The following is a 57671-nucleotide window of genomic DNA, read 5'->3' on the forward strand; positions in this document are numbered from 1 at the left end:
AAAAAGTATTGTATCTTTATTAATTGGTATTGCAATTGATAAGAGCTATATAAATGATATACATACACCGATTACAGAGTGGATTGAAAATGTACCTGGGGAAAAACATGATTTGACGCTTTATCACTTATTAACAATGACTACTGGTGAGGATTGGAAAGAGTTTGGAAATGGAGTAGTATTCCCAAATGACTTTGTAGAATCAGAGAACTGGGTGCAGTACATATTAGAAAAGCCAATAATTGAAGAACCCGCTACAAAAATGAATTATAATTCAGGTTCTTCTCATTTACTGAGCTATATTATTCAAGAAGCTACTGGAATGTCGACAGAGCGGTTTGCAAAGAAATATTTATTTGATCCATTAGAAATTAACGAATACGAGTGGCAACAAGATCCGCAAGGTATATATGTCGGCGGCTTCGGTATGAAAATGAAATCTACCGATTTATTAAAATTAGGAAAGTTATGTTTGCAAAATGGATATTGGAATGAAAAAGAAATTGTATCAGCGAAATGGTTAGAAGAGTCAAGTAGGGCTCTATTTGAAACATATGAACATGTCGGTGCATATGGATATCACTGGTGGGTATTACATAACGGAAGATTTCACATACCGTATTGTATATATTTTGCTATGGGATACGGCGGACAATACATCGTTATCATTCCTCAGTTAGAAGTAGTAGCTATTATAAGTAGTCATATGCCAAAACGTGGGCTCGTTCCATTGAAATTATTTATTGAGCATGTACAGAATAATTCCGATTATATATAAGAAAAGGAGGGAATGTATGAAGGATGAAAAAATTTTATCTTTATTTAGATTATGTTTAAGTCTTCTAGTGTGTAGCGCCATTGTTACGCAATTCATAATTAGGGCACAAGTGAAGCCGTTTAATCCAGTTAACTTTTTTAGTTTCTTCACCATTGAAAGTAATATTTTAGTTGCATGTATTCTCCTTTTAAGCAGTATCGGAACAGCTACATTTGGTCGCTCAGAACAGTTTAGTATACTTCGTGGTGCGGCAACGGTATACATACTTACGACAGGACTCGTTTATTTTTTGTTACTAAGAGGATTAGAAGAGTCACTTCAAACGGCAATACCATGGGTAAATACTGTGCTACATTATATCATGCCGATTGCAATGCTTTTAGATTGGATTTTAAATCCACCTATTAAGAAAATCACTTGGAAACAAGCTGCAAGTTGGCTCTTATTCCCGTGTTTTTACGTTGTATATAGCTTAATACGTGGTCCAATCGTGAATTGGTATCCATATCCGTTTTTAGATCCGAGAATAGGTGGATATGGTAAAGTACTTTTATATAGTATAGGGATAGCTGTAGTAATTGGCGCTATTTGTATATTGGTAAGATTTTTAGGGAATCGAAACTTTAGGAAAGAATTTTAGAAATGCAAGGAACCCCACTGTTTCCATTTTTAACAGTGGGGTTTCATTTTATCCCGCATTAACGGGCAGCCCGATTGGTGAGGGCTGATTAAAGTTTCACTTTATCTACTCGTCTTCTGAAACGACAACTTTATAAATTTCTCCGTCTTCGTTTCAAATTCTACATCAACAAAAACACCATATTCTTTTCCATCTTCACGTAACCACAATTTAAATTTTTCAACAGTTATTTGAACTGTTTTTGGTTTTCTACCTATATGAAGATAGTCAATAATTTCTGCTTTTGGGTATTGTTCTTTCGTCTTTTCTACGGCAAGTTTACCCCATTTGGCATACGGCGGCTGCGCATGAACAATTGATGAGCCTGTATATATATTTGAACATGTTGTTAGGAACAGAATGACGAGTGCGACACGTTTTAACGATTTCTTCATGATGAACTCCTTTTATCCTTTTTTTATATTGTTTACATATTTTTTCAACGATATTAGTTTGGATTTTTTTGTCTTCTTTACATAAAAGCGAGGCTTTTACAAAACATAACCAAGAAATCATTTCCGTAATTAAGGAGGGAAAATTATGCGCCAAAAAGCTATTTTTAAAATAGCAGTTTTACTTACGTTCATAGGACTGTCTTTAATGGTCAGTAGTATACAACTAAAGAATGTAGAAGCTTTTTCTAATCAAGTCATTCAAAGAGGAGCATCTGGCGAAGATGTCATTGAACTGCAATCTCGTTTGAAATATAACGGATTTTATACGGGAAAAGTGGATGGTGTTTTCGGATGGGGTACATATTGGGCACTTCGGAATTTTCAAGAGAAATTCGGATTACCCGTTGATGGTTTAGCTGGAGCTAAAACGAAGCAAATGCTCGTGAAGGCAACGAAGTATGACAAGTCAACTGCTAACAAAGGGACGACAACGAATAAAGGAAATAGCGGCGGAACTGCACAAGAGAATAAACCACCTCAAAATAAAGGGACAAATGTTCCGAACGGTTATTCTCAAAATGATATTCAGCTTATGGCAAACGCAGTATACGGAGAATCACGTGGTGAACCGTATTTAGGACAAGTTGCAGTAGCTGCTGTTATTTTGAATCGTGTTACAAGTGCGTCATTCCCAAATACTGTTTCAGGTGTAATCTTTGAGCCTAGAGCATTTACAGCGGTAGCCGATGGACAAATATATTTAACGCCAAATGAAACAGCAAAAAAAGCAGTTTTAGATGCGATTAACGGATGGGATCCAACAGGAAATGCTTTATATTATTTCAATCCAGATACTGCGACTAGTAAATGGATTTGGACTCGTCCACAAATTAAAAAAATCGGTAAACATATTTTCTGTAAATAGAGCGGAGGTGGGACAATGTTACGAGGTATTATCATTGTATTATTAACAGTCGGTGTAGTAGGAACAGGCTATTGGGGCTATAAAGAGCACCAAGAGAAAAATGCGGTTTTAATTCGAGCGGAAAATAGCTATCAACGTGCATTTCATGATTTAGCATATGAAGTCGATTTATTACACGATAAAATTGGCACAACACTTGCGATGAATTCACGATCATCTTTATCACCTGCATTAGCGGATGTATGGCGTTTAACATCTGAAGCTCGCTCAGATGTAGGACAACTTCCTTTAACATTAATGCCATTTAATAAAACGGAAGAATTTTTAGCGAATATCGGTGATTTCAGTTACCGTGCAGCCATTCGTGATTTAGAAAAAGAGCCGTTAAATGAGCAAGAATATAAAACGCTACAAACTTTATATTCAAATGCAGGAAATATACAAGATGAACTAAGAAAAGTACAACACCTTGTTTTGAAAAATAATTTACGCTGGATGGATGTAGAAATGGCACTTGCATCAAATCGTGATCCAGCAGATAACACAATTATTGATGGATTGAAAACTGTAGAGAAAAACGTAACATCATATTCTTCTACAAACTTCGGACCGACCTTTACAAGTGCGCAAAAAAATAAAAAAGGCGGATTTGAAGCGGAAGGAAAGGCAATTTCTAAAGATGAAGCGGCGAAAATCGCAAAATCGTTTCTGAATTTAAAAGGAAATGAAAAAGTAGATGTTGAGAAAAGTGGAAAAGGTGCGAAAGAATCCTTCTATAGTGTGAAAATTAAAGATGAAGCAACGAACAATGAGTTCTATATGGATATTACCGGAAAAGGCGGATATCCAATTTGGGTTATGAATAACCGCGAAATTAAAGAACAGAAAGTTAGTTTAAACGATGCAGGTAGTAAAGGTTTGAAATTTTTAAAGGACCATAAGTTTAATAATATGGAGCTTTATGATAGCTCTCAATATGATAATGTTGGTGTATTTACGTATGTAGTAAATGAAAATGGAGTACGAATTTATCCAGAAGCAATCCAAATGAAAATTGCTTTAGATGATGGTTCTATCGTTGGGTTCTCCGCAAAAGAATATTTAGCGTCACATCAAAAGCGAACAGTTCCATCGGCGAAGCTAACTGCAGCAGAAGCAAGAAAGAAAATCAATCCGGATGTAAAAGTAATGGAAGAACGTAAAGCTGTAGTAGTTAATGATTTGCATAATGAAGTACTTTGCTATGAATTTGTAGGTACTTTAGGAAAAGATACGTACCAAATATTCATTAATGCTAATAGCGGGGCCGAGGAAAAGGTAAAGAAAATGCAAGCTGTTGAAAAAATTTATGATTAAACTTTAATAGTAAAGTGGTGAAAATAGTGAAAACCCTAATATATATGTTGATGCTCTGTTTCGTTATTACTGGATGTAGTATCGGAAAAAAAGATAATCCAAACGAAAAACCAGAACAAAAAAATGTCTCAATGAAAAATGTTAATTATACAAATAAATCAAATAAGCCAAATGAAAAAGCGGCAGATCATTTAGCATCTTTAGCAGCAAGTGTGCCAGGTGTGAATGATGCGACAGCGGTCGTTGTTGGAAAATATGCTATTGTAGGTATAGACGTAAAAGCAAAACTTGATCGAACTCGTGTTGAATCAATTAAATATTCTGTTGCAGAAAGTTTAAAAAATGACCCTGACGGTGCTAATGCAGTCGTTGTAGCAGATGTTGATACGTATGAACGCCTCAAACAAATCGGAAAGCAAATTAAAAAAGGAAAAACAGGTGAAGGTATACTAGATGAATTAGCGGCTATTGTGGGACGAGTAATGCCACAAGTTCCAAATGATATGATTGAAAATCGAGAAACGAATCCAATTAAAGATAATGATAAACAATTACCAAAAGATGAAGAACAAGAGTTAAGAAAAGAACAGGATGATCAATCAAATAATCATTTGAATAAATGAAATTAGCCTCGTACTTAATTGTGCGAGGTTTTTAAGTATAATATTAAATATTCAGTTTATTTTTAAGGGAATATATGGTTTAATTATGATGGGAGGGACAACTGTTATGATGAAAAAAAGCGCATGTATATTGTTTAGTTTATGCTTAGGTTTCAGTATGACAGCGTGTGAACAGAGAAAAGAAGTGAAAAATCAAACAGCAACTTCTTCTACTGTGATGGAAAGGAAACAGAAAGAATCTATCAATATAAAACATTTCTCGAACATAAATGAAGGAATGACTTATACAGAAGTGAAAGATTTAATTGGTTTTGAAGGGGATTTACTTATAGAAGAAGGGGTAGAACATTCTACACAAATTAAACAAATTTTTGCTTGGAAAGGAAACAATCCAAATTCATTTGTTGAAATTACCTTTTTAGATGGAAGAGTGCATTCAAAAGCACAGCAAGGTATAAGTTAATAAGCTAAAAAATGGGAGAGTTTAGCATGAACATACACACAGGGGAAATTCAATTAGTTCCGTATAAGGAGAAATATAAAGAAGTTATACAAACATTTACTTTACCAAGTGAACAAGTTCAGTTTACAGCAGATCCAAGCGTATTACTGGAAAAAGCAAAAAGTGATCGTACAAAAAATGTGATTGTTATTTTAGATTACAATGGGGTACCGGTGGGTCTTTTCGCATTGGAAACGGGAGATAGAGTAAAGGAGTTCACAGATAATGAGGATGCTTTACTTTTAACGTCATTTTCTATTAATCACAATAGACAAAGAAAAGGATTCGCTAAAAAGTCATTGTTATTATTAGAAGAGTTTGTAAAACGCTATTTTCCAATAAAAAATGAAGTTGTACTTGCTGTGAATGAAAGAAATATTCCTGCACAAAATTTATATGCAAAAGTGGGCTTCGAGGATAAAGGTTTTAGAAGAATGGGACCAATTGGCCAACAAATAATAATGCATTTACCTATAATGAAATAATGAGATAGAAAACTTACTCTTGAATATTCACGTAGTAGGTTTTTTTATTTTAGTAATATATAATATATGTATATAAAATGAAACAGAAATGAAGGATATAAAAAATGAATCAAGATAGAAAATGGAATATCGTTGGGGGAAGAGTGATTAAAACTGGGATTGCAGTTTTTCTTACAGTGTTAGTTTGTGAATTTTTTAACATTCCAACTATTTTTGCTGTAATAACAGCAATTGTTACAATTGAACCAAATGCAACAGACTCAATAAAAAAAGGGCTTATTCGCTTTCCGGCCTCAACAATTGGATCGGCATATGCCATGACGTTCACATTTTTCTTAGGTCATCAAGCAATTTCTTATGCATTAGCTGCGATGTTTACGATCGTTACATGTCAAAAACTAAGGTTACACGCGGGAACATTAGTCGCAACTTTAACTGCTGTAGCTATGATTCCAATTACGGCAGATCATTATTTCACTGCATTTTTAATTCGTTTAGCTACTACATCTACTGGTATTATAGTATCTACTTTAGTGAATTTTTTCATTTTCCCACCACACTACACGAAAACGATTTTTGGATGTACAGAGGATCTATTTGCTAAAACAGCAAATATTATGGAAGAATGGATTACTGCATTAGTTGCAGGAAAAGGTATGAAAAAGGAGACCGCTCAGGATTTATCTAAATTGACTGTATTATTGCATAAGGCGATACAATTTGTTCAATATGAGCAGAAAGATTGGAAATATCATCAACATACAAAGAAGGAAATGAGAAGCTTTTTAACCATGCAGAACCAACTTCATATATTACAGCAAATCATTTACCATATAGATAATTTAGCTCGAGTATCAATTGAGACTTGTGACTGGTCACAAAGTGAAAGAGAAATATTACAACGAACAATTCATTCTATAATTGCTATATTGAGAAACCGTTGTAATGAAATTGATGAGGAACATTTTAAACTTATTGCTGAATTAGACAAGCAATTTTGGAGTTATAAAAATGATTTAAAAGATTATAAACCAAATCATTATCATCACCATTTTTCAAGTGAGTCTATTATTTTATTTGAGGTATTATCTATTCATGATATGTTAGAAGAATTAAAACAAATATCCGAGAAATATGAGTGGGAAAATCGATTCAATTGATAAGTTTATTTTATTGTGGGGGAATAATATGACACTTTATATTGCATTACTAAGAGGAATCAATGTCGGTGGACATAAAGTAATCAAAATGGCTGATTTAAAACGAGTGTTTGAATCAATAGGGTTAAAACAAGTGAAAACATATATACAAAGTGGTAATATCGTGTTCGAATCTGAGGAAGATATAAACTTTCTAAAGGACCGAATACAATCTGAAATAAAAAATGAATTTGATTTCGATGTTCCAGTCATGCTAAGAACATATGGTGAATTTATAAATATTATTAAACAATGTCCGTATGAAGTTCATTCATTGTTAGAAGGAGAAAGTGTTCATGTTGCTTTTTTAGCTAATGTACTTTCTGAAGAGGAAACTAGTCAATTGCTTACATTTAAAAGTGAACTTGAAGATTGCTATATAGATGAGAAGGTTGCTTATTTGTTTTTCAAAAATAGCATTCGAAATTCTAAATTAATGAACCAGTTTCAGAAATTACATACACCAGCTACAGTTAGGAATTGGCGTACTGTGAATAAATTAAAAGCAATTGTAGAGAGTATGTAAATATAAAAAGATGAGGTTTTCTACATGTAGAAAACCTCATCTTTTTACTTATATTGTTTTGCAACTATGAGTTCGACAATAGGATAAATAAAGAATGAAGAGCAAATTGCGATGAACAGAGGGAGGTTTTTAACGCCATCTAAATTAGCCCCCATAGAAAATCCTTCGGAGAAGATTAATAAAAGGAACATTACAACTACAAGCATAAAATACGCAATTTTAAAGCTTTTATATGTAATTTGTTGTCCCATCTCATCTTGACTTTCTTCTGATACACCGTGGGGATCTCCCCAAGTAATGTGATTAATTAAGTTACTAAGTATTAACGAAATAGCAAAAATCGTACCACCCAAAATAGAACCTTCAGTGATGTATTTATATGTGCCATGTACTAGTATTGCAATTAATGCTAAAACAATGATTATAAAAATAGTTTTTTTAGTATTCAATAAATAATTGCCCCCCTCGATTGTAAAAAACTCTTTACAAATATAAGTATAAAATTGTAGAAGTGTCATGTCAAATACTTTTTACATGAAATATGTAAGTGTGTAATATTTTGTTTTTATGATAAGTAAAAAATTACAATACATTTGAATGTAAAAGAATGGGCTCGCATATATTTGGAAGGGATGTCAGATTAATTTAGGGGGTAGTTATGTCTATACTTTTAAAAGCTGGTGCAGATGCAGGAAACAACGGTTTGAAGTTAATGGTGAAAGGGCAAGACCCTATTTTTATTCCGAGTATTTATTCTTTATATATAGGTGAGCCGACAGGACTCTTAGATGAGGTAGATGTTTCATTATCGGAATTAGAAAACCACATTGATGTGACTATAAGTTCGCCATCGTTAATGCTAAATAATGTACGATACATCGTTGGAGAAAAAGTCATTCAAGATCAATTAAAAGGTACTGAGGTAGAGAAAAAATCGAATAAGTCAACGGATGAGTTAATGGTTATTACAATACTATCAGGTTTGGCGGTAAGCGCTATGCGTCAAAGTCCAACTTCTAGCCATATTAATATTCGTTATGATTTATCTGTCGCTCTTCCTATGCAGCTTATTACACAAGAAATAGCTGCTGAAAATGCAAAACGTTATATGGGAAATCATAAGGTTATTTTCCATTATCCGAACGGACGCGATGTGACAATTAATGTTTCAATTGAGTTTTGTAAATGCCTGCCTGAGGGCGCTTCTGGGACGTGGGGCATTGTATATGATGAAGAAGGAAATGTTGTGAAACATAAAATAGAATGTGAGCAAAATCAAGTTTCTGAAATTGATTTTGTAGATAAAACACTACTCTCTTTTGATATTGGTGCAGGGACGACAGAAGAAGTTGTTTCATTAGGGGTAAATTTCCGTCCGCAACTAAGTAAAGGTTTATCTTATGGTGTAAAAGAAACGTTACTACAAATCATTACGAGATGGAACCGGAAGTATCCAACTAAGACGATTGATAGCATTACAGAGTTCAATCAAATTTATTTAAATGATAAGCATCCGAGAAATATCTTATTAGTTGAGGAATCACAGCCGGCACTATTAGGTTTAGCAGCGCGTGTTGCAACAGATATTATAAATAAAATCGATGATATGAAAGACGATCCATACGTGTTTATTTATGGCGGGGGCGCAGTAATTATTAAAAACAGTTTAAAAATGATTTTAAAGCAAAAAGGACGACTCAAAAATGTAATCTTTGTAGATAATCCGTTATTTACAAATGCACGAGGATTATTAGTTTATACTTGTTCGCCAAAATATAGAGAGCATAAGCAAAAAGAGTTAGGATTTACAAACTTAACGATAAGTTAGTTGGTGGAAGTATGCGATCTAGGCGATATAAACGTGGTGATCGAGTAAAAATCAATATTCATAAATCGGTATCACCTGAAATGCTTGCGTGGCTGAATAAACAATCAAATCCAACTAATTTCTTCTTTTTTGCTGCGCAGCAACTATTTAAACAAGTAGGAGATATTGACGTTTCAAAAGCTTTACCAAGCAGCCATGTTTTCTCATTATATGTGGAGCCTTCATCCTTATTAAAAGTCGAAGTAAACCCTTTTAAAAACATGACACTAGAAGCAAATACATCCACCGAAAATGCAAAAAAAAAATTATGGGAATCTGTTGATCAATTAGATTGTCCATTTTTCTAAACATAGAAAAATATAAGAAGTCCCCATCACTATACATACGAATACAGTGATGGGGTTTTGTTTGTAAATGGAAGGGGCACAATACAATTTGTGCCCCTTCTGTTAATTATTTGTTTGTCTAAATTTCAGATGTATGTTTAGAAACGGCAGTAATTATGCTTTCCCAATCATTTGGATGATTTTCATGACCTGCCCCTTTAAGAGTTAATAGTACTGAGTTTGGAATTTCATCAATTAGTGCGAGGCCATGTTCAACTGGGAGTGCTGTATCGTCTGTTCCGTGAATAACCAATGTTGGTGCTTGTATGGAGTGAAGTACACCTTCATATGCATCATCACCTTGAAGTAAAGCGTGATTAAACATACTTAATAAATTGTTTGCGCGTTCTATTTCTTGTTTTACTTGTGTATAAACTCTATTTTCATCAAATATTCGTTCTGATCCACATAATAGACGAGATCCTGAAACTAAATACTCTGCCACATCATTTTTATTTGTCCAATCTATACTTGTGCCATTTACATGATGTGTTAAAATCCTTTCATCCATTGGGGGTAAATCGCGAGTATTGTCATCAGATCCTATTATACTAGTCGCTAGTAAAGTTAGCGTCAAAATTCTTTCGGGATGTTTTACAGCGGCAATTTGAGCAATCATACCACCTAATGACATACCAAAAAGATGGACTTTATCAATATGATAAGCGTCTAATACCCCGATTGCATCTTCAGCCATATCTGTTACTGAATAATTTGAAGTGCCAGGTTCATATGTAACAGAGCGTCCAACATCACGGTTATCAAAGCGAATAACAAATTTCCCTGTGTTCGCCAACTGTTCACAAAATTCTTCATCCCAATATATCATTGAACAAGTAGCTCCCATAATTAATAAAATAGCGGGATCATTAGAGTTACCGAAGCTTTCTGTACATATATCAATACCGTTTATTTTAAATATCTTTTCACTCATAGAGTTCACTCCATTTCTTTTGAATTTAATTAAAAATACAATTTTGAATGATTCTAAGGTGTGTGTAAGATTCATTTTGGAATTCACAACGATTCATGCATAATTACCCCCAAAAATAAGTTTATGATAATTCAAGGCAAAAAATTTTGAGAAATAATTGTATGTTATTAAAATAAACAGCAAGGAGGAGAGGAAATGAAAGCAATTGTTATTGATCAATATGGTAGTGTTGAAGAATTAAAAGAAAGACAAGTTTTAAAACCGGTTGTTAAGAAAAACGAGGTATTAATACGCATTCACGCAACATCTGTTAATCCAGTTGATTGGAAAATAAGAAAAGGTGACTTACAAGAACAGTTACGCTTTTTATTTCCAATCACTTTAGGATTAGATGTAGCTGGAGTTATTGAAGAAGTTGGAGAAGATGTAGAGTGTTTCAATATAGGAGATAAAGTGTTTACGAAACCTGAAAATATAGGAAGCGGCTCTTATGCTGAATTCATTGCAGTACAATTAGATTTAGTATCACATATGCCTAATAATATGAGTTATGAAGAAGCAGCTTCTATTCCTCTTGCAGGACTTACAGCGTGGCAAAGTCTTGTAGATTACGCAAAAATAAAAGAAAATGAACGTGTATTCATTCATGCTGGAGCTGGTGGCGTTGGAAGTTTGGCAATCCAAATCGCAAAATCATTTGGAGCTTTTGTTGCAACGACTGCTAGTAGTAAAAATAAAGAATTTTTACAGTCTTTAGGAGCGGATCTCGTTATTGATTATAAAAAAGATAAATTTGAAGAACTAGTATCAGATTTTGATATTGTGTTAGATACAATAGGTGGCGAAGTGCAAGAAAAAAGTTTTCGAATTATTAAACCTGGTGGTGTTCTAGTTTCCATTGTTCATGAACCACTACAAAAAGTAGAAGGAATAAAATCAGGATTTTTATGGCTAAAACCAAATGGAAAACAATTAGAAGAATTATCAGCTTTAATTGTAAACGGAAAAATCAAACCAATCATAAGTAAAGTGGTGCCATTTAATGAAGCAGGAGTTCGAGAAGCTCATATTTTGAGTGAAGGACAACATGTTAGAGGAAAGATTGTAGTTAAAGTGGAATGATAATGAAGATTACAGCTTATAGAGTAACTAGATTTGAATAACGAAAAAGCTCAACAATAAATAATATCCCATACTACACATTTTTATTTTTGGATATTATTTATTGTTGGCCATTGTGATAGTACTTCTAACCTATACTGTTTCGTATTGTATCATGTAATTTCTCTAATCCAATCGCCATATCTTTCTCGTTTAACATTGAATAGCTAATTCTTAATTGGTTATCATTTGTTTCGTAATTTAATAGACAAGCTGTTCCTGGTAAAAAAGAGACATCTACTTCATTTGCTTTTTGTAATAAGGTAAAGGGATCTATCGAATCAGGCAGTGTCACCCATAAATTAAAACCGCCATTTGGTATTTCAAAGTTTAGTTCTTTTAATGGCGATAATATATCAATTGTTAAATCACGTCTCATTTGTAAAGCTGTTCGTAATTTTTCTAAATGATTTTTCATACGTTCCGCACGTAAAAACGGTAGAAGTGCCTTTTGTGTTAATAAAGGACTACCGATATCCATTGAACCTTTCACTGCATATAGCCATTCCAAAATAGGGCCATCGGCAATAAGTGCTGCGATACGCAGTCCTGGTGCTAACGTTTTACTAAATCCTTTTATATATATTACGTGGCCATCTTTATCAAAACTTTTGATTGGGGGCGGGACTATAGCATCCTCAAAATATATTTCTCCGAAAGAATCATCTTCAATGATAAAAAATTGATATAGCTCCGCTAGTTCTATAAGTTCCATTCTTCGTTCTTTACTCATTACTGTACCTGTCGGGTTTTGGAAGGTCGGATTCGTATACAATAAAACGGGATTTTTACTTTGACAAATATCATCAATTAAGTCGGAGCGAACTCCATTATTATCAAGAGAAACGGGAATGATTTGAACACCTTTATTGATGAAAATATCAAGCGCGGCACTGTAACATGGACTTTCTACTAATACAGTATCTCCAGGTTTTAATAATGTTTGAGCAATTAAATCAATTCCTTGTTGTGCTCCGCTTGTAATTAATAATTGAGATGGGTCTGTCACTAATTTCTGGTGTTCATTTAAGTAATTTGCTATTTCAACTCGCAGCTCATAATCGCCTTGAACGGGCCCGTAAGTTGCTAACAACATCGGATTTTTATCCAGCAATTTATGCATTTCGTCTGCCAAAAATGGATTTGGTAACAGACGGGGATACAGAATGGCTTGTGAAAAATCATAATATTTACGGTGTTTATTCATTACATATTGAGAACGCATAACATTAATAGATCTTGATTGTTGCCATTTATACGGTATCGGTTTGAAATCTTTCTTTACACGTTTATATATGTAAGCACCTTTTCCTTGTTCGATGCGTATATATCCTTTCGTTTCTAACTGTTTATAAGCTTTACGAACAGTTAATACATTGATTTGTAAATCTGTGGCCATACAACGTAAAGAAGGAAGGGATTCACCATGTGAAAGCATACCACTTTGTACTCTTTCAACAATTTGCATATATATTTGCTTGTAATACGGTATGTTTGATTCTTTACGCAATACAATCTTCATAGATTCACCTATTTTTCTTTTTAATTTAATTAAAGCGAAAAATATATAGGGAATCAACTACAACTTGAAGTAACTGTTATATGTACCGATACACTGTTATACACCATACCCTCTATACTCATTTTAAGAGTAAAAAGGAGGAAGAAAAATGGTCATTTTTAATTACATTTTAGTATGTATTATTTTCGGGACAACATTTTTAACGATAAAAATTGGAATTGAAGCAGGGGCGCCACCGTTGTTTTCAGCAGGAATTCGCTTCTTTTTAGCGGGTATAATCCTTATGATTATTTTTAAATTAAAGCGAAAAGAAATTATGCCACATATATTTTCAAAACGCATTATGTATGCTGGATTTTGTTTAACATTTATGACATTCGCAAGTTTATATTGGTCAGAACAATATATTTCTTCGGGATTAGCTGCTGTTCTGTCTGCTACAGGACCAATGATGATTTTATTAATACAAGCAAAGAGGAATAGGGAGAAATTACAAAAGGAACAACTCGTTGCTTTAGTTATTGCACTAATAGGTGTTATATTTGTTTCTTTACCAGGAATGCATCAACAAGTAAGTTTCATATGGAGTATTGCTTGTATTGTTTTAGTTATAGGAGAGTTATTTTACGGAATAGGCTCTATTCGTTCGAAAGAAATACTTTCAGATTTATCAAATGTATCACCATTTCTTATTAACGGAATTCAAATGTTTTATGGAGGGATTTTACTACTAATCGCATCTATTATTGTGGAACAACCAAATGTAACTGTATTAACTTCATGGAGTGTACAATGGCCTATTTTATATCTCATATTTATCGGATCGATCGGTGGACACGGATTATATTACTGGCTCTTATCAAAAACAAATCCAGTATTTCCATCGACGTGGTTATACGTATCACCATTAATTGCAATAATTGTGGGATATATCATTTTAGGAGAACCTTTAAATCCTACAATGGGAATGGGGGCTTGTCTTATATTGATTGGTGTATTTTTGGCCAATCGTTCAACACTACGGACTTATTTCAAAAAAGGGCGGTTATTAGAGAAGGAGATGTAGTTTAATAAAGCAACAGCCCTGTATATTACAGGAATGATAAAATCAAAAACACAGTTGGAAAAATAACCCACTGTGTTTTTGATAATTAATTCACTTTTTTAATAAAGCCTTTATAATGACGTTTTACAAGCTGGCTTTCTAAAGTCTTCATGGTTTCTAGTGCTACACCGACAATGATAAGTAAGCTTGTACCACCAATTTGAGCAGAAGGTGGTAACGTAGCAATTTTCGTGAATACGAGCGGTAATATAGAAATTGCACCTAAGAAAATTGCACCGATAAATGTTAAACGGTATAAAATTTTAGTTACATATTGTTCAGTTGCTTTACCAGGACGAATACCAGGAACATATCCATTTTGCTTTTTCAAATTCTCAGCCATTTGTTCAGGATTTACTTGAATAAATGCGTAGAAGTATGTGAAAGCAACAATAAGACCGACATAAAGTGTCATTCCAATTGGATGTGCGAAATCAAGATTTGCAACTAACCATTTTGATACGCTTGAATCAGGGAAGAGCTGCGCAATTGTACGCGGCGTCATTAAAAATGCAGAAGCAAAGATAACTGGTATAACACCAGCACTATTTACTTTAAGCGGTAAATGAGTGTTTTTTGCTCCTTGATATTGATTGTTTCCTGAAACAGCTTTTGCATATTGGATCGGTATTTTACGTACAGCTTGTTGAATGTAAATAACGCCAACAACTATCGCTAAAATTACGAGTCCAATTAAAACAATTTTTATTATGTGCATGAATAGCTGATCGCCAGCATTTTGGAATTGTTGTAAATAAATTTGATTTGCAACATTTGGAATCGCGGCAACGAGACCTGCGAAGATAATCATCGAAATACCATTACCAACTCCGTTAGCAGTAATTTGTTCGCCTAACCAAAGTAAAAATGCAGTACCTGCAGTTAAAACTGTCGCAATAAATAAGTATGTAGTCCAGCTTTGATCTGTTATTAATTGTCCACCTGCTATATTATTAAAGCCATAAGACATTCCGATGGCCTGTATGAATGCGAGAATGATTGTAAAGTATCGAGTGAATTGAGCTGATTTCTTACGGCCCATTTCTCCTTGCTTTGCCCATTCCGAAAACTTAGGTATAACATCCATTTGTAGTAATTGTACTATGATGGAAGCTGTAATATATGGTGTAATACCTACAGCAAAGATTGAGAAATGTTGCAGCGCTCCTCCACCAAATACGTTTAACATACCTAGAACGTTAGCTTGATCTTGTACTTTTAATACCTCTGCGTTAGTATGAGGAACTGGAATAAACGTGCCAATTCGAAAAACGATTAACATCGCTAGTGTAAAAAGGATTTTCCTTCTTATCTCAGCTACTCTCATGAAATTTGAAATCGTACGAAACATTATGTCGCCTCCTATATTTTTATCAGTAAAAAACTGATTATTATACCCTATGAAGTAACCACAAACCTCCTTCCGCACTAAATTCATTTGACAAATGGATTTTCATACACTTTGTAGTTTTCACGGATATAAAAATATAAGGTGTTATATAAGCGACCTTTACACTTTACGTAATCATTCAATACCCATAATATATCGAATAAATTAACAAATGTACATACATACGCATTAAAAATGAATAAATAGAGTCATTTTTTACATTTATTTAATGATAAATTGATAGGACATTATTATTCAAGATTGTTATACATGTTATCAATTAAAGTTTATCCCGCATTAACTGGTAGCCCGATTGGTTCAACTAATAATCAGTGGGGATGAACAAAACCATCGCTGATTAAAGTTTCACTTTATATGATTAGAAAATTCTTTTTGTTTAAGAAGGAATAAATATTAAAGAAAGCTAAATAAACAGTGTACGTATTTATAGGGGAGAAGATGTAAATGAAAGTTGTTATAAAAAAATTACCACCATTAGAAGTAGCGTATATAAGACGAACTGGTAGCTACTTTGAACCGCAAGATCACTGGGGGAAGTTACTGAACTGGTCAATTGAAAATAAACTGTATCCACCAGAGCAATCATTTATCGGAATATCATTAGATAATCCTGAACTTGTTGCAAGTCATAAGTGCCGGCATGATGCATGTGTTACGATTCCTGAAAACTTCGATAAAGAAAAGTATCATGATGTGCAATTTAAAAGATTAGATGGAGGTACATATGGTCTATACCAGTTCTATGATGAACCTCATAAATTAAGTGAAGCGTATCAATACATGTATGCAGAGTGGCTACCAAATAGTGAGTATGATGCAGATTATGATAGAGATAATTTAGAATTTTGCTTAAATAATGTTGCTGCAGATTTAGAAGGAAAGTTAAAGGTTGATTTATTTGTGCCAATTAAAAACATACAAAAAAACAAATAACTTCATTTGTGGCTTTAAAATGAAACTTGATAATTTATAAAAAAGCAAGAAAAGATTTGATTGGCATAGTAGTGAAGGAAAATCTTTTTTCGAAGATAATATTTCTAGCGTAGGAATTTAAGTATGTAGGTTACAATGAAAGGAGAATCCACATGGATACATTTGTAAATGACAAGTTTTATGAAACGAGAAATCAATTAGTTGAGGAAATTACTTTGTTAAGTGATGCTCAATTTAATAGGAAACCAGATAAGGATAAATGGAGTATTGCACAAGTTTGTCATCATTTAGTTTTATTAGATGAGAGAGTTATAACAGTTATTTCGTCAGGATTAAAAAAGTTAGATAGTACCCAAAATGAGCGTAAAGAAATTCACACTATTTTATTAGATAGAACGAAAAAGTTTATAGCTCCAGAAATGATTGAACCAAGTATAGAACCATTTGAAGTGCAGCAAATGCTCAATATGCTAAGCAAATCAAGAAAAGAATTGATGCATTTCCTGAGTACAATAGAAGATGAATCTATATTAGCGAAAAAATCAGTGATGCATCCAGCTCTTGGAGAATTACTCCTTAATCAGTGGATAGAACTGATCTATCTGCATGAACAGCGTCATATAGAACAAATTAAAGAAATAAAATTGCTTTGTGAAATTGAAAAGTAAAAATCCCCCCTATTTATTGATACGTATTATAAACAGGGAAAACGGTTGATTCATATTGATTCAGAAGAAAACAAAAGTAGAATGAAATTAGTTGAAAGTAACCAATAAACTTAAGAAAATATGAAACTACCCGATTTTCTGTATAAGTGTAACCCCGTCTTAAATGAAGAGCGGGGTTATTTTTTTGAAAGTGTTTTTATTTAGAAGGAAATAAATCAGCAACGAAATTCAAAAAATTAATCATCATAACATATTGTATATGCCCGTTTTAATAAATTGAAATGATGATGAATGATATGTCCTTATTTTGAAAGTACACTTCACACCCTTAAGGAAGGGGTATTCTGTCAGGAAACGATAAAATACAATTCTGTTAGGGGATGTATGCAATTTATTCTCTTTATTTTTGCAACAGAACCACCTTCAAAATTATTTTTTGTAGTTGAAGTTTCCCGAATAATAAGTTACATTTTTAAAGTTCAAACAACTTTACGAAAGTACAAAAAGGGGAGAAATATTATTATTATGCAAAGAATGAAATGGAAGAACTATGTATGTTACTTTGTAATTCTATTACTGCTCGGAACAGCAGTCATAGTCAAACCACCTATCTCTAAGGCTGAGGAATCTGAAGTTAATATTACATTGTTAGGTACTGCAGATATTCATGGTAGATTTATGCCTTGGGATTATGCACTTGATGGAGCAAATATGAGTGGAAGTTTGACGCAGCTTTATACAGTTATAAAGAAGGTCCGTCAAGAAAATCCAAATACCATATTAGTAGATGCCGGGGATACAATTCAAGGAAACTCAGTAGAATTATTCAACGATAAGCCACAATCGCCAATGATGGTAGCGATGAATACAATGGGATATGACGCCTGGTCATTTGGAAATCATGAATTCAACTTTGGATTAGATACATTGAAAAAAGTTAGTGAGCAATATAAGGGAAAAACGTTAGCAGGTAATATTTATAAGGAAAATGGAGAGCGCTTTCTTCCTGCATATACAATTGTAGAAAAAGGTGGAATTAGAGTTGGGATTATTGGTATGAATACACCAATGATTAGTGATTTTGAAAAAGGGACAGATCACTTAGATGGTTTAGTGGTGAAAAATCCGGTAGAAGAGACGAAAAAGGCAATTAAGGAATTAGAAGGTAAAGTAGATGTAATGGTAGGAGTTATGCATATGGGATTAGAAAATGAGAATGGTATCCCTGGTACTGGTGTTCAAGATATTGCAAATGCTTGTCCGGAACTAAGCGCTATTTTTGCGGCTCACATGCATAAACTTGTAAAAAAAGAAATTGTAAATGGCGTAATTATTACAGAGCCAGATAAATATGGAACACATATTTCACGTATTGATCTTACTTTTATAAAGCAAGATGGGAAGTTGGTATTAAAAGATAAAACTGCTACCGCTATACCTGTAAAAAATGCTGATGGAACAACGATATTATCTGATCCTACACTTGAAGAAACACTAACACCTTTTCACGAATATGCGAGAGGAGATGCAAATGTTGTAGTCGCTCAATTAAAGGGTAGAAATCTTGTTCCTGAAAATGAAATAAAGGGTATTCCAAGTGTTCAGATTCAAGAAACACCTTTATCAGATTTCTTTCATGAAGTCATGCTCTACTACAGTAAAGCAGATGTAGTAGCCCATCAAATTGATAATGATTATGCCCGTTTGGATACAGGTCCTATTAAGAAAAAAGATATTGCGTACAATTACCAATATGCCTTGGGAGAAATTACAGTATATAAGATTTCTGGAAAAGATTTAAAAGACTATATGGAATGGGCAGCAGGATATTTTAACTCATCTCGTGCCGGAGATGTAACCGTTAGCTTTGATAAAACCCGCCGTGCATCTAAATACAGTACGAACGATTTCTTTGGAGGCGTAAAATACGAAATTGACTTAACAAAACCATACGGAAGCAGAATTACAAATTTACGCTCTATTCGTACAAACAAACCAATCAAAATGAGCGATGTTATGACGCTGGGAATGAATGCATATAGAATGGAGGCTCTTCAGGCAAAAGGGGGAGCTTTAGAGGGGCGTAAGTTTGAACAAATTTGGTCATCTAAACAAGAGAATGCATTCGGAGAAACAGGTGGAACCATTCGTAACCTTGCTATTACATATTTAAAAGAGGTAAAGAACGGTGTATACACACCAAAAGTTATGCATAATTGGAAAATTACTGGTGTAGATTTACATTCTTCAGAGCATAAGGCTGTAGTTGATCTTGTGAATAAAGGGATTTTAGAAATTCCAAAAACAGAAGACGGAAAATACACAAATATAGCATCTATAAATACGAAAGATTCAATTACAAAAGAAGAGATTGTAGCACTCTCACAAAAAGCAAATATTAATCCCAATCAGTTTAAGCATATAAAAACAAAAGGTGAATTTTACAAAAAACTTAGTAGGATTACTAAAAAAATATAAATTATAAGGTTTCTTATAGTAATTGTTATTTTAATAGCATTAAACCCACTCTTACAATAGTAAAGAGTGGGTTTTTATGTTGTTATTTAGATGTAAGTGTACTTTTATTAGAATGAATATAGATAATTAATAATTAACCAATTGGATGAGCGCCTAAAAGGACTCTTTTTTATTCAAATTAATGTTCATATGTGTTCCGTTCATTATTTATAATATTGACCACAATTTATGTAATTTTGCATAATGTTACATAAATTGTGTATTTTCTCTTTTTTCCGACAGAAATAGACAGTATACTTTGTACAAGCTTTCTATTTCAAAAATTATACGAGGTGAAATAATGAAAAACACAAAGACATTAACTAAGGTAGCATTAACAACAGGATTAGCTTTAACAGCTGTGGCACCATATGGGGTAGGTCATGCAGAGGAAACAGATCAGTTACAAGTTCAAATTCAGGAAGAATCGTTCCGTTCGGGTGAACTTACACAACCGTCACAAAAGGAACCAGAAAATGTAGTAAAGGATGCACTTAAGGAGAAAACAGAGCAAGCTCTGTCCCAAAAACAAGTCAATGGAGAAGCAGGAGTAGATTATAAAGTCCTTCAAAAACGTGGTTCGTATGATGGAACTACACTTGTACGTATGCAGCAAACATACGAAGGGAAAGAAGTATATGGCCATCAATTAACTGCACATGTAGATAATAATGGTGTTATTAAAAGTGTTTCAGGTGATAGTGCGCAAAATTTAAAACAAGAAGAATTGAAAAAACCTATTAATCTATCAAAAGATGAAGCAAAACAATTTATTTATACGAAGTACGGGAACGATATCAAGTTTATTACTGAGCCAGAAGTTAAAGAGGTTATTTTTGTTGATGAAAATAATGGACAAGCTAAAAATGCATACCAAGTTAAATTTGAAGCTGCAACACCAAACTATGTTTCTGGTACTTATTTAGTAAATGCACAAAATGGTGATATGTTAAAAAATATGGTACAAGAATCTAACTTAAAAGCCAGTGACAAACTAGTTGGAGCTTTAAAGAAAAGTAAACAAAGCAGTCTTACATCATTAACTGGAACAGGAAAAGATGATTTAGGTATTAATCGTTCATTTGGTATCTCTAAACAAAGTAATGGCAAATATGCTCTTGCTGATTATACAAGAGGGCAAGGAATTGAAACATATGATGTGAATTACAAAGATATTACTAAAGAAGAAAGCTATTATCCTGGTACATTAGCGACTAGTACTTCGGCAACATTTAACGATCCAAAAGCGGTAAGTGCTCATTACTTAGCAACAAAAGTATTTGATTTTTATAAAGATAAATACAAGCGTAATAGCTTTGATAATAAGGGACAAAAGGTAGTTTCAGTTGTACATGCTTGGGATTCTGAAGAGACGAATGATCCGAAGAATTGGCAGAATGCATTAAGTGCTAATAATGGAAGTATGCTTGTATATGGTGATCCTATTGTTAAAGCATATGACGTAGCTGGACATGAATTTACACATGCTGTTACTTCTAGCGAATCTAATCTTGAATATTACGGGGAATCTGGTGCGATTAATGAGGCACTATCTGATATTATGGGAACATCTATTGAGAAATACGTAAATAATGGAAACTTTAACTGGACAATGGGAGAACAAACAGGATCTGTTTTCCGTGATATGGAAAACCCAGCTTCTGTTCCATCTTCACTAGGAGTACCTTATCCAGATGATTACAGTGAATTTAACGATTTTAATGGATGGGATCAAGGCGGTGTTCATTTTAATTCAAGTATTATTAATAAAGTTGCGTATCTCATTGCAAAAGGCGGTACTCATAACGGAGTAACTGTTAAAGGAATTGGTGAAGATAAAATGTTTGATATTTTCTATTATGCAAATACTGATGAGTTAAACATGACTTCTAATTTCAAAGAATTGAGATCAGCATGTATTCGAGTGGCAACTAATAAATATGGTGCGAATACAGCTGAAGTTCAAGCAGTTCAAAAGGCATTTGATGCAGCAAAAATTAAGTAATTTAGAAATATAGTCATCATTCATATATTAATACATTATGAAAAACAGCTAGTATCATTTTAAGGATATTAGCTGTTTTTTTACGTAGCTATGTATTATTGAAAATAAACTGACTAAGCAATAATTAGGTGCGTTATCTGTAAGAAGTTGCGACAAATAAATAAGGTTTAAAATATGTAAAAACAGAAAATTAATAATATATTGACCTCTTGATAGAAAGTCTATAAAATGAAAGCGATAACAAACGATTGCTTTAAAATGATTTCCCTGATCTTTTAGCATTTACAAATATATGAGGGCATACACAAATCTATTTTTTTAACTATTAATGCAAACGTTTTCTTATTAAAAGGTCATTGAAATACATACGTGAAAATAGCCAATATGGAGGTGAATTAAAAGAGATTTCTAGATTAATTTAAGAAGTGTTATTCAGTGTAAGCATAATAAATCGCTAGTAATATTTGAAGAAAGGGTGTATGTGGTGCAAATTACAAAAAGATTAATTAACAAAACAGTTTTATTACTTACTTTAATCGTTATGTTATCATCTGTTTTCTCCTTTCAGGGTGTGAGGGCAGTTTCAAATTCGAAAACAACTGAAGTTATCATTCATTACAAAGAGAAGCTTGGAAATACAAAAGACTGGAATCTTTGGTTATGGGGTCAAAATGCAAATGGTACATCTTATGAATTTACTGGTGAAGATGAATTTGGAAAATACGCTAAGATAAAAATAGACGGTGACTATAATCGTGTAGGATTTATAGTTCGAACAAATGAATGGGAAAAAGATGGTGGAGATCGTTGGATTGAAAATATAAAGGATGGTCGTGCTGAAGTATGGATTCTTTCGGGTGATGAAAAAGTATATAACTCTAAGCCTTCTTCAGATCTCTCAATTCAAAAAGCAACTATTGATAGTTTCCATGAAATTACTGTAACGACTAATGTCCCATTTAATATTAAGGAAAAGAAAATTGAAATTGAAGGCATTAAAATTAAGAATATTAGTCCTTATGATATAAACAGTGGAGATATTACTAATAAGGTTAAAATAATTACGGAACAGAAAATTGATTTAAAACAAACATACAAAGTTAAAATAGAAAATTTAGCTGATACGAATACTGAAATTGGTAAAGTCATTCGTAGCGAGGAATTTGATAATTTATTTTATTATAGTGGTAACGATTTAGGGAATACATATACCGCGCAACATACAAAGTTCCGTTTATGGGCTCCTACTGCACGTGAAGCAAAGTTAGTTACATATAAAAAATGGAACGATAAAATAGGTACTGAAATAAACATGCAACAAGGTGAAAAGGGAACTTGGACATCAGAATTAAAAGGGAACCAAAAAGGGCTCTTTTATACGTATAAGATCAAAATTGGTGATAAGTGGACTGAAGCAGTTGATCCATATGTGCGTGCTGCTTCTGTAAATGGGGATAAAGGTGCAGTCGTTAATTTAGAAGAAACAAATCCAAAAAAATGGAAAGTAAACAAAAAGCCAAAATTTAAAAATCCGGAAGATGCTATTATTTATGAGTTACATGTACGCGATCTTTCCATCCAACCTGAAAGTGGCATTAAACAGAAAGGGAAGTATTTAGGTGTAACAGAAAAAGGAACAAAAGGGCCAGAAGGTGTAAAAACAGGACTTGATCATATAAAGGATTTAGGTGTTACTCACGTTCAGTTTTTACCGATATTTGATTATGCTTCTGTAAATGAAGAGACTTTAAATGAACCGCAATATAACTGGGGATATGATCCTAAAAATTTCAACGTTCCAGAAGGCTCCTATTCTACAAATCCTTATGAGCCAACTGTTCGAATAACTGAATTAAAGCAAATGGTTCAAACACTACATGATAATAATCTTCGTGTGGTAATGGATGTAGTATATAACCATATGTATAACGCTGCTGAATCTAATTTCCATAAGTTAGTTCCAGGTTATTATTATCGTTACAATGAAGATGGAACATTTGCAAATGGAACCGGTGTAGGAAATGATACTGCTTCAGAAAGAAAAATGATGAGGAAGTTTATGGTAGAGTCCGTCACATATTGGGCAAAAGAATACAATTTAGATGGATTCCGTTTTGATTTAATGGGTATTCATGATTATGAAACGATGAATGAAATACGTAAAGCTGTTAATCAAATTGACCCTTCTATTATACTGCATGGAGAAGGCTGGGATTTAAATACACCTCTTGCAGCTGAGTTGAAAGCAAATCAAAAAAATGCGGAGAAAATGAAAGGGATTGCACATTTCAACGATGATATACGTGATGGATTGAAAGGTAGTGTATTTGAGGAGAAAGAAAATGGATTTGTAAATGGAAAGCAAAACATGGAAGATCGTATTAAAAAAGGCATTACAGCAGGTATTGACTACGATACAAATTTGTCTACTTATCAAGATCCGGAACAGGTACTAACTTATGTGGAAGCGCATGACAATTATACATTATGGGATAAACTTGAGTTGACTAATTCAGGTGATAACGAAGAAGTGCGAAAACAAATGCACAAATTGTCTTCTTCGATTTTATTAACATCACAAGGTATTCCATTCTTACATGCAGGGCAAGAGTTTATGCGTACGAAATATGGTGATCATAATAGTTACAAATCTCCAGATTCAATTAACCAGATGGATTGGCTGCGCCGTGCAACGTTTAATAATGAAGTAGATTATATGAAGGGATTAATAGATTTACGCAAAAAATACGCAGCTTTTCGAATGACATCTGCAGCGCAAATAAAAACACAAGTTTCATTTATAGGTGCCCCGAAAAATACGGTAGCTTATACAATAGAGGGGAATAAAAATGAATACTTTACGGTGGCTCACAATGCAAATAGAGAAGCGGTTGAAATAACACTTCCATCGAAAGGGCCTTGGAAAGTACTAGTAGACGGGAAGCAGGCGGGAAGTAAACCACTTTATGTTGTCCATGACAATAAAATTAAAGTTCCTGCATTAAGTTCATTTGTTTTAAAGTTAAAATAATATAATTTCACATACTGTAATTATATTACAATTCAATAAACAAAAAGAGAAGAACTCACCAAGGTTCTTCTCTTTTTCATGTGAAATTAGGGTTTCCATAATTGTAGATATAAGAGTTCTTGAAAGTAGCAAAAGGCAAGACGATGAACCTATTTACAAAATGACAAGAAAATGACAAAACTGTAAGAATGCATGAATGTTTGTAAGAAAGTTCGATGTTTTCCTTTTTCTTTTTTTATTAAAGTGAAAAAGAAGAAAGTGATGTCATAAGAGGTTGATATTTTTAGATAGATACAATAACCAAAACTATTTATGTAATGAAAGTATATGGAAATCAGTAAAACACCTTACTAAAAAGGAGGGATTTGAAATGTCTTTTTCTCAATTTAATATTGATATATTTCGAGCAATTAATGATTTAGGTAAACAATATTCATTCCTAAACTCAGCTGTGGTATTTTTGGCAGAATATATGGTATATATTTTTGCTTTAATTATTTTAGCTTATTGGTTTACTGGGTCCAGAAAAAGTAGAATGATGGTTATTCAAGCGCTGGTTGCTTTTGTAATTGCTGAGATAATCGGGAAAATAGCAGGGAAATTTCATTTGAATTATCAACCGTTTGCAGTATTGCCTGATGTTAATAAACTTGTCAATCATGCTATAGATAATTCATTTCCTAGTGACCATACGATTCTCTTTTTTTCGATTTGTTTTTCATTTTGGCTTGTTCGTAAAAAGATTGGGTGGTTATGGCTTATACTTGCATTTTGTGTAGCGATCTCTCGTATTTGGGTAGGAGTTCATTATCCTTTTGATGTTGCAATAGGGGCTTTAATAGGATGTGTTTCAGCGTTATTTTCGTATTGGTTAGTACCGAAATTTTCTTCTATCAAGAAGTTGCTTACTCTATATGAAAGAGTAGAGAAACATGTTTTACCATCAAAAAACAAATCAAAGGGATTTTGAGTATACAAGTATGTGAGTCTTTTGAATTAACAAATGTCATTACATTAAATCGTCTTGGAGGTCATTTTAAAGGAAGAACTGTTTTACACTGGAAAGGTGGAAATTATATTAAGACATTTTGCTAACAGGTGATATTTTTCAAGTGATTGCCAACTGTCAGTGAGTGAGTTTCATGTACAGTTATCTACATCCACTGCTAGTAAAGTAAAATAGCTGACGGATATAGTATAAGGGCTACCATTCAACCGTATTTATAATGCTTTTCATCGAGTCGTGTCAAAGCATGTGGACCTTGCTGTTCAGAAGTCAGCAGATCGATACATAAAAGCACTGCAGGGAACACTTTTTAATACATGAGATGTTTCAATATTATCTATAGATATCTGTAAGAAATAAAAATAAATAGATAAGTTTAGAGCATGTTATTATCATTTGTTTAAAACATGCTCTTTGTATTTAAAGTAACACCAGCATACTGACACGTATAAGTTATCAACAATCTTTATGTTGAAAGAATCTTAGTGTACGAATGTTGGTACTATCCCTTACTTAGTAATCTCACAATTTAAGACCTGTCATTGGATAAGTGCGGGGCGTTCAATCGATTTTGAATAAAATTGATAGTATCAGCGGCAATTTTTTTACGTTTAAGAACGATTCCGGCATGCCCACATGTATAAATATATCGTGTAGGTTTTTCCCAAGCTTCCCACAAGTAGTCTGTATCCTCAGAATGCACATATAGATCGTGCTTACCTGAAATTAATAAAATATTTTCTTTTTGTACTTTTGGTAATGCTTGACTCGGTTCAGTGATTTTCCAATAATCTATTAAATCATCATACGTAACACCATGATGTTCCAAGTCTTCTCTAATAAACTTACCTGGAGTTGTATTCCAAATTGAATAAGAGAGTCGATTTGCATAGAAAATGGATGCTAACACATCAATTTCTTCTTCAACAAGAGAGGTTAAGTTAGTAATAAATCCACCTAAACTAATTCCTATTAGAATCAGGGGACCATTTTTATTTGCTTTAATCCATTTGATCAAAGCTCGTAAATCAGCTACCGCTTGTCTAGTTGCTTGTACTGTTCGTTCAATATTTGCACTTACCATATACTCTCCACTGAAAAAGGATTGATCGGGTTTTCTTTCAAAATGATAGGGTAGAGTGAAATAATACATATTCCACTTCAGGCTGGTCATATGATCGTGGAATATTTTTTTCACACGTTCGTTAGAATCCATTCTCCAACCGTGAACAAAGATAACATGAGGTGCATCTTCAGTTTTATGTAAGAATAATTCCCCAGTTACAGAGTCGTTGCGTGAATCACCGGATTGAACTGAGCTTTTATATTTGAATTGCCCAGCCATGTATTCCTTTTCCTGTTTTGAATGCTTAATGTCAAAATGAATATAGGATGGTTTTACTTTATAAAAAGATTCTATGTCCTTTATATTTAATGAAGTGTTAGAAAGGGAAGTATACTGAAACGCTACACTTCTTTTTTTGTGTAAATCATATAAGGCGTACCGATCAATGAGTTTTGAAAAAATCAAATTAACCTCCTCCAAAATACATATTGTTTAAAACATGGACAAAATTTATGGTGTAAATTAATTATAAAATATTCTCTTTTCCTAATAGTAGGTGATAAATTTGCATATCATATTATAAAGCTTGCAATAAAATAAAACTATAAATAAATTATACTAAAATCTAAAAAGCAATTTAATATTCTTATTCATATAAGAGAATATTAAATTGCTTATTTTCGTATTAAAAGATGCACCTTTTAAAGTGACGTGATTTGTATGAGATACAGTAACTATATTAAAATCCCTATTATAGATATCCAAATAGGTTTCTCTATATTTATTGTATAGAAATTACACAGTAAATATTTTTTGTGCTACATACATTAAATTAATCTTAACCTTTTATATAAATTTATTAAACGGAATAACTCCTTACCAATATTCAAAAACGGCTGCGTTTTTGAATTTGTGTTCTAGCTTTTCTGAAACAGGTAAATAACTACACATAAACTCCTTATATCTCTAGTTAAACTACCGATTAGCTCCATATAAACTCTAGATAACCTATATAGAATACAAGATATCAAGGAGGTAAGAAAAAATGAATTTTATGAAACGAGCAATTCTCAGTATGAAAAAAAGGATAGGAACATCATTAATTTTGATGGCAGTTTTTCTGATTGTTACAAATTTGGTTCTTTCAGGTTTCACAATCCAAAATGCATCAAAAAAAGCAGCGGATGCTGCAAGAAAAAAACTTGGTGCAGATGTTACTTTAGGTCTTGATTTCGACAAATTAGGTCAAAAAGCTAAGGAAACTGGAGAAATGCCAAATCCGCCGCAGCTCGATACAAAAGAAACAGATCAATTAGCAAAGTCCAAGTATGTAAAAGACTATAATTACATAGCTAACACTTTCGGTATTTCTGATGGACTTAAACTAGTAGGAGCTTCAGAAGGAAAAGAAGAAGGTAAAGCGGGAATGGCGGCTGTGCGAGGCGGTTCAAGCTCTGGTACAGAAATAGATATGAATGCTTCTTTTATGATTGAGGGAGTTCGCAAGACTGCATTACAAGAAAGCTTTAAAAACGGAAAAAGTAAAATCATTGATGGAAAACCAATTACAGAGCAAATGAAGGATCAGAATGTAGCTTTAATGGAAAAACGATTAGCGGAATTAAACAATTTGAAAGTAGGAGACAAAGTTAAAGTACAATCAGGGGATAAGAAGGAAACCCTTGAGGTTGAAATTATCGGTATTTACGAAACCAATGAGCAAGCAATGAGTCAACAGGCTCCTCCTATAATGGATCCGGCTAATAAACTATATATGCCACATTCAACTATGAAAAAATTAGAAGTGGATCAAGGTATAAGTAGTGTTCAAGTCGTGTATTTCTTGAATGACCCACAATATATTGATGCATTTAAAAAAGAAGCAAAAAAATCTAATATTGATTTTAATTATTATAAATTAGATGCGCATGATTCATTGTACAAGCAAATGATTGGTCCTATCGAAAATATCTCTTCGACTTCTCAAATGATTATTTATATTGTATCGATTGCAGGTGCGATTATTTTAGGATTAATCATTATGCTATCAATTAAAGGACGTCGTAAAGAAATGGGAATTCTATTGTCCATTGGAGAGAAAAAGTGGAAACTGATGGCACAGTTCGTAGTAGAAGTAGTATGTGTCGCTATTTTAGCATTTGGATTATCCATAACAACAGGAGCTAAAGTTTCTCAATATATCGGGGATAATTTACTTTCGAATGAAATAGCTACTGCAAGCGAAGAAACAGATACCTCGCAACATGGTACTGTAATGATGGCTGGATCTGGTGGTACTCTACAAAATCAAAAAGAAGATCCGATTGATAAAATTGATGTAAGTGTAACAGGAGAAGATGTAGGGAAAATGGGTGGAATTGGACTAGCTATTGCTATAATAGCAACGCTTCTTCCAGCATTATCTATTCTACGTTTAAACCCAAAACAAATTCTTTTAAAAGATGAATGAGGAGGATCGATATGGAGACGATTTTACAGTTTAAAAATTTGGATTATTATTATGAAAGTAATGGAAAAAATGTAGCGATACTAGATAATGTTAACTTTTCTTTTCAAAAAGGACATTTCTACACGATTTTAGGACCATCTGGATCTGGTAAAACCACAACTCTAAGTTTAGGTTGTGGACTGGATGTCCCTAAAAATGGTTATGTACTGTATAATGGCAAAGATATTAGAAAAATTGGTTTGGATCGATACCGTAATCAAAATGTATCTGTAATTTTCCAATCTTATAACTTAATTACCTATATGACCGCTCTTCAAAACGTCTTAACAGCAATGGAAATTACAGGTGTTAAAGTGCAAAATAAAACAGCAAGAGCATTAGAATTATTAGAAAGGGTAGGACTCTCAGAAGCTGAAGCGAAACGAAACGTCCTGCAACTAAGCGGTGGACAACAACAGCGTGTAGCAATTGCTCGAGCACTATCGTGTAATGTTGATTTACTAATTGCAGATGAGCCGACAGGAAACCTCGACGAGGAAACCGCAATGGATATAATAGAACTGTTTCAAGAACTTGCACATAAAGAGAATAAATGCATTATTGTTGTGACGCACTCACAGGAGGTTGCTAAAAAATCAGATCGTGCAGTGTATTTAAGTAAGAAGAAGTTGGTCGTAAATGAAATCTAATATAAACATCATAACTGTTCAATTCACATAATTTTCAAAATCTATCTCTTTCAAAAGCTTATATTTGATTTATAATAAAATCAAGCCATAACCAAAATGGTCTCCCTGTACTGAATGTTAAAATAGTTTGTTGTTCCCGTTTTAATAATATTTGAAAAAGAACTTGTAGGATATTCTACAAGTTCTTTTTATTATAATTGGTTATCTATATCATGGGATAATCACACATAAAAAAACGAGACATTACCTAGATATATAATCTAAATACTGTCCCGTTTAACTGTGTATCTGTATAGTTATTGCAGAATTAAACCTACAATCATAATTAAACAAAATACTATTATCCAACCAAACGCACAATAGCCAAAAATTCTAATCCATTTAGGTAATTGATTCATGTTAATTTTATTTGAGGGAACTCCCTGCATAGAAAACATCATTTTTTGATCTCTATCTCTATTATTTTGTTGTTCATACATAATATCATCACCTTTCCAGAACTATTGTATTTATAGTATATCAGCCCAAAGAAAATTATGTACAGAATAAGAGGGGATAGCATATATATTATGTGGTGAATTTTATTAATAAATGCATTTAATTGCCATGTTTCTAAGCGTTAATCCGTTATAAATACTGAAAAAGAGCCCTACATAAATAGGATTCTTTTTCTTTAAATATTAACTTGCTGGATATGCATCAGAACCAAGGTAACGTTCTTTTATTATTTGAAGATGATGAAACTCATGACCAGCAATGATGTATGCTAATGCACGAACTGTAACTTCAGAATTGTTCGCATTTCCTCTTTGAGACCAAGCTTCTTTATCTAAGCTTCTAAGTAAATACAGGGTAGATTGGCGAACAACTATTAAATTTCCAAGAAGATCTTGCATAGATTGCTTATCAAAAGCAGCTCTAAGAACATACATATCATCATTATAGCCTGGAAGTTCTGCTGTCTCGCCTCGAGCGATAGATAGCAATCGATACGCCATAATCCTTTCTGTATCTGCTATATGACCGATTACTTCTTTTATACTCCATTTAGTAGGAGCATACCGGAAAAGTCCCTCACTATCAGAAATTCCCTTTAATAAAAGATTTGTTTCCTTCATTTGTTGTTCTAGAATATGTATGATATTTCCGTCTGATACTAAGTTGGTATACGTTGCATAATAGGAGTTATATTCACTTATCTTTGGTCTTATTTGCATACGAATCATCCTTTATGTTTTATGTTTAATCTTTACATATAGCTTATCATAAAAGAATTCCAAATTAATCTGAAAAATGGAGGCAAATATGCATTTTTCATCCTTCTTTTCAGTTTCATAGATGAAATGCATGTCAAATAAGAGAATCTAATTTGCTGCTAAGCGGAATTTCGTTTTTTGCTGTTATAGTAGAAGGTAAATATTTAAGGTGACTTATGACAATCGCCATTTAAAAAGCAGCATATGTCATTAAATGAAAAACCTGTTAATAAGTTTATATTTACTACAAAAAAACAAACAAACTCGTCCTATTTAAAGGAGAGTTTGTTTGTTTTTTTATGTTTAGATAATGGAATACTCATGCAAAATTGCACACTATGTTCCATATTTTTTATTGAATACTTTATATCTAGCGTTTCAAGAATTTGTTTAACAATATATAGCCCCAGACCACTTCCTCCAGTATTTCGATTTCTTGATTTTTCAATTCGATAAAATGGTTTGAAAATTTGTTGTAAATCTTCATCTTTAATATTGACACCTGTATTTATAATTTGCATTTCGATTTGACTTTGTTTAGAATCCTCACTTAATTTTATATAGACTCTTTCATTATGTGGGGAATACATAACCGCATTATGGATAATATTTTTACATGCTTTTTCTAAAAGAGCACAATCTGTATAAATAGAAAGGTCAGAATCAATTTCTTTTATTATTTCGATGCTTTTTTGAGAAGCAAAAAATTCGAGATCTTTTGTAATTGTACCTATTAATTTTGAAAGATTAACTTCTTCTACTTTTAGTTTGAAGGTGTGTTGTTCTAATTTCGATACACTTAAAATTTCACGAACTAATTGTTCCATACTTTCAATAATTTGATGATTTTTCTTTAAATATTGATCGCGATTTTGATAAGGGCCAATATTGTATATCATCCCTTCTAAGTATCCTTTCATTACAGTAAGAGGGGACTTTAATTCATGTGCTACAATCGCAAAAAACTCTCTGCGCTTTGTTTCTATTTCTCTTTCTTTTTCAATATCATTTTTTAATTGTTCATTTGCTTTTTTTAAATCAAACATAGCTTGTTGTAAGTTAATAGACATGTCATTCAAACTATTAGACAATTCTCCTAACTCATCTGTAGAGCGAACCTCAATTTTTTCGGAGAAATCTAAATTTGCCATCTTTTGTGCACCTTCATTAATATAAATAAGTGGCTTTGTAATAAACCTGGAATAAAAATAAGCACTCCCTATACCAATTACGAGTACAATGATACTAATATAGGGGAGAAAGCGTACTAAAACCTGTGAAGCTTCATCAATCGGTTGAAATGTAGCAAACACTACAAGCGTTAAACTACCATCTTGAAATTGAATTGGTTTCGTAACGTTATATGAATTGCTAAGGGTACCTACATTCTCGAACCGTGTTGCTCTAGTAACTACTGTTGTTTGCGAACCACTTTGAGTAAAAGAAAATGAAGGAGAGTATTTAATTATTCCCTCATTATTTTGAAGATAAAGCATCGCATTATTTTTTTTTGCATATTCATCAAAAAGTGGTATCGCATCTTGAAACGTAAGATCTTTAGACTTATCAATGATTTCTTTTATTCCTGTTTGAAGTTGATCTGTTTTGTATTGCTCATAAAATGTAGGGAGAAAGAAGTATAAAGTTAAATAAATCAATACTGCAAAGGATAACAAAATGAGAGATGTAGTCATAAAGAGTTTATAAGTAATTTGCTTCATTTTCATGAGTTTCACAATACTATTCATCAATTTTATAACCAATACCCTTTATTGTTTTAATATAAGGGATAGCTAATTTTTTACGTAGATTTTTAATATGTGTATCAATAATTCGTGTTTCTCCAAAATAATCGTACCCCCAAACCTTCTCTACGATATTTTCTCTTGTAAGTACTTTTCTCTCATTTTGAAATAGTAGTTGTAGAATTTCAAACTCTTTTGTCGTTAATATAATTTCAACGTCATTTACATACACTCTATATGCATCCACATCGATACGAACTTCTTTAAAAATCAAATGATTATTTACATTTTTATCATAACTTCTTCTAAGTACAGCTTCGACTCGTCTAATCAAAACATGAAATGAAAAGGGTTTTGTTATATAATCATCGATCCCAAGATCGAATCCTTTCATTTGATCTTCCTCTTCTTCCAACGCAGTTAGCATAATAATTGGTACGTTTGACTGACTTCGGATCATTTTAGAAACTTCAAATCCATTAAGATTAGGCATCATGACATCTAGAAGAATTAAATCAAATGATTGCTTATTAAATTGTGTCATACCCTCTAGTCCATCTGAAGCGACTACCACTGTATACTGCTGTGTCATTAAAAATTGTTTAATTAATTCCTGAATTTCTTGATCGTCCTCTACCACGAGAATATGATAGTTTTTCATAATATCACCTCTGGTAGTCATTATAGCCGTACTATCTGGAGTTTATGTGGAGATACAGTAGTAAACTTCATAGGACGTTTACTACCAAAAAGTATTATTAGCTATATTACTTTTTTATGGAGAAATAATTGCTTTAAAAAACTTATCGTATGAATTGATGTACGATTAATATTTACGAAAAACTAATGTATAATAATGCGAATCGTATGTAATTTCTTAAAATTTGCGAAAATATACTTTTGCTTCTTTACCAAAAGAGGAAAAGGAATTTCAATATAGAAGAAGCTACTGTAATACTAGAGTGTGTGCCAAGAACTTTGGATTTCTCTCATCTAGTTTCTATTTAATCGTTAATCACTACATAACAATGTTCTGGCTAAACCAAAAGTTTAAAGGTACAAACTTGGAGAGATTTATATAATGTTAGAAAGGTTGTGAAATGATTTGATGGGTTATAAAGCGATGCTGTTTGATTTAGATGATACATTACTTGATAGGGATAAAGCAGTAGAGGCATTATTTTTAATTGTTTTAGAAAAGTGTTATGAGGATGTTAGTGATGCAGTTAAAAGCAACATGTTACAGAAATTCAAAGAATACGATAAAAGAGAATATGGCATAAGTAATAAAACGACAGTTTTAGAATCATTGTTTGATGAATTCACGCCGAAGTATAGATTGCCACGCAATTACATCCAAGATTTTTGGAATAATAATTTCCCTAGATGTTTTTCAATAGACCAAAATACTATTCATTTCTTAAATCAAATAAAGAAGCACTTTAAAGTTGGAATTATAACAAATGGATCAACTCAGAGGCAAAAAGCTAAAATATTTAACACGAATTTAAATAGGTATTTTGAAACAATCATTATTTCTGAAGAAGTGGGATTTAGTAAACCTGATAAACGTATATTCGAACTAGCATTAAATAAGCTAAATTTACAGCCGGAAAATACTTTATTTGTTGGTGATGACTTAGAAAAGGATATTGCTGGTCCTCAAAATGTAAATATAAAAGGTGTGTGGTTTAACCCTCAGAAGATCAAGAATACTACCAAAATACAACCGTATGCCGAGATTAACACTTTGGATAGTTTGTTAAGTTATGTTACTCCACAATATTTTTATAACAAGTAAAAGTAATTCTATATATATTCAAAAATATAAAAAAGAGAAACTATCATTAATTTCATTGACCGTATTAGTAATAAAAAATAGATATTTACAATAAAAAATAGATGTGATTTTAATAGCTGAGGCTAATTTAATCTATGATTAATACGAAGTTTTGTAAAACAATTTTACTCATACTGTGTAAATTATAAAGGGGTGGGACTATGGAAATAAAGAAATTAGTAATCGATGGAATCAATATTGCGGTCATTAGAAACGATAAGGTATTAATATCGGATGTTCAGTCTGCATTAGATACTATGGCAACAGTTCAATATGAGGTAGATGCGAAACATATTATTATCCATAAATCTTTAATAAGTGAAGATTTCTTTAATCTAAAAACACGGCTTGCGGGGGATATCCTTCAAAAGTTTATAAACTACAAGGTAAAGATTGCTATTGTTGGGGATTTCTCTATGTATACTAGTAAAAGCTTAAAGGATTTTATTTATGAATGTAATAAAGGGAATGACATTTTTTACTTAGCAACTGAACAACAAGCAATTGAAAAACTAAGTACATTAAAGTAATAATTATATCCTGCTAAATTCCCCCATTTCACTTAGTTCATAATTATATACGATATAGAAGAACTGATGTTTGTGGTAAACTAAGAGATGAATAAAGGGGGAGTTTTTTTGAACAATTTTAATAATATAATCCAAAATTTAAATAATATAGTTTACAAACCTAACAATTTAATGATTACGAATCTAAAAGAAGAAAAGCAAAACGCAGAATATGCAGGATGTTTATTCCACTTAAATAACAAAACCATTCGTTTTAGAAAATCAAAAGTTACTCCTAATAAAATTGGTCAATTTGTTTCTTTTTGGGAGAAAGATGACAATATGCAAAATCAAGCATTTTCTTATGACGCTGCTCCTGACTTATTAGTTATTACTTGTATAGATGATCATAAACTAGGACAATTTATTTTGCCTAAAGAGATTCTTCTTAAGGAAAAAATCTTGAGAACACAAAATCAAAAAGGCAAGATGGCTATGAGGATTTATCCTCAATGGGATAAGCCTGTCAGCAATCAAGCTAAAAAGAGCCAAATGTGGCAACTTCAGTATTTTGTTGATTTAAGCGATCATAATAATTTACCTATAGACAAACTATTAAATTTCTATTCGTAGCTTCTTATTTTAAGTGATCTTGTCGGTTAGACTTTTTGTACCGGTACAGTTAAACGAAATGTAAATTGTTTCAGTACCCCATCAAATTTACAATCAGCATATACTATTTTAACTTATACATTTTAAGGGGTGCTGACTATGACAAGTCTACAACATAAGCTTTTTACAAGATTGAATCTTGCAAAGCGTACTGAAGTGAAGTTTGAAGAATTAAATACAATTCTCTTTGCATTTGCACACACTATACCATTTGAGAATTTAGATGTTATAGCGGGTAATGCAAAAGTAATTTCTAAAGAAAACTTACAAGAGAAAATCTTAATGAACTCTCGTGGTGGCCTATGTTATGAATTAAATACTCTTTTTTACTATTTCTTAAAAGACTGTGGCTATGATGTACAACTGGCATTAGGTACGGTGTATAAAAATGATATAAAAGCATGGGCACTTGAGGATGGCCATATAACAATTATTTTAACTTATGATAATGTACAGTATTTAATTGATGTAGGTATAGCTTCATTAGTACCTCTTGTTCCTGTACCTTTTACTGGCGAGTCTGTTTCTTCAAAAAATGGTTCGTACCGGGTGAGACGAAAAGATACGAGTAAAGGAAATTATGTTTTAGAAAGAAAAGATGCTGCTGGAGAATGGAAAGTTTGTCATGCTTTTTATAAACATATTATTGATGAGATAGTAGTAAATGATGTTCAAAGAAGAGTGATAGAAGATGAGAAGTCTATTTTTAATAAGGGACCAATTGCAGTAAAGTTGACGAACTCTGGCCATATTTCATTAACGAATACAAGTTTAACCGAAATTATTCATGGGGAAAAAACTAAGCGTGAAATTACAGAAGATCAATATAAAGAGTTTTTATATACTTTATTTGCTATTAAGTTATGAATAATAAAGATAGCCGGTTCTTATTCAGAAGCGGCTATTTTTATTATTTTTGGTGTAAATGGTTTTCTTCTAATATGTTTCGGAAACTGCGGTATAGTTAATGTTTTTAATGTTTCCTCAGCTTCTTCATATGTATGAAAAATTGGTTCTTTTCCATCATCCCCTTGTAAAACTAGCCCTTCATCTCGGATTACATATGGCATAAAACCACCCTATCTATTAAAGAATTATGTTCTTTTGCGGCAGAACAACACGATTTAAAGTTTGATTTTCTTAATACATATAATACACTAGAACAGTACGAAAAAGTATGTACAATGAATTTTGAATGTAAAGGAAGATTATTATGTCAGTTATTGATAAATTGAAACTTAATAAGTATACAAATATGGTCGTTATTAACGAACCAAGTGATTATGACATTTTTACAGGTAAAGAAAATGCATTCTCAAAAGAACACGATGCTATCTTTATATTTGTAGAAACGCTTGATGAAATGGTGAAACAAACGAATTTTATTATTAGTAATGAAGAATTACTAATTGAAAAAGGTTACGTATTCTTCGCATATCCGAAAAAAGGTAATGCTCGTTATAGTACGTTTATTCACCGTGATGAGATGTTTCCGGCATTAAACGTTGGAGAAGATGGTTATGTGGGAGAAAGCGATATTAAATTTGCACGAATGGTAAGTATGGATGAAGTCTTTACTGTTGTAGGTTTAAAACGTGAAAAGAAAAAAACAACGAAAACATCTGCTATGAGTCAATGTGTTGCCGATTATGCAGATCAAATTAAAGATGTTGAAGCATTATTAACAAATCACCCAAATGAACTTAAGTTTTATCAAAGTTTAACGCCTGGATATCAGAAAGATTGGGCACGTAATCTTTTTTCTGTAAAACAAGAAAAAACACGTGAAAAACGTCTAGAGAAAATGATAGAAATCCTTTCACAAGGCTATAAAACAATTGAGTTATTCCGTAAGAAGAAAAAATGATGATTAAGAAAGTCACAATGCTGCAACAATTAATTGTGATGAGTACATTGAAAAAAGTATTCCTTCCATTATACTAAGGAATGTTCTTATATTTATATAATTAGCAAAAGAGAAAAGGTGTTTGAAATGAAATCGTATATTGTAGTTGGATCTGGAATTTTAGGAGCGTCTACTGCTTATCATCTTGCTAAGGCAGGTGCGAATGTTACTATCGTGGATCGCCAACAATTAGGGCAAGCAACTGATGCAGGAGCAGGTATTGTATGTCCATGGCTATCACAGCGTCGTAATAAAGCATGGTATAAAATTGTTAAAGGCGGTGCACGTTACTATTCTTCGTTAATTCAGCAATTAGAAGAAGACGGTGAAACGGACACAGGATATAATCGTGTGGGTGCAATTAGTTTACATACTGACGAGAAAAAGTTAGATCAAATGGAAGAGCGAGCTTATAAACGACGTGAAGATGCCCCAGAGATTGGTGAAATCACTCGCTTATCAGCTGAAGAAACAAAAAAATTATTCCCAGCATTATCAGACGAATATAGTTCTGTTCATATTAGTGGTGCTGCACGAGTGAATGGAAGATTATTACGCAATGCATTAATAAGTGCTGCGAAAAAACATGGTGCAACTTTTATAAAAGGCGATGCCATATTGGTCCGTGAAGGAAATCATATTACTGGAGTTACAGTAAACGATGAAACAATTTTAGCAGAAAAGGTTATTGTAACTGCAGGCGCATGGGCAAATGAAATCTTGAACCCATTAGGAATTAATTTCTTAGTTACATTCCAAAAAGGACAAATTGTTCATCTGCAAATTGAAAATACAGCAACAGAAAATATGCCAGTTGTTATGCCACCAAACGATCAATATATTTTAACGTTTGACAATGGTCATGTCGTAATTGGTGCAACACATGAGAATGATACTGGTTTCGATCATCGTGTAACAGCAGGTGGTTTACATGAAGTATTCCATAAGGCATTAGCAGTTGCACCTGGCTTAGAAAATGCTACAATGCTTGAAACGAGAGTTGGATTCAGACCATTCACACCAGGATTCTTACCTGTTATCGGACCACTACCTAACTTTGAAGGAATTTTCGTTGCGAATGGATTAGGAGCTTCGGGTTTAACAGCTGGTCCATACTTAGGAGCGGAACTTGCTAAATTAGCGCTCGGACAGCCGATTGAATTAGATTTAAATGATTATGACGTTGCTGGCGCAATTGAATAATATAGGGTACTGCTAACATTTAGGAAAAACCATGCTAAACAAATTCGACAGAGAATAAGCAGTTTTTCCTCTGTTAAGAGTAAGCCTGTTTATGAAAAATAAAATTCTTTAAAAATAGAGAGCCAACATTATAAACCTGCATTAATAATGTAGAATTGTGATGTCGGCTCTTTATTCATATTGATTTAAAACTTATTTTCGAGAGGAGGTTAAGTAATGAGAGCACCATATCAAGTATTGATATTTCCTTATATAAAAACTGACGATTCTATTCAATATGCTATTTTTAACCGAAGTGATTATGGTTATTGGCAAGGAATAGCTGGTGGCGGAGAAGACGGTGAGATTCCTATTGAATCAGCAAAACGGGAAGCGTTTGAAGAGGCTGGTATTACAAGAGAATGTCCATATATACAATTAGATTCTGTGTCTTCACTACCAGTAGAGGATGTAGTTGGAGGATTCCTTTGGGGAGAAGAGATTTATGTAATAAAAGAATTTTCTTTTGGAGTTAAAGTCCCTACAAAAAACATATCATTATCTAAAGAACACTTCCATTATAAATGGTTATGCTTTGAGGAAGCAGTAACGCTTTTGAAATGGGATAGTAACAAAACAGCATTGTGGGAATTAAACAAAAGATTATTAAAACAATAAAAGTGTTAGCTAACAAAGATAGTAGTGGAACAAGAATTGAACCATTAACAAACCTTTGCTACACTTCTAAACAATGTTTTAGATTATAAAATAGAGTAATATAGATTTTGTATAGGTAATTTACTAAGAGAACTTGTACTAAGAAAAGCCCTATACAGTTGACTCTGAAAAAATGAAAATAGTTAGAAATATTTTTATATCGTACGGTTTTTGGCTATGAATAACGGAATAAATATTAAGTATTCAACAGTTTAAATAAAACGAGTTAGCTTTTTATTTTAAGAAGAAAGATGACTCGTTTTATGCTAAAATTCGCTTAGTGTATATTTTCGTTAAAATGTGGGTGGGCCCCCTTTTAGCAAAACCGGAGTGGGAATGATGAGTATAAATAGTTTTGTGGGATTGATAAAGGATGAATTATTAAAAGAGGTAAGTATAAGAAGTGAGGATGAATTCGAGCCTGTAGTAGTTAAAGATATTCCTAGACTTTGGAAGTGTTTAGGAACAGGTAATTATGCCGCAGTATTCATGCACAAAGAATACAAAGATTGGGTAGTGAAAGTTTACGTGCGAGAAGGAGAAGGAATTGAAAAAGAGTCAGAAGTATACCGAAGAATTGGAGATCATCCTTCTTATTCAAAGCTTATATATAAAGGAGAAAATTTCATAGTATTGAAACGTTTAAAAGAAATTACCTTATACGATGCTATTCATAAGGGGATTAAAATTCCTAAGCAAGTAATACTTGATATTAATGAGGCTTTAGAGTATGCGAGGGAACAAGGGTTAACTCCTTGTGATGTTCACGGGAAAAATGTGATGATGGAAAAAGGAAGGGGATATGTAGTCGATGTATCTGATTTCTTAAAAACAAAAGAAGATAGTAAGTGGAGAGACCTAGAAAAGGCATATTTCACCTTTTATTTTCCTTTCATTTATAAATTGCCTCTCCCCGTTAAAATACCGTATTTTATGTTAAACATTGTTAGACGTTCGTACAGAAAATATAAGAAACTTAAAAAGAAATTCAAATTGTAAAAGGACCACATACTTATCTTTAAGTAGATAAGTGTACCAATAGTAAACAAAAGTACCGTACATTTTAGATATGTCTAATATGTACGGTACTAATTTTATAATTTCATGTAGTATCCAGTTGAACAAATGGTTATCCCGCTACATCGCCATAAACTTAAGAAATGCATTGTTCCTAAAAATGATTTGAATTCACATAAATAACTTTAGAAAAATTTAAAATTTTGTTTAGGGGCTACTTCAAGACCTTAGCTTGCTGGGCATGTGGTGCTATCCCAAAATATAAAAAGATTAGGAGTGAATCCTAATCTTTTTATTTATACATATTTTTTTTAGTTATATCACTATCAATTCCAAAACGGGATATTTTGAATAAATGAAACCGTCAAAATAAGTGTTGATACGGAACCAGCAGTTACTAAAGTTACTATTTTTCGTCCATTCTGTTCTTTTGAAGGTTTTATAAGTTCTGTAATTAACACAATCCATATTATGATAGAGATTATTGAAATAATATTTATAGACATATGTAACACATCCCTTCTTATTTTCACATAAATATTTCTTCTTTTATAAAATAAAAGCAATTTAACAAGAAAATATGTAACGCATTACAAATCAATATTTTCCTGTTAAACCACCTTTTTTAAATAGAAATACGACTGATAAAACGATAACAACAGCCTTCAAACTTCCCCAATATGGATAAATAGCATGATCTGTTAGACTAGCATATTGAAAAATATTCTCTAAACCGAAAATCCCTATAATGATCGCTAAAAGAAAAGCGGCTTTTCCAATAGTCGTATTACGATAGAGGGTAAATAAATAGACTGCGAAAATTATTGGTAAGATGATTTGTAGTACGATTATCATAGTTCGTCCCCCAGAGTATTTATAATTATATTATATACAAAATTGTAATAAAAAGGAATGCGACTTATTCGATACTAACAGAACTACTCTAATCATATTCTTCTATAAAAAAGAAGAAAAAGGGGTGTACAGTTAATTGACAAAAGTTAAAGTTAGTTTACGACCCATTGTTCATAATATAAATTTACCAACCGTATTGAAAACAACGATATTTCCAGGTGAATCGACCGAAAGACTATTTATCGCAACCCAATTAGGAGAGATTTTTTACATAGGGGACGGCGTTATAAAGACATTTTTAGATATTCGTCAACAAATTATTAAATTAGGTACATTTGAAGAAGGTGTTTCTAGTAGCGGTTATGATGAACGCGGATTGCTAGGACTTGCGTTCCATCCAAAATTTTATCAAAATGGGTTATTTTATCTTCATTATTCAGTAGCCGGAACTCAAGGGCTAGGTGCACTTTCTGAACAATTTAAACCGAATCCTTGTGACCCTAAAACGTTAAATTTAAAGTGGGTTAATAGAAATACGCAATATGATCACATTGATACTGTGGAAGAATGGAATTTACAATCTAATGGTCAAGCTCAAAAGCGACGAACATTACTGAATGTAAGAAGACCATTTTTTAATCATAACGGAGTCAATAGTTTAAACTTTTCACCTGAGACTGGAAAACTTGTTTTTACAAATGGAGATGGCGGATCAGGTTATGATCCATTTAATTTAAGCCAAGATGATTTAGAAATAGCAGGTAAAATAATTGAAATCGATGTAAGTAAAAATACATTTATAAATAACCCTCCTGTAGTTACACGCTTCGATGAACTTCCTTTATCTATACAAGAAACACTTACAGTAATTGCAAAAGGAGTACGTAATATAACTGGCATTTCATTTCAAAGGTTTTATAATCAATATATCAAATACACCGGAAATGTCGGACAGGATATTGTAGAGTCTATTTTTTCATTTATTCAATATAAACCTATACCGGTTACAGAACTTGTTCAAATGCATTTTATGAGGCTAACTCCCACTCAAGATGGGTTTATCAATTTTGGGTGGCGAGGATGGGAAGGGGATTTACCTACTTCTTTTATACGACATTGTTCTGAGAATCAGACTTTGGATGAGAGAACAATGGCTTATTATGATGAAACGATACAAACTTCAGTGAAGCGTATTCTGCCTCTACTTAGTTATTTTCATAAAGATTCCAGACCCGATAAATTTGGAGGAACTTCACTTACAGGAGTTCAGCCGTATATGGGAACTGCAATCCCGAATTTAACAAGTAGCGTCGTATTTACTGACCTTGCCCAGAAAGAAGAATCAAAGTCTCCAGTTAAGGGGGTTTTAGCCTATACTAGAGCAGGTACAGACGGTAAACATGCTGAGTTTCATGCTATTGAAACCAATTATGATTTTGGTACGCAAGAAGCTTATTATATGAGTTTAGGAACAAATTTGAATCAAACTAGATTATATTTAGGAGTTTACGGTTCTATGAAAGTAACTGATTTTAACAAAGGTACCATTTTCGAAATTGTTCCTTGATACGATATACACTCGCAGTTTAATAATCCAGGGAATTCATTTTGTTTCAAAACGCACAATTTATCCCCCTAAAAGTCTTTTATTGTCTAGTAATTCATAACAAGTAGAAAGCAGCTCATAAACCACTAGTGTATGAATAATATAGAAAGTAATGAATGAGGTATCTTTAGGGGGTATTTTAATGAATTGGTTTGTACGTTATTGGTATCAATTGATGATAGAACATGATACGAACTTTGTTCATAAAAGAAAATTGTCCCTTGCGAATAAGTTAGTACTTACAGCTTTAATGAGTGCATTGGCCACCATGTTTCAAGCAGCAGGAAACTTAGTTCCTGGTATAGGTTTACTCATTAGTCCATTTTCGACATTGCCAATTTTTTTTGCTATTTTCTATTCTATTCGTGAGGGAATACTTTCTTATATTCTTACTATTTTTCTATTATTTATTATTGAGCCAAGTGAACTAATTGTCTTTCCTTTTACTACAGGCTTATTAGGTCTAGCCTTAGGACTAGCCTTTTTAAAATTCAAGAGGAGAATTTGGATTGTTTCCTTTTCAGCGACTTGTCTACTTATAGGGATTATGATCGTTCTCGATGTTTTCCGTTTTCCGGTACTTGGTCCTACTGTTCATACAACTATGGACATAAAAATTATTTTATCAATATTTATACTGAGCTTTCTATACTGCTGGATTTATGCAGGTTTTTGCAGAATAATGATGAATAGATTATGTAAAGTGTTGTATTGACAATGGCATAATGAAGATTGGAGAATGGAGAATGCATTCATGACTAACGTTGCAGTTAGAAGACCGAATTTGAATGATGTAGATGAACTATATTTATTTTTCCGTATCGTTATTACGAATACATACAAAAATGAAGGATTGTCACAATTATTGGATGACATAGAAAATGAAATTAACTCAAAAAAGCAGTATTTGAAAAGTGATTTTGAAAGTAACGGAGAAAGTCGTTACTTTTTATTAGCGATTGATACAAGTAATGATAAAATCATTGGAACAATCGAAACCGGTCCAGCAAGTACATTGATTACTAGTTGTACAGGTGGTGTACTTAAAAATTTGTATGAAATAGGAACTGTATTCATACTTCCCGAATATCAAAGAAAGGGAATAGGGCGTTTATTACTACATACAATGTTTCTTACATTACTTAGCAGAGGGATAACAGAATATTGTTTAGATAGTGGATATAAAAATGCGCAAAGTATATGGATGAAAAAGTTCGGAAAACCTAGCTATGTATTGAAAGATTACTGGGGAGAATCCAGTGATCATATGATTTGGAAGAAAAGTTTACATGATACACCTATAATATTTGAATTATAAAATGAAATATGCCCCTGAACATAGCTTTTCTTACTTATGTATGCTATTATTTATCTTTATAATAAAAGAGGACGTGAATGAACTTGATTAAAATTAGTATCCCTGAAGTTGATGTTACAATTACTGAACGTAAACAAGTTATTAAAGGAGACGAGCCAATCATTACTCCAATTAATGGATTTATCGATTTCCACTTGTTCCCTAGAGATAAAGGCGGCATTTTTATGTTTTACAATATTAATGACGAACTACTTTTCGTAGGTAAAGCTCGTAAAATTAGACAACGTATTAAGAAGCATTTTGAAGATAATGTATCACCAATTAAAAATCACCGTGATGAAGTATACCGCATTGATGCATGTATCGTAGAAGATCCAACAGAAAGAGAAATTTACGAAACATATATCATTAATGAATACAAAGCGAAATATAACGTTGATAAAGTATTCTACAAATAATCAACATTAATAAAAAACAATCCTAGCTAATATGCCAGGATTGTTTTTTATTTAGATTTATTCTTCATATCTTTCTCCTTTTTTTAAATGATTAGCCACAATAAAACAGAATATCCCTATAAATATAAGTACAATACCAAGCGTTTTATGTTTTCCCTCAAAGAAAGGAATATCTGAAATAACATTTGTCATACATAGTCCTAAAAATACAAGGATAGGGCCCATCCAAAGTAATACATTACCGAATTTTGTGTGCGTCCACATAATAACCCTCCTTAATTCTCTTTACATATATATCCATAAATTAAAAGTAAATTCATAGAGAAATATAGTTTTTTTCATATCGAAAATTTAACCCTCATATATTGGTACAAGCAAAAGAGAAAGGAGACCATCATGAATTGGTTAGAAGCTTTCATATTAGGTATAATTCAAGGTTTAACAGAATTTTTACCAATCAGTAGTACCGGACATCTTTATTTAGGAAGACATTTATTTCAATTAGATGAAGCAGGCTTATTTTTAGATACGATGTTGCATATTGGGACTTTACTTGCAGTGTTTATTTATTACAAAAAAGAATTTATATATTTAATTAAAAACCCATTTTCAAAGCTCATGTTATTACTTATCGTTGGGACAATACCCGCAGTTGTAATTGGTTTATTGTTTAAAGACTTCTTTGAAGATATTTCAAAAACAGGAATCACAATCGGTTGGGAGTTTTTAGTGACCGGATTCTTTCTCTACATGGCAGATAAACAAAAGAATGGTCGTAAAAAAATGGATGACATAACATATAAAGACGCATTAATTATCGGTTCATTTCAAGCGGCTGCTATTTTTCCAGCCATTTCCCGTTCTGGAATGACAATTGTCGCTGCATTATGGAGAAAATTAGACCGTGAAACAGCTGCTTACTTTTCTTTTTTACTTTCGACACCAGCAATCGCCGGAGCTATCATTTTGCAATTTGTAGACGTTTTTCAAGGGAAAGCAGAATCTATTTCTAGTACATCTTTAATTGTCGGAACGTTATCAGCATCGTTTTTTGGATACATAGCCGTTTCATGGATGATTCAATATTTAAAACGCCACTCCTTAAAAGTATTCGCGTATTACGTATGGGGATTAGGTATTTTAATTTTAACGTTGCAATTTACTGATGTATTTTAAGTATAATGAAAAAGAAGTTAATTAGTTTAAGATCCTGTTTCATTCATACAAGGCAGGATCTCTTTTTATTAAGGGGGAAAACATGTTTAATAAGGCTATCGTTATTGGTGGAAGTATGGCAGGAAAGTTTGCAGCAAAAGCATTATCAACTTCTTTTAAAGAAGTAATCATTTTAGAAGTCGGTGAAAAATGGGATGGAAAAGCTTCAAGAAAAAGAGTGCCACAAAGTAATCATCCTCACGTGTTATTAAAAGGTGGAGAAAAAGCAATTGAAGAATTGTTTCCTACTATTACGCATGAATTAATAGAAGCGGGCAGTATTATAAACAACTTTACACGTGATTTGAAATGGCATCAATTCGGTCTATGGAAACAACCGTTCATAGGGGAAGTACATATGATTCAACAAAGTCGTCCTTTGCTAGAATGGCATATTCAAAAACGAATACATCAAATTTCAAATATTACTATTAAATATGAAACATTGGTTAAAGGGTTATTGATAGATGAAAAGCTTAACAAAGTGTGTGGAGTAAAAGTTAAATATTTAGAGACTGATACACAAGAAGAAGTCCATGCAGATCTTGTTGTTGATGCGAGTGGATTTGGCTCAAAAAGTATAGAGTGGTTACGAGAATACGGAATTGAAGTACAAGAAGAGAAAGTTCGTATTGATTTATTTTACGCAACGAAAATGTTCAAACTTAAAGAAAATGAGGAGTTAGACTGTTGTAATATGTTAATGTCTCCGAGTTTCCCTGATAACCCTTATGGCGTTCTTATTCAAACGATAGAAGATAATCGTTATTTTGTTACTTTCAGTGGATACGCAAACGAGAAAGCACCACAAACAGATGATGAGTTTTATGATTTTGCTGAAAACCTATCAATTTCTAATGTTACAGATTTCCTAAACAAGGCTGAGGGAATTACTGATATAAAGACATACAAAATTCCTTATCAAGTACGCCGGCGATTTGATTTAGTGAATAATGTACCAGAAGGATTATTAGTTGTTGGAGATGCGCAATGTCGTTTTGATCCCGTTTTCGGCCAAGGTGTATCAGTTGCTGCTATGGAGGCTCACCAATTGCAATTACTTCTGCAAGGTAGAAAACAACTTGATAAAACATTTACACAACAATTTTATAAAAAGGCAGCTAATATAATAGAAACCCCATGGGATATGACAACAACGGAAATATCACGTCACCCGCAGTTAAAGAGAGAATTAACTACAAAACAAAAATTTCAGCTATGGTATACGAAACAAATATATCGACTATCCGCAAGTAATTCTGATGTTTATATTCGGTTAGTACGAGTGATGAATTTGATTCGTAGTCCATTTCATCTTTTTCATCCGAAAGTGCTACTATCTGTATTACTTAATCGAAAGTAATAGCAGGAATATAATTGATTAAAAAAGAATGTATAACAGTTAGTAAATCAAGAAGGAGAATACGGGATGGAAATATACATAGAGCAACTAAAGAAACAAGATGCTAAGGATTTATTTACGTTTGAACTTACGAATAAATCTTTTTTTGAAACAATGGTACCAAATCGTGGCTCGAAATATTTTGAATTTGAATATTTCCAAAAACTACTAGACGATTTATTAATAGAACAGGCGGATGGAGATTCTTATTTTTATTTAATTCGTAATGAAGAAAAAGAAATTGTAGGACGAATAAATTTAGTAGATATAGATACAGAAACTCGAATTAGTTCTCTAGGGTATCGGGTCGGAGAAAAATTTACTAAAAAAGGAGTTGCTACAGCAGCCGTAAAATTAATTTTAGACGTAGCGAAAAATAATGAAATTAATGGGGTTCATGCTAAAACAACTACTAATAATCTCGCATCAAAAATTGTACTAGAAAAAAGCGGATTTTCTTCTTATCAAAACGAATCAGATACAACTTCTGTAGAATTAAATGGAGAACATGTGAAGTTTGTACATTATATTTGGAGAAATACTTCACGCTTATAATAAGGAGGACTTATTCATGAATGATTTACGTTATCCAATTGGCCAATTTACATACAAACGTCCTATAACTGAAGAAATGATTGATACATGGATTCAAGAAATTGAAGATTTACCTCATGAACTAACAAAGGCAATTAAAGATTTAGATCAGAAGCAGTTAGATACACCATATCGCGTTGGAGGGTGGACTGTACGTCAAGTAGTTCATCACGTTGTTGATAGCCATATGAATAGCTACATACGCTTTAAATTAGCACTGACAGAAAAGAATCCAACTATTAAGCCGTATAAAGAAGAGAAGTGGGCAGAGTTACCCGATTCAAAATTACCGGTAGATGTTTCACTAGTAATGCTAGATTCATTACATAAAAGATGGGTTAACCTTTTATATTCTCTAGAAATTGAAGATTTAGAAAAAACATTTAACCATCCTGAAACTGGTGAAACAAAACTTGCTGTTGCAATAGGACTATACGCATGGCATGGTCGTCATCATACCGCTCATATTACCTCGTTAAGAAAGCGACTTAATTGGTAACATGGATATTATATTAGAGAAGGCGACAGAAAGTGATGCAGAAGTTATATTTCAAATGCAAATAGACTCATTTAGCCCTTTATTACATAAATATAAAGACTATGAAACAAATCCAGCAAATGAAACTATCGAAAAAACTATTTGTAGAATAAATCATGTAGACGGTGGCTTCTATAAAATAATAGTGGTAATGAATCTTGTTGGAGCGATATGCATTTCACAAAAAGAAACACCCTCTAAATTTTGGATCAGTCCAATGTTTATTCACCCGAGTTATCAAGGAAAAGGAATTGCCCAAAAGGTACTTACATTAATTGAGGAAATGTTTCCTGAAGCAACGAGCTGGGAACTTGCTACTATTTTAGAAGAAGAGAAAAATTGTTTTTTGTATGAAAAGATGGAGTATAAAAGAACAGAAGTTATAAAGAAATTAAATGATGAAACTACACTTATTTATTACAAAAAAGAAAGGTAAAGCATATAAAATACGCTTTACCTTTTTATGTTATTTTAGATTAAATATACAAAAATAATGTATGTTCTTCCAAAATACTCGGATTAGTAATTTTAAAAATGAATAAAAATACAAAAACCACTACTTTGTCGTAAAGGTTACTAACGCTTTTTGAATGCTTAAAATACTATCGTCACCTTTAAATTCTTTCGTAATTGGATCCTCCATACTAGAGACCCAAATTTTAAGTTCTGCATCTAAATCAAAATGCCCAGCCGTTTCGATGCTATATTGTGTAATGCTTTTATAAGGAATAGAATGGTATTCTGTTTTTTTGCCAGTTACTCCTTGTTTATCTACTAAAATAAGACGACGATTTGTAAATACGATTAGATCACGAATTAATTTATAAGCATGCTCTACTTTTTCATCGTCTAGCATAATCTTCTCTAAATCACGTTCTACACTTTCAGAACTCGTATTTGATGCATTTCCTAAAATACCGCTAAATAAACCCATATTAAATTCCTCCTTTAATATATGTGGAATGAATTACTTATATTGTAACATGTTACTCACAAAGATATTATGACATTACTTTAGTAGTTTCTGGTTATTGTTGTAATTAGTTTATATAACCTCATCTTAAAATCTTGTGCTAATATGAAATTAAGAAAAAAGAAGCAGAGGGATATAGCATGAAGAATATAGGTTTAGTATTAGAAGGCGGAGGAATGAAAGGTTTATATACTGCAGGTGTACTCGAATATTTCATGGAAAAGAACTTATTCTTTCCGTATGTAGTCGGCGTATCAGCTGGAGCCTGTATGGGAGCAACTTATTTATCACGTCAAAAAGGGAGAAATAAGAAAGTAAATACAGAGCTAGTAGCAGATCACCGTTATATATCTTATCGAAATTTGATTCGAAAACGCGAATTATTCGGAATGGATTTTTTATTTGATGAAGTACCTAATAAAATTGTACCATTTGATTTTCAAACTTTCTTAAAATGTAATGAACAGTTTGTCATAGGGACGACTGATTGCGAATCAGGACAAGCCATTTATTATAATAAAGCAGCACACGGAAATGATATTTTAAAAATCATTCGCGCCTCAAGCTCTGTACCGTTTATAGCACCTGCTGTAGAATATAATAATCGAAAATTATTAGATGGAGGGATTATAGACCCTATACCAGTTTTGAAAGCCCAAAAGGATGGTTATGAAAAGAACGTTGTCATTATGACAAAGCCAGAAGGATATGAGAAGCAGCGAAATAAATTTTCAGGCCTGGCTAAAATTTTATATAGAAAATATCCGAAAATCGCAGAGAATTTAGTAGACCATTATCGTTTTTATAATGAGACGATATCTTATATGAATCGAGAAGAACAAAAAGATAATTTTTATGTAATTCAACCAAGTGTACAGCTTCCTATAAGCGGAATAGAAAGAAATAAGGAAAAGCTCGTTAATCTATATAATCTTGGGTATATAGATGCTCAATATCATTATGAAAACTTATTAAATTGGATAGAGAAATAAAGGAGGAGAAAGTTGAAGTTAGGAAAACAAATTATTTTTAAAGAATTGCAGAAAATGCATAGTCCACTGCATAAACCGTTTCCTTATCGTGCTACAGCAAAATTGCAGCGAGACTTAAAAAGTAAATTTACCGAAGATGATTGTATAAACGCTGATTTTAATCATTATTGGATGCATACAGCAGCTACTTTAAATTCTGTACTAAATGGAAACGAACAGAACATTACGTTTCAACAAATAAAGTGGTTAAGAAAATCGTTTTTTGAGTGGTTTCCGCAATATCGTTTTCTAGAAACAGAAATTGTGAATTATCCCATTTTGTATAGAGATTTCATAAGTTATGAGAAGACCAGGAAGCTATTACTTTATTACCTTACTGAATAAAAGCGAAAACGTACAGGTTACATTACTTGTACGTTTTTTTGTTCATAAAACATTCAATATTAACAACTAGTTTATATAGGAATTCTAATGAGAAGAAAGAAGTACATATAATAGAATGCTACAGGGGAGGAGAGAGGAATAGCTGTTTTGCTTTAAGTTATTGTCCAACTCGAATACAGTTAGTTATTTATGTTAAAATTTTTCGAGTGAAATCAAACTTTTAAGGATTTCATTGAACATTAAACAAAACAAGTTAGCAACGTAGAAGGGATAACATTAACATGAAAAACGTATCAAATATAGATAAAGTAGAATCAATAAAATCTTTACAGTCAACAATTAGTAAACTTGAAAATACCTTATCACAGATGACTCAAAAAGGATCAAATACTACTTTAGTGAAAAAAAGACTCAAAGCAGCTAGTATCGGCTTAGCTATGTTAGAAAGTGTTTGGAAGCAAGAAACTCATCATTATACTCAGGAAGATTTAGCAGAAGCTCGTAATGTTCTAATTGGTTTGCTTCCATCAATTGAAAAGATTTACGTTAAGTCAAAGCTTGGGAGTCCTCAAAGAACGCTTTTAGAAAGAAGAATAAAATCGTTGGAACTTTCTATTCAAGCAATAGACAATTATTCTAGTAAATAACTCATTTAAAGAGTCTTATTACAAAAGTGTAGCAAGGCTCTTATATCATTCTATCAAAATTAAATATCCTTACTGCCACATTGCAGCAAGGGCAAAACATCTTGATCTACCTCATAATTATTCTCAAACTTCACATCTTCAAGAACATTTCATTGTCTTTAATAAAAATCCATGCATTAAGTAATCTTCAATCGCAAAAACACTCAATTATTTAATTTACGAAAATGGAATACCGCCATGTATTGCTGTAGATCATGTTAATCAGCTAGAAGAACTAACTTTTGAAAACGATATTCCTTGGATTGAAAATCAAATTTCATCTATAAATTCTAATGCAACTCAACTTCACTTTTATATGGTAGCAGGACAACTTGAAAATAAACCTCTTTTAACGGCCAATAATCACTTGTATAGAGCTTTAAAAGATAAAGGGTACAAAACCACTTATGAAGAGTTTCAAGACGCTCATGATAGCATGTGAGGGTGAAAAAAGTTGTTTGATGGATTGAAAGCTTTGAAATAGATAAAAACCACACTTTAAAATAAAAAGGAGAGAAAATCTATGAAGCAGGAAGAACTCGATAAAAAACTAAAAAAACAAGAGATTTTAGTAAAAGATGAGAAAGTTTGGTCCTATACGTATGAGGATCATATTAGTTCTATCGTTAAACAAGCAGAACAGAAAGGAGCTTTTGATAATTTACCTGGTAAAGGGAAACCTCTTAATCTTGATAAAGATCTTTCTTACAATCCTGAAAAGCAACTTTATAGAACTTTAGCAAATAATCATGTTTTACCTAAGTGGATTGAGCTTTCAAAAGAAATTGACGATTTAAAAGAAAAGCTAAAAGAAAATACAAATACTGCAGAAGCAGCGGATTTAATTCGAACTATTAATAAAAAGGTATTAGAACATAATCTACTTTGTCCACCAAGCGCGCAAAAAATGAGGGTGAAAATGGATTTTTAACGATTTTCAATTAAGCTATCGCTTACTATATAATTAAGTTAGGCATTTTCAATTCATTACTAAAGGGAGGCAAATGTAGTGAAGAATACTTATCAACTTCAAATTCCGAAAGAACTAGAACAGTATCGTAGTATTTTAGAAGAAAGTGTGAAACCGTATGTTAAAGTGTCTGGAACATTAGCAGAGGAGACAACGCTTTTTGAAAGTAAGTTTGGTGGATATCCGTATTTACCTATAGATCAAGAGTATCCTAAAGACTCAAACGGACAACCTATGATGCTACTTGCGCAGTTAAACCTTGAAGAAATACCAAACATTGAACATATGCCTCAACATGGAATGTTACAGTTTTTCATAAGTGCTGAAGAAGATCTTTTTGGAGCAAATTTTGATCATCCAACAGTCCAAAAAGACTTTCGAATTGTTTATCATTCTACAATCACAGCGGATTTAACTAAGGTGATTACTGATTTTAGTTATTTAAACACTTTAGATTTAGAGAATTTTATCATACCCGAAGCAGCAAAACTAAAGTTTGAGTTGGCATATCAACCAGTAACACCAAGAGATTATCGATTTGAAATGATTTTTAGTGATAACATTGATTGGGAAGAAATTGTTGATGAAGAAAATAATACAGAATTAGGCGAACTGTATGATGATTTATGTAAAGATCAAGGACATAAAATTGGTGGTTATCCATTTTTCACACAGACAGATCCGAGAGAATGGGAAGAAAAATACCAGCAACATGACATATTATTGCTGCAAATCGATACAGACGATTCATTAAATATTATGTGGGGCGATTCTGGGGTTGCTAATTTCTTTATACGTAAGGAAGATTTGTTAAATCTAGATTTTTCCAATGTCATTTACAATTGGGATTGTTACTAGAAGATATAAATAAAATAATAGCAAACAAAAAATCTTCCTGAAGGTGAGGAGGATTTTTTTATGTTAAAAATAAGCGTTATGTTAACTAGAATAAAAAACAATGTGTAATGAAAGTCAAGCCTAAATAACAGAAATAACAACAAATAATGTAAAGTTGTAAAACATGTGCAAATAGCAATAAATTCATTAAGTAAAACATAAAATAAAATTACTAATTTATATTTTGTATAGAAATAATTTTTCTGTATAAAAATTTCTTACCAATCAAAAATGTTTTTAATTCGTTAAATCTTAAGTGATTATTGATTAAGATTTGCTGTGATGAATTTATAACAAATAAAAACGATAAAAACTGAAGAAATTTGTTTAGATAAGATTTCTTGTGAATCTCACTAAAAATCTCCGTTTCGTCTCATTAAGTATAGTTTACTTGGGTTTTGATACCTGATATTGCTTTGTTTCTATAACTGCCTATAATATATATTATGTCTACTAGAAAAAAATAATAAACTTATTATAAGTTGGTTTGATTTGGTATACTTCCCTTTTCTTTATTTATTAGTGAATAGTTCGTTGATGCTGGATTAGTGTAAATAACCATTAATAAAACATAATAAAAAGCAACTTGTTTAATTATTAAATTTAAACAAGTTGCTTTGAATTTGACTAAACTATATTTATAATTTGTTTGCTTTAGCAATTACTTTGATTTCAATTAATAATTCATCGTGAATTTTAATTTTATAATTGAACTTGTTTGTGAATTATTTGATTATCATTACAATTATTCTTTTTCTTGAAAAATATTATATTTACGCTTTAAATGCAAACCTTTATCTTTATAAATCCACCGTGAAAATTTAATAACATTATTTTTACCACTTAGGTAAATACGATAGTGTTTTTCTTTGTCAACAAAACTTAATTGGAATTTATTATTCTCAAGGATATCTTTAAAAGAATTCATAAAATTATATGATCCTCCAACAAAACTAACAAAGTATTTGTGAGAGTTAACATGACCATCCCCATCAAAATACCCACGAACAAAATGATGCAAATATTCTTCTGGTACAAAAGGAAATTCGATGTTAAATGATTTACATGGCATAATTCCGTGTATGTTCATAAGGTCGTCTTTTATTGTTTTGCTATTAATATTTAGCATATATACGCCTGTTTTTTTGTTTTGATAAAGTGGCTGGTTTGTTTTTAGTTCTTTTTTTATATCTTCTAAAATATAACTTTCTTTTTGAGATATACTGACACATTGATTTTCTTTCTGTATAACACCATCTGCTGCTATAAACCCTAAAATATAAGCCATATTGTTTGACCACGTTTTAAAATAATCTTCTGTTATGTCATACTTTCTCTTCCAACTCCCTATAGCGCGCCTTGGTACGTTATTGTCTGATAAAACCATACGAATATACCTTGCAGACACATTAGCAAGCATAGCGATTTCTAAGGTGCTCTTCCCTTCAGTATACAAATGCATGATTTCAGATTTTGATAGTTTACATTTTGATTTCTTTTTTCGCTCTATGTGCACTTACATCCTCTCCTTTCTTTCTTTCTTTTATTAGAGACATATTTTCTTCTATAACATACAACGGAACGTATGTTCTTTGTTTCGTATAAGAAGGAATTTACTAAATAAAAACAATTTACATGTACTTAATATTTGTCTTAGCTGCTGCTGTGCGATTTGTACTTTATAGATACAAATAATGAATTTGACGAATTTATGAAATACAAGGCATTTTAGATGAAAGGTAAAATAATATAGTTTAAACTACAAATAGCTACAATAACAACATACGTAAATTGTTAATCGTAAAAAGGAGAACGAATGAATAAGAAATATACAAATCAAATTCATACTGATATGAGTTTTAAACCGAAAGATATTATAAGTTTAATGACGGATTACTTTAAAATAAAATCAAAGCTGCGTCCTATAAAGGATTTGCCTATCGTTTTATCAAATAAAGATAATGAATCGTTAGAGAGTGTTACATGGTTTGGCCATTCTGCTTCTCTTTTGAAAATAGAAGGTAAAAAACTGTTATTAGACCCTATGTTTGGAGATGCCTCTTCCCCATTTCCTTTGTTTAATAGTAAACGCTATAGTGGTGCTTTTTCTTTAGAACGTGATGACCTTCAAGAAATTGATGCGATTATCATTTCTCATAATCACTATGATCATTTGAATTACAAAAGTATTATGCAGTTAAAAGATCGCGCAAAGCACTTTTATGTTCCAACTGGAGTTGCACAATATCTTATTAAATGGGGTGTTTCGCCTAGTAAAATTAGTGAGCATAATTGGTGGGACGAAATTACGTTTGATAATATTAAGTTAGTATGTGCACCTGCAAGGCATTTCTCTGGACGTGGTATGACAGATAGAGATCGTTCATTATGGTGTTCATGGCTTATTCTTGGTCAAGAGACTAAAATTTTCTTTAGTGGTGATAGCGGTTATGCCCCTCACTTTAAGGGAATTGGTGATAAATACGGTCCATTCGATCTTACATTAATGGAATGCGGGCAATATGATCCGAGGTGGTCTGCGATTCATATGTTGCCTGAAGAAACGGTACAAGCTCATATTGATGTTAAAGGAGAATTACTTCTTCCAATTCATTGGGGTGCTTTTACGTTAGCATTACACGAATGGAGTGACCCGATAGAACGTGTTACGAAAGAAGCTAACCGTTTAGGAGTTAAAATTACAACGCCTCAAATTGGCGAATCTATTACGTTTAAATCTACAGACTATCCTAGGTATGCTTGGTGGCGAAAAGTCTAATTATAGTAAAAAGCGAATCTGTCTTATATAGAAGATTCGCTTTTTACTTATTGATTATAATGTATCGTTTACAAACTGATTAAACTTGTCTATTTCTTCAACGAATGGATTATGATTACTTTCTTCAAATTTAGTTAATGCTGCGTTCGGAATTAAATTTGCTATTTCACGAGAAAATATGTAGGGACATTGCGTATCATGCTTACCACAGTATATAAAACTTGGGATTTTTACGAATTTAAGTTTCTGACGAACATCATAATCTTTATATTCAACTTGTCTAAAATAATTTAACCGATTGCCAACTGTCTTTCCGCTATTCGGCAATTTTAATGCCTCTTCAAGCTTTTCTTCAGAATAAAATGACATAAGTGCCCACTCTCTACTCAATGCTTTTCTTTCTTCTTGTAATATACTATCATCATTTAATTTATTCATAATTGATACGATTCTATTAAAATTTTCATTTTTACTACAGTATATACTATCTTTATGGGATGCATATTCCATACTCGCCGCTGCGCCACCAACAATTATTTTCGTTAAATTTTCTTGTGCTTCAGTCGCATATACAAGAGCTAACATCCCTCCTGTTGAATGACCAGCAAATCCCCACTTATTAATATATAAAGCTTCGCGAATCGCTTCTAAATCTTTAACCGTTTCCGTCATACTAAATTCGGAATCGCTATTTGCTAAATCTGAATTCCCACAACCCTTTAAATTAACTAAATATACGCTATAAAAATCAGTGAATGGGTTTGCAAAAGTATTTCCATTATTGTTATATTCACTATACATATGTGTAACGCATAAAGGCGGACCTTCTCCCTTCACAAAATACTCAAATTTTCCTCTAGTAGTCTTGATAATATTTGTTTTCCACATATTGAATCTCCTGTCTAAAATTTTTATTTCTATCTGCTTTTAGAAGTGAATTCATAAATAAAAATATTACTT

At 32.3% G+C, this 57671-nt stretch carries 61 protein-coding genes and 1 pseudogene (1 of these 62 running past the window's edge); 44 read left to right on the forward strand and 18 right to left on the reverse strand.

The genetic code is table 11. The annotated features are described in order from the left end of the window. Both MR170_RS09690 and MR170_RS09695 read left to right on the forward strand, forming a co-directional pair. Nucleotides 1–778, forward strand: a 778-nt coding sequence (locus MR170_RS09690) for a serine hydrolase domain-containing protein (RefSeq protein ID WP_242308121.1), incomplete at its 5' end; no start/stop codon positions are given. 16 nt (nucleotides 779–794) lie between these two features. Continuing rightward, nucleotides 795–1418 carry a Pr6Pr family membrane protein gene (locus tag MR170_RS09695; RefSeq protein WP_071732135.1) on the forward strand — a complete coding sequence of 208 codons (624 nt, stop codon included), beginning with the start codon at nucleotides 795–797 and terminating at the stop codon, nucleotides 1416–1418. 101 nt (nucleotides 1419–1519) lie between these two features. On the opposite strand, the gene MR170_RS09700 is transcribed toward MR170_RS09695, so the two are convergent. After that, nucleotides 1520–1852, reverse strand: coding sequence for a DUF3889 domain-containing protein (locus tag MR170_RS09700; RefSeq protein WP_000749154.1), 333 nt, complete (start codon nucleotides 1850–1852; stop codon nucleotides 1520–1522). 145 nt (nucleotides 1853–1997) lie between these two features. On the opposite strand from MR170_RS09700, the gene sleB reads away from it, so the two are divergent. The 7 genes from sleB (at nucleotide 1998) to MR170_RS09735 (ending at nucleotide 7468) form a co-directional block, all read left to right on the forward strand. Next, on the forward strand, nucleotides 1998–2777 hold the full coding sequence (gene sleB, locus MR170_RS09705; protein ID WP_050843877.1) for a spore cortex-lytic enzyme: 780 nt from the start codon (nucleotides 1998–2000) through the stop codon (nucleotides 2775–2777). 15 nt (nucleotides 2778–2792) lie between these two features. Continuing rightward, nucleotides 2793–4133, forward strand: coding sequence for a germination protein YpeB (gene ypeB / locus MR170_RS09710; protein ID WP_016081334.1), 1341 nt, complete (start codon nucleotides 2793–2795; stop codon nucleotides 4131–4133). A gap of 26 nt (nucleotides 4134–4159) precedes the next feature. Next, on the forward strand, nucleotides 4160–4756 hold the full coding sequence (locus MR170_RS09715; protein WP_043315256.1) for a YhcN/YlaJ family sporulation lipoprotein: 597 nt from the start codon (nucleotides 4160–4162) through the stop codon (nucleotides 4754–4756). A gap of 106 nt (nucleotides 4757–4862) precedes the next feature. After that, on the forward strand, nucleotides 4863–5219 hold the full coding sequence (locus MR170_RS09720; RefSeq protein ID WP_242308123.1) for a hypothetical protein: 357 nt from the start codon (nucleotides 4863–4865) through the stop codon (nucleotides 5217–5219). 11 nt (nucleotides 5220–5230) lie between these two features. Further along, the gene (locus tag MR170_RS09725) at nucleotides 5231–5743 is read left to right on the forward strand and encodes a GNAT family N-acetyltransferase (protein ID WP_142315990.1); all 513 of its coding nucleotides are present in this window, start codon (nucleotides 5231–5233) and stop codon (nucleotides 5741–5743) included. Nucleotides 5744–5847: 104 nt separating this feature from the next. Then, nucleotides 5848–6903, forward strand: coding sequence for an aromatic acid exporter family protein (locus tag MR170_RS09730; RefSeq protein ID WP_242308125.1), 1056 nt, complete (start codon nucleotides 5848–5850; stop codon nucleotides 6901–6903). Between the two features lie 28 nt (nucleotides 6904–6931). Next, a complete protein-coding gene (locus tag MR170_RS09735; protein ID WP_242308127.1) occupies nucleotides 6932–7468 on the forward strand; it encodes a DUF1697 domain-containing protein in 537 nt (178 codons plus the stop codon). Nucleotides 7469–7512: 44 nt separating this feature from the next. On the opposite strand, the gene MR170_RS09740 is transcribed toward MR170_RS09735, so the two are convergent. Further along, nucleotides 7513–7917, reverse strand: coding sequence for a hypothetical protein (locus MR170_RS09740; protein ID WP_050843869.1), 405 nt, complete (start codon nucleotides 7915–7917; stop codon nucleotides 7513–7515). A 209-nt stretch (nucleotides 7918–8126) separates the two neighbouring features. Here MR170_RS09740 and MR170_RS09745 point away from each other — a divergent pair, with 209 nt between their 5' ends. Then, nucleotides 8127–9296 carry a ParM/StbA family protein gene (locus tag MR170_RS09745; protein WP_016081340.1) on the forward strand — a complete coding sequence of 390 codons (1170 nt, stop codon included), beginning with the start codon at nucleotides 8127–8129 and terminating at the stop codon, nucleotides 9294–9296. A gap of 11 nt (nucleotides 9297–9307) precedes the next feature. Then, nucleotides 9308–9643, forward strand: coding sequence for a hypothetical protein (locus MR170_RS09750; RefSeq protein ID WP_001257761.1), 336 nt, complete (start codon nucleotides 9308–9310; stop codon nucleotides 9641–9643). A 118-nt stretch (nucleotides 9644–9761) separates the two neighbouring features. Here MR170_RS09750 and mleBCA read toward each other — a convergent pair whose 3' ends face one another. Further along, nucleotides 9762–10616 carry a BCA family alpha/beta fold macrolide esterase gene (gene mleBCA, locus MR170_RS09755; RefSeq protein ID WP_242308129.1) on the reverse strand — a complete coding sequence of 285 codons (855 nt, stop codon included), beginning with the start codon at nucleotides 10614–10616 and terminating at the stop codon, nucleotides 9762–9764. Nucleotides 10617–10811: 195 nt separating this feature from the next. On the opposite strand from mleBCA, the gene MR170_RS09760 reads away from it, so the two are divergent. Beyond that, entirely contained in the window at nucleotides 10812–11738 is a 927-nt protein-coding gene (locus MR170_RS09760; RefSeq protein ID WP_242308132.1) for an NADP-dependent oxidoreductase, read from the forward strand. 127 nt (nucleotides 11739–11865) lie between these two features. Here the strand turns inward: MR170_RS09760 and pdxR are convergent, their stop codons facing one another. Then, a complete protein-coding gene (pdxR, locus tag MR170_RS09765) occupies nucleotides 11866–13299 on the reverse strand; it encodes a MocR-like pyridoxine biosynthesis transcription factor PdxR (protein ID WP_242308135.1) in 1434 nt (477 codons plus the stop codon). Nucleotides 13300–13447: 148 nt separating this feature from the next. Here pdxR and MR170_RS09770 point away from each other — a divergent pair, with 148 nt between their 5' ends. Next, complete coding sequence (locus MR170_RS09770) at nucleotides 13448–14365, forward strand: DMT family transporter (protein ID WP_000234337.1); 918 nt, start codon at nucleotides 13448–13450, stop codon at nucleotides 14363–14365. Nucleotides 14366–14450: 85 nt separating this feature from the next. Here the strand turns inward: MR170_RS09770 and secY are convergent, their stop codons facing one another. After that, nucleotides 14451–15755, reverse strand: a complete 1305-nt coding sequence (gene secY / locus MR170_RS09775; RefSeq protein WP_000490135.1) for a preprotein translocase subunit SecY — start codon at nucleotides 15753–15755, stop codon at nucleotides 14451–14453. Nucleotides 15756–16259: 504 nt separating this feature from the next. On the opposite strand from secY, the gene MR170_RS09780 reads away from it, so the two are divergent. From MR170_RS09780 to MR170_RS09805, 6 genes are all read left to right on the forward strand, one after another. Beyond that, a complete protein-coding gene (locus MR170_RS09780; RefSeq protein WP_242308137.1) occupies nucleotides 16260–16748 on the forward strand; it encodes an AraC family transcriptional regulator in 489 nt (162 codons plus the stop codon). 152 nt (nucleotides 16749–16900) lie between these two features. Next, entirely contained in the window at nucleotides 16901–17416 is a 516-nt protein-coding gene (locus MR170_RS09785; RefSeq protein WP_016081350.1) for a DinB family protein, read from the forward strand. 525 nt (nucleotides 17417–17941) lie between these two features. Then, nucleotides 17942–19894, forward strand: a complete 1953-nt coding sequence (locus MR170_RS09790; protein ID WP_242308139.1) for a bifunctional metallophosphatase/5'-nucleotidase — start codon at nucleotides 17942–17944, stop codon at nucleotides 19892–19894. A 340-nt stretch (nucleotides 19895–20234) separates the two neighbouring features. Continuing rightward, complete coding sequence (locus MR170_RS09795; RefSeq protein WP_242308141.1) at nucleotides 20235–21938, forward strand: M4 family metallopeptidase; 1704 nt, start codon at nucleotides 20235–20237, stop codon at nucleotides 21936–21938. A gap of 484 nt (nucleotides 21939–22422) precedes the next feature. Further along, the gene (gene pulA, locus MR170_RS09800) at nucleotides 22423–24969 is read left to right on the forward strand and encodes a type I pullulanase (RefSeq protein ID WP_242308143.1); all 2547 of its coding nucleotides are present in this window, start codon (nucleotides 22423–22425) and stop codon (nucleotides 24967–24969) included. A gap of 370 nt (nucleotides 24970–25339) precedes the next feature. Continuing rightward, entirely contained in the window at nucleotides 25340–25939 is a 600-nt protein-coding gene (locus MR170_RS09805) for an undecaprenyl-diphosphatase (protein ID WP_242308145.1), read from the forward strand. Between the two features lie 565 nt (nucleotides 25940–26504). Here MR170_RS09805 and MR170_RS09815 read toward each other — a convergent pair. Then, nucleotides 26505–27506, reverse strand: a complete 1002-nt coding sequence (locus MR170_RS09815) for an alpha/beta hydrolase (protein ID WP_242308147.1) — start codon at nucleotides 27504–27506, stop codon at nucleotides 26505–26507. Between the two features lie 580 nt (nucleotides 27507–28086). Here MR170_RS09815 and MR170_RS09820 point away from each other — a divergent pair. Together MR170_RS09820 and MR170_RS09825 are read left to right on the forward strand one after the other, a co-directional pair. Beyond that, nucleotides 28087–29511: an ABC transporter permease gene (locus tag MR170_RS09820; protein WP_098139608.1), complete on the forward strand. Its 1425-nt coding sequence runs from the start codon at nucleotides 28087–28089 to the stop codon at nucleotides 29509–29511. Nucleotides 29512–29522: 11 nt separating this feature from the next. Beyond that, nucleotides 29523–30200: an ABC transporter ATP-binding protein gene (locus tag MR170_RS09825; RefSeq protein WP_000447852.1), complete on the forward strand. Its 678-nt coding sequence runs from the start codon at nucleotides 29523–29525 to the stop codon at nucleotides 30198–30200. A 296-nt stretch (nucleotides 30201–30496) separates the two neighbouring features. Here the strand turns inward: MR170_RS09825 and MR170_RS09830 are convergent, their stop codons facing one another. From MR170_RS09830 to MR170_RS09845, 4 genes are all read right to left on the reverse strand, one after another. Beyond that, nucleotides 30497–30679, reverse strand: coding sequence for a hypothetical protein (locus MR170_RS09830; protein ID WP_029442500.1), 183 nt, complete (start codon nucleotides 30677–30679; stop codon nucleotides 30497–30499). 201 nt (nucleotides 30680–30880) lie between these two features. Then, a complete protein-coding gene (locus MR170_RS09835) occupies nucleotides 30881–31417 on the reverse strand; it encodes a DinB family protein (RefSeq protein ID WP_242308149.1) in 537 nt (178 codons plus the stop codon). A 308-nt stretch (nucleotides 31418–31725) separates the two neighbouring features. Further along, nucleotides 31726–33204: a sensor histidine kinase gene (locus MR170_RS09840; protein WP_098139610.1), complete on the reverse strand. Its 1479-nt coding sequence runs from the start codon at nucleotides 33202–33204 to the stop codon at nucleotides 31726–31728. Then, nucleotides 33197–33862 carry a response regulator transcription factor gene (locus MR170_RS09845; RefSeq protein ID WP_000800739.1) on the reverse strand — a complete coding sequence of 222 codons (666 nt, stop codon included), beginning with the start codon at nucleotides 33860–33862 and terminating at the stop codon, nucleotides 33197–33199. The genes MR170_RS09840 and MR170_RS09845 overlap by 8 nt, the downstream gene beginning before the upstream one ends. Before the next feature lie 447 nt (nucleotides 33863–34309). Here MR170_RS09845 and MR170_RS09850 point away from each other — a divergent pair, with 447 nt between their 5' ends. From MR170_RS09850 to MR170_RS09865, 4 genes are all read left to right on the forward strand, one after another. After that, nucleotides 34310–35002 (forward strand): HAD family hydrolase, encoded by a 693-nt coding sequence (locus tag MR170_RS09850; RefSeq protein WP_043938424.1) that lies wholly within the window; start codon nucleotides 34310–34312, stop codon nucleotides 35000–35002. 200 nt (nucleotides 35003–35202) lie between these two features. Further along, nucleotides 35203–35571, forward strand: coding sequence for a DUF4180 domain-containing protein (locus MR170_RS09855; protein WP_029442497.1), 369 nt, complete (start codon nucleotides 35203–35205; stop codon nucleotides 35569–35571). An 87-nt stretch (nucleotides 35572–35658) separates the two neighbouring features. After that, entirely contained in the window at nucleotides 35659–36183 is a 525-nt protein-coding gene (locus tag MR170_RS09860; RefSeq protein WP_242308150.1) for a MepB family protein, read from the forward strand. A 138-nt stretch (nucleotides 36184–36321) separates the two neighbouring features. After that, the gene (locus MR170_RS09865; RefSeq protein WP_029442495.1) at nucleotides 36322–37089 is read left to right on the forward strand and encodes an arylamine N-acetyltransferase family protein; all 768 of its coding nucleotides are present in this window, start codon (nucleotides 36322–36324) and stop codon (nucleotides 37087–37089) included. 20 nt (nucleotides 37090–37109) lie between these two features. Here the strand turns inward: MR170_RS09865 and MR170_RS09870 are convergent, their stop codons facing one another. Next, entirely contained in the window at nucleotides 37110–37292 is a 183-nt protein-coding gene (locus tag MR170_RS09870) for a hypothetical protein (protein ID WP_001147158.1), read from the reverse strand. A 143-nt stretch (nucleotides 37293–37435) separates the two neighbouring features. On the opposite strand from MR170_RS09870, the gene MR170_RS09875 reads away from it, so the two are divergent. From MR170_RS09875 to MR170_RS09890, 4 genes are all read left to right on the forward strand, one after another. Beyond that, nucleotides 37436–38089 (forward strand): YdeI/OmpD-associated family protein, encoded by a 654-nt coding sequence (locus tag MR170_RS09875; RefSeq protein ID WP_029442494.1) that lies wholly within the window; start codon nucleotides 37436–37438, stop codon nucleotides 38087–38089. Between the two features lie 126 nt (nucleotides 38090–38215). After that, complete coding sequence (locus MR170_RS09880) at nucleotides 38216–39331, forward strand: NAD(P)/FAD-dependent oxidoreductase (protein ID WP_016081365.1); 1116 nt, start codon at nucleotides 38216–38218, stop codon at nucleotides 39329–39331. Nucleotides 39332–39547: 216 nt separating this feature from the next. Further along, complete coding sequence (locus tag MR170_RS09885; protein ID WP_048564750.1) at nucleotides 39548–39988, forward strand: NUDIX hydrolase; 441 nt, start codon at nucleotides 39548–39550, stop codon at nucleotides 39986–39988. Between the two features lie 378 nt (nucleotides 39989–40366). Continuing rightward, entirely contained in the window at nucleotides 40367–41026 is a 660-nt protein-coding gene (locus MR170_RS09890) for a protein kinase family protein (RefSeq protein WP_016081367.1), read from the forward strand. A gap of 344 nt (nucleotides 41027–41370) precedes the next feature. On the opposite strand, the gene MR170_RS09895 is transcribed toward MR170_RS09890, so the two are convergent. Then, entirely contained in the window at nucleotides 41371–41550 is a 180-nt protein-coding gene (locus tag MR170_RS09895) for a hypothetical protein (RefSeq protein WP_000026312.1), read from the reverse strand. Nucleotides 41551–41641: 91 nt separating this feature from the next. After that, entirely contained in the window at nucleotides 41642–41899 is a 258-nt protein-coding gene (locus MR170_RS09900; RefSeq protein WP_016081368.1) for a hypothetical protein, read from the reverse strand. Nucleotides 41900–42035: 136 nt separating this feature from the next. Between MR170_RS09900 and MR170_RS09905 the strand changes: the two genes are divergently transcribed. The 4 genes from MR170_RS09905 to MR170_RS09920 all read left to right on the forward strand — a co-directional run bounded on the left by MR170_RS09905 (nucleotide 42036) and on the right by MR170_RS09920 (nucleotide 45281). Continuing rightward, nucleotides 42036–43466: a PQQ-dependent sugar dehydrogenase gene (locus MR170_RS09905; RefSeq protein WP_242308153.1), complete on the forward strand. Its 1431-nt coding sequence runs from the start codon at nucleotides 42036–42038 to the stop codon at nucleotides 43464–43466. 181 nt (nucleotides 43467–43647) lie between these two features. Then, nucleotides 43648–44220 carry a hypothetical protein gene (locus MR170_RS09910; protein WP_016081370.1) on the forward strand — a complete coding sequence of 191 codons (573 nt, stop codon included), beginning with the start codon at nucleotides 43648–43650 and terminating at the stop codon, nucleotides 44218–44220. Between the two features lie 39 nt (nucleotides 44221–44259). Then, nucleotides 44260–44823 (forward strand): GNAT family N-acetyltransferase, encoded by a 564-nt coding sequence (locus MR170_RS09915; protein WP_242308155.1) that lies wholly within the window; start codon nucleotides 44260–44262, stop codon nucleotides 44821–44823. 77 nt (nucleotides 44824–44900) lie between these two features. Beyond that, on the forward strand, nucleotides 44901–45281 hold the full coding sequence (locus tag MR170_RS09920; RefSeq protein ID WP_001048947.1) for a nucleotide excision repair endonuclease: 381 nt from the start codon (nucleotides 44901–44903) through the stop codon (nucleotides 45279–45281). Nucleotides 45282–45338: 57 nt separating this feature from the next. Here the strand turns inward: MR170_RS09920 and MR170_RS09925 are convergent, their stop codons facing one another. Beyond that, nucleotides 45339–45545 carry a hypothetical protein gene (locus MR170_RS09925; RefSeq protein ID WP_242308157.1) on the reverse strand — a complete coding sequence of 69 codons (207 nt, stop codon included), beginning with the start codon at nucleotides 45543–45545 and terminating at the stop codon, nucleotides 45339–45341. Nucleotides 45546–45677: 132 nt separating this feature from the next. On the opposite strand from MR170_RS09925, the gene MR170_RS09930 reads away from it, so the two are divergent. The 5 genes from MR170_RS09930 (at nucleotide 45678) to MR170_RS09950 (ending at nucleotide 49466) form a co-directional block, all read left to right on the forward strand. Next, nucleotides 45678–46457: an undecaprenyl-diphosphate phosphatase gene (locus tag MR170_RS09930; protein WP_016081372.1), complete on the forward strand. Its 780-nt coding sequence runs from the start codon at nucleotides 45678–45680 to the stop codon at nucleotides 46455–46457. 82 nt (nucleotides 46458–46539) lie between these two features. After that, nucleotides 46540–47859, forward strand: coding sequence for an FAD-dependent oxidoreductase (locus MR170_RS09935; RefSeq protein ID WP_242308159.1), 1320 nt, complete (start codon nucleotides 46540–46542; stop codon nucleotides 47857–47859). 66 nt (nucleotides 47860–47925) lie between these two features. Further along, complete coding sequence (locus tag MR170_RS09940) at nucleotides 47926–48453, forward strand: GNAT family N-acetyltransferase (protein WP_016081374.1); 528 nt, start codon at nucleotides 47926–47928, stop codon at nucleotides 48451–48453. 16 nt (nucleotides 48454–48469) lie between these two features. After that, a complete protein-coding gene (locus MR170_RS09945; RefSeq protein WP_000999062.1) occupies nucleotides 48470–48991 on the forward strand; it encodes a YfiT family bacillithiol transferase in 522 nt (173 codons plus the stop codon). A gap of 1 nt (nucleotide 48992) precedes the next feature. After that, entirely contained in the window at nucleotides 48993–49466 is a 474-nt protein-coding gene (locus tag MR170_RS09950) for a GNAT family N-acetyltransferase (RefSeq protein ID WP_242308161.1), read from the forward strand. A gap of 120 nt (nucleotides 49467–49586) precedes the next feature. Here the strand turns inward: MR170_RS09950 and MR170_RS09955 are convergent, their stop codons facing one another. Then, nucleotides 49587–49964 carry a PH domain-containing protein gene (locus MR170_RS09955; RefSeq protein WP_000522472.1) on the reverse strand — a complete coding sequence of 126 codons (378 nt, stop codon included), beginning with the start codon at nucleotides 49962–49964 and terminating at the stop codon, nucleotides 49587–49589. A gap of 179 nt (nucleotides 49965–50143) precedes the next feature. On the opposite strand from MR170_RS09955, the gene MR170_RS09960 reads away from it, so the two are divergent. The 5 genes and pseudogenes from MR170_RS09960 (at nucleotide 50144) to MR170_RS09985 (ending at nucleotide 53893) form a co-directional block, all read left to right on the forward strand. Further along, nucleotides 50144–50995 carry a patatin-like phospholipase family protein gene (locus MR170_RS09960; RefSeq protein WP_242308163.1) on the forward strand — a complete coding sequence of 284 codons (852 nt, stop codon included), beginning with the start codon at nucleotides 50144–50146 and terminating at the stop codon, nucleotides 50993–50995. 12 nt (nucleotides 50996–51007) lie between these two features. After that, nucleotides 51008–51379: a YxiJ-like family protein gene (locus tag MR170_RS09965; RefSeq protein ID WP_029442484.1), complete on the forward strand. Its 372-nt coding sequence runs from the start codon at nucleotides 51008–51010 to the stop codon at nucleotides 51377–51379. Between the two features lie 281 nt (nucleotides 51380–51660). After that, nucleotides 51661–52026: a hypothetical protein gene (locus tag MR170_RS09970; protein ID WP_242308165.1), complete on the forward strand. Its 366-nt coding sequence runs from the start codon at nucleotides 51661–51663 to the stop codon at nucleotides 52024–52026. Nucleotides 52027–52114: 88 nt separating this feature from the next. Beyond that, nucleotides 52115–52996, forward strand: a pseudogene (locus tag MR170_RS32690) (DnaJ family domain-containing protein); the annotation flags it as partial. A 78-nt stretch (nucleotides 52997–53074) separates the two neighbouring features. After that, nucleotides 53075–53893 (forward strand): YwqG family protein, encoded by an 819-nt coding sequence (locus MR170_RS09985; protein ID WP_242308170.1) that lies wholly within the window; start codon nucleotides 53075–53077, stop codon nucleotides 53891–53893. A gap of 784 nt (nucleotides 53894–54677) precedes the next feature. Here MR170_RS09985 and MR170_RS09990 read toward each other — a convergent pair. Beyond that, nucleotides 54678–55448 (reverse strand): LAGLIDADG family homing endonuclease, encoded by a 771-nt coding sequence (locus MR170_RS09990; RefSeq protein WP_242308173.1) that lies wholly within the window; start codon nucleotides 55446–55448, stop codon nucleotides 54678–54680. A 300-nt stretch (nucleotides 55449–55748) separates the two neighbouring features. On the opposite strand from MR170_RS09990, the gene MR170_RS09995 reads away from it, so the two are divergent. After that, nucleotides 55749–56711 (forward strand): MBL fold metallo-hydrolase, encoded by a 963-nt coding sequence (locus MR170_RS09995; protein WP_242308176.1) that lies wholly within the window; start codon nucleotides 55749–55751, stop codon nucleotides 56709–56711. Between the two features lie 54 nt (nucleotides 56712–56765). Here the strand turns inward: MR170_RS09995 and MR170_RS10000 are convergent, their stop codons facing one another. Both MR170_RS10000 and MR170_RS10005 read right to left on the reverse strand, forming a co-directional pair. Next, complete coding sequence (locus MR170_RS10000) at nucleotides 56766–57599, reverse strand: alpha/beta fold hydrolase (RefSeq protein ID WP_242308178.1); 834 nt, start codon at nucleotides 57597–57599, stop codon at nucleotides 56766–56768. Nucleotides 57600–57665: 66 nt separating this feature from the next. After that, nucleotides 57666–57671, reverse strand: partial view of a hypothetical protein gene (locus MR170_RS10005; RefSeq protein WP_242308180.1) — the 3' portion only. Its footprint extends 918 nt past the window's final position; only the last 6 of its 924 coding nucleotides appear in the window; the start codon falls outside the window, past its right edge; its stop codon occupies nucleotides 57666–57668.

The organism is Bacillus cereus group sp. BfR-BA-01524 (assembly GCF_022662595.1).
GTDB lineage: Bacteria > Bacillota > Bacilli > Bacillales > Bacillaceae_G > Bacillus_A > Bacillus_A thuringiensis_S.

Bases quoted from the DNA above. Each gene is read 5' to 3' on its own strand.
- MR170_RS09695 (WP_071732135.1), top strand. From the start codon at position 795: ATGAAGGATGAAAAAATTTTATCTTTATTTAGATTATGTTTAAGTCTT.
- MR170_RS09700 (WP_000749154.1), bottom strand. From the start codon at position 1,852: ATGAAGAAATCGTTAAAACGTGTCGCACTCGTCATTCTGTTCCTAACA.
- sleB (WP_050843877.1), top strand. From the start codon at position 1,998: ATGCGCCAAAAAGCTATTTTTAAAATAGCAGTTTTACTTACGTTCATA.
- ypeB (WP_016081334.1), top strand. From the start codon at position 2,793: ATGTTACGAGGTATTATCATTGTATTATTAACAGTCGGTGTAGTAGGA.
- MR170_RS09720 (WP_242308123.1), top strand. From the start codon at position 4,863: ATGATGAAAAAAAGCGCATGTATATTGTTTAGTTTATGCTTAGGTTTC.
- MR170_RS09725 (WP_142315990.1), top strand. From the start codon at position 5,231: ATGGGAGAGTTTAGCATGAACATACACACAGGGGAAATTCAATTAGTT.
- MR170_RS09730 (WP_242308125.1), top strand. From the start codon at position 5,848: ATGAATCAAGATAGAAAATGGAATATCGTTGGGGGAAGAGTGATTAAA.
- MR170_RS09735 (WP_242308127.1), top strand. From the start codon at position 6,932: ATGACACTTTATATTGCATTACTAAGAGGAATCAATGTCGGTGGACAT.
- MR170_RS09745 (WP_016081340.1), top strand. From the start codon at position 8,127: ATGTCTATACTTTTAAAAGCTGGTGCAGATGCAGGAAACAACGGTTTG.
- MR170_RS09750 (WP_001257761.1), top strand. From the start codon at position 9,308: ATGCGATCTAGGCGATATAAACGTGGTGATCGAGTAAAAATCAATATT.
- mleBCA (WP_242308129.1), bottom strand. From the start codon at position 10,616: ATGAGTGAAAAGATATTTAAAATAAACGGTATTGATATATGTACAGAA.
- MR170_RS09760 (WP_242308132.1), top strand. From the start codon at position 10,812: ATGAAAGCAATTGTTATTGATCAATATGGTAGTGTTGAAGAATTAAAA.
- pdxR (WP_242308135.1), bottom strand. From the start codon at position 13,299: ATGAAGATTGTATTGCGTAAAGAATCAAACATACCGTATTACAAGCAA.
- MR170_RS09770 (WP_000234337.1), top strand. From the start codon at position 13,448: ATGGTCATTTTTAATTACATTTTAGTATGTATTATTTTCGGGACAACA.
- secY (WP_000490135.1), bottom strand. From the start codon at position 15,755: ATGTTTCGTACGATTTCAAATTTCATGAGAGTAGCTGAGATAAGAAGG.
- MR170_RS09780 (WP_242308137.1), top strand. From the start codon at position 16,260: ATGAAAGTTGTTATAAAAAAATTACCACCATTAGAAGTAGCGTATATA.
- MR170_RS09785 (WP_016081350.1), top strand. From the start codon at position 16,901: ATGGATACATTTGTAAATGACAAGTTTTATGAAACGAGAAATCAATTA.
- MR170_RS09790 (WP_242308139.1), top strand. From the start codon at position 17,942: ATGCAAAGAATGAAATGGAAGAACTATGTATGTTACTTTGTAATTCTA.
- MR170_RS09795 (WP_242308141.1), top strand. From the start codon at position 20,235: ATGAAAAACACAAAGACATTAACTAAGGTAGCATTAACAACAGGATTA.
- MR170_RS09805 (WP_242308145.1), top strand. From the start codon at position 25,340: ATGTCTTTTTCTCAATTTAATATTGATATATTTCGAGCAATTAATGAT.
- MR170_RS09820 (WP_098139608.1), top strand. From the start codon at position 28,087: ATGAATTTTATGAAACGAGCAATTCTCAGTATGAAAAAAAGGATAGGA.
- MR170_RS09825 (WP_000447852.1), top strand. From the start codon at position 29,523: ATGGAGACGATTTTACAGTTTAAAAATTTGGATTATTATTATGAAAGT.
- MR170_RS09830 (WP_029442500.1), bottom strand. From the start codon at position 30,679: ATGTATGAACAACAAAATAATAGAGATAGAGATCAAAAAATGATGTTT.
- MR170_RS09835 (WP_242308149.1), bottom strand. From the start codon at position 31,417: ATGCAAATAAGACCAAAGATAAGTGAATATAACTCCTATTATGCAACG.
- MR170_RS09840 (WP_098139610.1), bottom strand. From the start codon at position 33,204: ATGAATAGTATTGTGAAACTCATGAAAATGAAGCAAATTACTTATAAA.
- MR170_RS09845 (WP_000800739.1), bottom strand. From the start codon at position 33,862: ATGAAAAACTATCATATTCTCGTGGTAGAGGACGATCAAGAAATTCAG.
- MR170_RS09850 (WP_043938424.1), top strand. From the start codon at position 34,310: ATGGGTTATAAAGCGATGCTGTTTGATTTAGATGATACATTACTTGAT.
- MR170_RS09855 (WP_029442497.1), top strand. From the start codon at position 35,203: ATGGAAATAAAGAAATTAGTAATCGATGGAATCAATATTGCGGTCATT.
- MR170_RS09860 (WP_242308150.1), top strand. From the start codon at position 35,659: ATGAATAAAGGGGGAGTTTTTTTGAACAATTTTAATAATATAATCCAA.
- MR170_RS09865 (WP_029442495.1), top strand. From the start codon at position 36,322: ATGACAAGTCTACAACATAAGCTTTTTACAAGATTGAATCTTGCAAAG.
- MR170_RS09870 (WP_001147158.1), bottom strand. From the start codon at position 37,292: ATGCCATATGTAATCCGAGATGAAGGGCTAGTTTTACAAGGGGATGAT.
- MR170_RS09875 (WP_029442494.1), top strand. From the start codon at position 37,436: ATGTCAGTTATTGATAAATTGAAACTTAATAAGTATACAAATATGGTC.
- MR170_RS09880 (WP_016081365.1), top strand. From the start codon at position 38,216: ATGAAATCGTATATTGTAGTTGGATCTGGAATTTTAGGAGCGTCTACT.
- MR170_RS09885 (WP_048564750.1), top strand. From the start codon at position 39,548: ATGAGAGCACCATATCAAGTATTGATATTTCCTTATATAAAAACTGAC.
- MR170_RS09890 (WP_016081367.1), top strand. From the start codon at position 40,367: ATGAGTATAAATAGTTTTGTGGGATTGATAAAGGATGAATTATTAAAA.
- MR170_RS09895 (WP_000026312.1), bottom strand. From the start codon at position 41,550: ATGTCTATAAATATTATTTCAATAATCTCTATCATAATATGGATTGTG.
- MR170_RS09900 (WP_016081368.1), bottom strand. From the start codon at position 41,899: ATGATAATCGTACTACAAATCATCTTACCAATAATTTTCGCAGTCTAT.
- MR170_RS09910 (WP_016081370.1), top strand. From the start codon at position 43,648: ATGAATTGGTTTGTACGTTATTGGTATCAATTGATGATAGAACATGAT.
- MR170_RS09915 (WP_242308155.1), top strand. From the start codon at position 44,260: ATGACTAACGTTGCAGTTAGAAGACCGAATTTGAATGATGTAGATGAA.
- MR170_RS09920 (WP_001048947.1), top strand. From the start codon at position 44,901: ATGAACTTGATTAAAATTAGTATCCCTGAAGTTGATGTTACAATTACT.
- MR170_RS09925 (WP_242308157.1), bottom strand. From the start codon at position 45,545: ATGTGGACGCACACAAAATTCGGTAATGTATTACTTTGGATGGGCCCT.
- MR170_RS09930 (WP_016081372.1), top strand. From the start codon at position 45,678: ATGAATTGGTTAGAAGCTTTCATATTAGGTATAATTCAAGGTTTAACA.
- MR170_RS09935 (WP_242308159.1), top strand. From the start codon at position 46,540: ATGTTTAATAAGGCTATCGTTATTGGTGGAAGTATGGCAGGAAAGTTT.
- MR170_RS09940 (WP_016081374.1), top strand. From the start codon at position 47,926: ATGGAAATATACATAGAGCAACTAAAGAAACAAGATGCTAAGGATTTA.
- MR170_RS09945 (WP_000999062.1), top strand. From the start codon at position 48,470: ATGAATGATTTACGTTATCCAATTGGCCAATTTACATACAAACGTCCT.
- MR170_RS09950 (WP_242308161.1), top strand. From the start codon at position 48,993: ATGGATATTATATTAGAGAAGGCGACAGAAAGTGATGCAGAAGTTATA.
- MR170_RS09955 (WP_000522472.1), bottom strand. From the start codon at position 49,964: ATGGGTTTATTTAGCGGTATTTTAGGAAATGCATCAAATACGAGTTCT.
- MR170_RS09960 (WP_242308163.1), top strand. From the start codon at position 50,144: ATGAAGAATATAGGTTTAGTATTAGAAGGCGGAGGAATGAAAGGTTTA.
- MR170_RS09970 (WP_242308165.1), top strand. From the start codon at position 51,661: ATGAAAAACGTATCAAATATAGATAAAGTAGAATCAATAAAATCTTTA.
- MR170_RS09995 (WP_242308176.1), top strand. From the start codon at position 55,749: ATGAATAAGAAATATACAAATCAAATTCATACTGATATGAGTTTTAAA.
- MR170_RS10000 (WP_242308178.1), bottom strand. From the start codon at position 57,599: ATGTGGAAAACAAATATTATCAAGACTACTAGAGGAAAATTTGAGTAT.